This is a genomic window from Microbacterium flavum, assembly GCF_018717645.1.
GTDB lineage: Bacteria > Actinomycetota > Actinomycetes > Actinomycetales > Microbacteriaceae > Microbacterium > Microbacterium flavum.
This window is the reverse complement of the sequence record NZ_JAFLHG010000003.1, coordinates 111,327-166,693: the sequence shown is the minus strand read 5'-3', so window position 1 is coordinate 166,693 and position 55,367 is coordinate 111,327. Positions and strand designations below refer to the sequence as shown.

Annotated in this window: 54 protein-coding genes and 2 riboswitches (1 of these 56 only partly in view); of the genes, 19 read left to right on the top strand and 35 right to left on the bottom strand. The window is 70.2% G+C overall.

The window, feature by feature from the left end; translation table 11 throughout:
• Positions 1–49: 49 nt before the first annotated feature.
• Positions 50–1,324: a hypothetical protein gene (locus J0P97_RS04495; RefSeq protein WP_215486572.1), complete on the bottom strand. Its 1,275-nt coding sequence runs from the start codon at positions 1,322–1,324 to the stop codon at positions 50–52.
• Complete coding sequence (dapE, locus tag J0P97_RS04490) at positions 1,306–2,382, bottom strand: succinyl-diaminopimelate desuccinylase (RefSeq protein ID WP_215486571.1); 1,077 nt, start codon at positions 2,380–2,382, stop codon at positions 1,306–1,308. The genes J0P97_RS04495 and dapE overlap by 19 nt, the downstream gene beginning before the upstream one ends.
• Before the next feature lie 102 nt (positions 2,383–2,484).
• Here dapE and dapD point away from each other — a divergent pair, with 102 nt between their 5' ends.
• Positions 2,485–3,429, top strand: coding sequence for a 2,3,4,5-tetrahydropyridine-2,6-dicarboxylate N-succinyltransferase (gene dapD / locus J0P97_RS04485; protein ID WP_215486570.1), 945 nt, complete (start codon positions 2,485–2,487; stop codon positions 3,427–3,429).
• 24 nt (positions 3,430–3,453) lie between these two features.
• Here dapD and J0P97_RS04480 read toward each other — a convergent pair whose 3' ends face one another.
• Positions 3,454–5,061: an L-lactate permease gene (locus tag J0P97_RS04480; protein ID WP_215486569.1), complete on the bottom strand. Its 1,608-nt coding sequence runs from the start codon at positions 5,059–5,061 to the stop codon at positions 3,454–3,456.
• Positions 5,062–5,130: 69 nt separating this feature from the next.
• On the opposite strand from J0P97_RS04480, the gene ppk2 reads away from it, so the two are divergent.
• Positions 5,131–5,925, top strand: coding sequence for a polyphosphate kinase 2 (gene ppk2 / locus J0P97_RS04475; protein WP_215486706.1), 795 nt, complete (start codon positions 5,131–5,133; stop codon positions 5,923–5,925).
• A 112-nt stretch (positions 5,926–6,037) separates the two neighbouring features.
• Here ppk2 and J0P97_RS04470 read toward each other — a convergent pair whose 3' ends face one another.
• The 7 genes from J0P97_RS04470 to J0P97_RS04440 all read right to left on the bottom strand — a co-directional run bounded on the left by J0P97_RS04470 (position 6,038) and on the right by J0P97_RS04440 (position 11,632).
• Entirely contained in the window at positions 6,038–7,171 is a 1,134-nt protein-coding gene (locus tag J0P97_RS04470; RefSeq protein WP_215486568.1) for a hypothetical protein, read from the bottom strand.
• Positions 7,172–7,318: 147 nt separating this feature from the next.
• A complete protein-coding gene (locus J0P97_RS04465) occupies positions 7,319–8,611 on the bottom strand; it encodes a citrate synthase (protein WP_215486567.1) in 1,293 nt (430 codons plus the stop codon).
• A 106-nt stretch (positions 8,612–8,717) separates the two neighbouring features.
• Positions 8,718–9,818, bottom strand: coding sequence for a succinyldiaminopimelate transaminase (gene dapC, locus J0P97_RS04460; RefSeq protein WP_215486566.1), 1,101 nt, complete (start codon positions 9,816–9,818; stop codon positions 8,718–8,720).
• 6 nt (positions 9,819–9,824) lie between these two features.
• On the bottom strand, positions 9,825–10,145 hold the full coding sequence (gene fdxA, locus J0P97_RS04455; RefSeq protein ID WP_215486565.1) for a ferredoxin: 321 nt from the start codon (positions 10,143–10,145) through the stop codon (positions 9,825–9,827).
• A gap of 9 nt (positions 10,146–10,154) precedes the next feature.
• Positions 10,155–10,589, bottom strand: coding sequence for a DUF6113 family protein (locus J0P97_RS04450; RefSeq protein WP_308163420.1), 435 nt, complete (start codon positions 10,587–10,589; stop codon positions 10,155–10,157).
• Between the two features lie 15 nt (positions 10,590–10,604).
• Complete coding sequence (locus tag J0P97_RS04445) at positions 10,605–10,931, bottom strand: AzlD domain-containing protein (RefSeq protein ID WP_215486564.1); 327 nt, start codon at positions 10,929–10,931, stop codon at positions 10,605–10,607.
• Positions 10,928–11,632, bottom strand: a complete 705-nt coding sequence (locus tag J0P97_RS04440; RefSeq protein ID WP_215486563.1) for an AzlC family ABC transporter permease — start codon at positions 11,630–11,632, stop codon at positions 10,928–10,930. The genes J0P97_RS04445 and J0P97_RS04440 overlap by 4 nt, the downstream gene beginning before the upstream one ends.
• Before the next feature lie 65 nt (positions 11,633–11,697).
• On the opposite strand from J0P97_RS04440, the gene J0P97_RS04435 reads away from it, so the two are divergent.
• Positions 11,698–12,246, top strand: coding sequence for a helix-turn-helix domain-containing protein (locus J0P97_RS04435; RefSeq protein ID WP_215486562.1), 549 nt, complete (start codon positions 11,698–11,700; stop codon positions 12,244–12,246).
• A gap of 68 nt (positions 12,247–12,314) precedes the next feature.
• Positions 12,315–12,656, top strand: a complete 342-nt coding sequence (locus J0P97_RS04430; RefSeq protein ID WP_215486561.1) for a DUF2200 domain-containing protein — start codon at positions 12,315–12,317, stop codon at positions 12,654–12,656.
• Positions 12,657–12,694: 38 nt separating this feature from the next.
• Here J0P97_RS04430 and typA read toward each other — a convergent pair whose 3' ends face one another.
• From typA to J0P97_RS04380, 10 genes are all read right to left on the bottom strand, one after another.
• Complete coding sequence (gene typA, locus J0P97_RS04425) at positions 12,695–14,608, bottom strand: translational GTPase TypA (protein WP_215486560.1); 1,914 nt, start codon at positions 14,606–14,608, stop codon at positions 12,695–12,697.
• 96 nt (positions 14,609–14,704) lie between these two features.
• Complete coding sequence (locus J0P97_RS04420; protein WP_215486559.1) at positions 14,705–16,384, bottom strand: ABC transporter family substrate-binding protein; 1,680 nt, start codon at positions 16,382–16,384, stop codon at positions 14,705–14,707.
• A gap of 64 nt (positions 16,385–16,448) precedes the next feature.
• Positions 16,449–18,578: an ABC transporter ATP-binding protein gene (locus J0P97_RS04415; protein WP_215486558.1), complete on the bottom strand. Its 2,130-nt coding sequence runs from the start codon at positions 18,576–18,578 to the stop codon at positions 16,449–16,451.
• A complete protein-coding gene (locus J0P97_RS04410; RefSeq protein ID WP_215486557.1) occupies positions 18,571–19,497 on the bottom strand; it encodes an ABC transporter permease in 927 nt (308 codons plus the stop codon). The genes J0P97_RS04415 and J0P97_RS04410 overlap by 8 nt, the downstream gene beginning before the upstream one ends.
• Before the next feature lies 1 nt (position 19,498).
• The gene (locus J0P97_RS04405; RefSeq protein WP_215486556.1) at positions 19,499–20,482 is read right to left on the bottom strand and encodes an ABC transporter permease; all 984 of its coding nucleotides are present in this window, start codon (positions 20,480–20,482) and stop codon (positions 19,499–19,501) included.
• A gap of 267 nt (positions 20,483–20,749) precedes the next feature.
• Entirely contained in the window at positions 20,750–21,334 is a 585-nt protein-coding gene (locus tag J0P97_RS04400) for a hypothetical protein (protein ID WP_215486555.1), read from the bottom strand.
• 2 nt (positions 21,335–21,336) lie between these two features.
• Positions 21,337–23,019, bottom strand: coding sequence for a dipeptide ABC transporter ATP-binding protein (locus J0P97_RS04395; protein WP_215486554.1), 1,683 nt, complete (start codon positions 23,017–23,019; stop codon positions 21,337–21,339).
• Positions 23,016–23,981 carry an ABC transporter permease gene (locus tag J0P97_RS04390; RefSeq protein WP_215486553.1) on the bottom strand — a complete coding sequence of 322 codons (966 nt, stop codon included), beginning with the start codon at positions 23,979–23,981 and terminating at the stop codon, positions 23,016–23,018. The genes J0P97_RS04395 and J0P97_RS04390 overlap by 4 nt, the downstream gene beginning before the upstream one ends.
• Positions 23,971–24,900 carry an ABC transporter permease gene (locus J0P97_RS04385; RefSeq protein WP_215486552.1) on the bottom strand — a complete coding sequence of 310 codons (930 nt, stop codon included), beginning with the start codon at positions 24,898–24,900 and terminating at the stop codon, positions 23,971–23,973. The genes J0P97_RS04390 and J0P97_RS04385 overlap by 11 nt, the downstream gene beginning before the upstream one ends.
• A 159-nt stretch (positions 24,901–25,059) precedes the next feature.
• Positions 25,060–26,676 carry a peptide ABC transporter substrate-binding protein gene (locus J0P97_RS04380; protein ID WP_215486551.1) on the bottom strand — a complete coding sequence of 539 codons (1,617 nt, stop codon included), beginning with the start codon at positions 26,674–26,676 and terminating at the stop codon, positions 25,060–25,062.
• A 161-nt stretch (positions 26,677–26,837) separates the two neighbouring features.
• On the opposite strand from J0P97_RS04380, the gene J0P97_RS04375 reads away from it, so the two are divergent.
• Entirely contained in the window at positions 26,838–27,638 is an 801-nt protein-coding gene (locus tag J0P97_RS04375) for a CPBP family intramembrane glutamic endopeptidase (RefSeq protein WP_215486550.1), read from the top strand.
• A 241-nt stretch (positions 27,639–27,879) separates the two neighbouring features.
• On the top strand, positions 27,880–28,860 hold the full coding sequence (locus J0P97_RS04370) for a type IV toxin-antitoxin system AbiEi family antitoxin domain-containing protein (RefSeq protein ID WP_246539772.1): 981 nt from the start codon (positions 27,880–27,882) through the stop codon (positions 28,858–28,860).
• Positions 28,861–29,028: 168 nt separating this feature from the next.
• Here the strand turns inward: J0P97_RS04370 and gcvP are convergent, their stop codons facing one another.
• The 4 genes from gcvP to J0P97_RS04350 all read right to left on the bottom strand — a co-directional run bounded on the left by gcvP (position 29,029) and on the right by J0P97_RS04350 (position 34,976).
• On the bottom strand, positions 29,029–31,896 hold the full coding sequence (gene gcvP / locus J0P97_RS04365; RefSeq protein ID WP_246539800.1) for an aminomethyl-transferring glycine dehydrogenase: 2,868 nt from the start codon (positions 31,894–31,896) through the stop codon (positions 29,029–29,031).
• 74 nt (positions 31,897–31,970) lie between these two features.
• Positions 31,971–32,351, bottom strand: coding sequence for a glycine cleavage system protein GcvH (gcvH, locus tag J0P97_RS04360; RefSeq protein WP_215486548.1), 381 nt, complete (start codon positions 32,349–32,351; stop codon positions 31,971–31,973).
• Entirely contained in the window at positions 32,348–33,466 is a 1,119-nt protein-coding gene (gcvT, locus tag J0P97_RS04355; protein ID WP_215486547.1) for a glycine cleavage system aminomethyltransferase GcvT, read from the bottom strand. The genes gcvH and gcvT overlap by 4 nt, the downstream gene beginning before the upstream one ends.
• A 51-nt stretch (positions 33,467–33,517) precedes the next feature.
• Positions 33,518–33,626, bottom strand: a riboswitch (glycine riboswitch).
• A 1-nt stretch (position 33,627) separates the two neighbouring features.
• A riboswitch (glycine riboswitch) is annotated at positions 33,628–33,734 on the bottom strand.
• A 57-nt stretch (positions 33,735–33,791) separates the two neighbouring features.
• Positions 33,792–34,976, bottom strand: coding sequence for a MarP family serine protease (locus tag J0P97_RS04350; protein ID WP_215486546.1), 1,185 nt, complete (start codon positions 34,974–34,976; stop codon positions 33,792–33,794).
• A gap of 114 nt (positions 34,977–35,090) precedes the next feature.
• On the opposite strand from J0P97_RS04350, the gene J0P97_RS04345 reads away from it, so the two are divergent.
• From J0P97_RS04345 to J0P97_RS04315, 7 genes are all read left to right on the top strand, one after another.
• The gene (locus tag J0P97_RS04345) at positions 35,091–35,825 is read left to right on the top strand and encodes an NUDIX hydrolase (RefSeq protein WP_215486545.1); all 735 of its coding nucleotides are present in this window, start codon (positions 35,091–35,093) and stop codon (positions 35,823–35,825) included.
• Positions 35,822–37,129, top strand: a complete 1,308-nt coding sequence (gene nadA / locus J0P97_RS04340; protein ID WP_215486544.1) for a quinolinate synthase NadA — start codon at positions 35,822–35,824, stop codon at positions 37,127–37,129. The genes J0P97_RS04345 and nadA overlap by 4 nt, the downstream gene beginning before the upstream one ends.
• Entirely contained in the window at positions 37,126–38,817 is a 1,692-nt protein-coding gene (gene nadB, locus J0P97_RS04335) for an L-aspartate oxidase (RefSeq protein WP_215486543.1), read from the top strand. The genes nadA and nadB overlap by 4 nt, the downstream gene beginning before the upstream one ends.
• Complete coding sequence (gene nadC / locus J0P97_RS04330) at positions 38,811–39,680, top strand: carboxylating nicotinate-nucleotide diphosphorylase (protein WP_215486542.1); 870 nt, start codon at positions 38,811–38,813, stop codon at positions 39,678–39,680. Before nadB ends, nadC begins: the two co-directional genes overlap by 7 nt.
• Positions 39,681–39,691: 11 nt before the next feature.
• Positions 39,692–40,834 carry a cysteine desulfurase family protein gene (locus tag J0P97_RS04325; protein ID WP_215486705.1) on the top strand — a complete coding sequence of 381 codons (1,143 nt, stop codon included), beginning with the start codon at positions 39,692–39,694 and terminating at the stop codon, positions 40,832–40,834.
• Entirely contained in the window at positions 40,831–41,820 is a 990-nt protein-coding gene (locus J0P97_RS04320; RefSeq protein ID WP_215486541.1) for a glycosyltransferase family 2 protein, read from the top strand. The genes J0P97_RS04325 and J0P97_RS04320 overlap by 4 nt, the downstream gene beginning before the upstream one ends.
• A 63-nt stretch (positions 41,821–41,883) precedes the next feature.
• Positions 41,884–42,081, top strand: a complete 198-nt coding sequence (locus J0P97_RS04315; RefSeq protein WP_215486540.1) for a hypothetical protein — start codon at positions 41,884–41,886, stop codon at positions 42,079–42,081.
• Between the two features lie 18 nt (positions 42,082–42,099).
• On the opposite strand, the gene J0P97_RS04310 is transcribed toward J0P97_RS04315, so the two are convergent.
• A complete protein-coding gene (locus tag J0P97_RS04310; protein ID WP_215486704.1) occupies positions 42,100–44,166 on the bottom strand; it encodes an ABC transporter ATP-binding protein in 2,067 nt (688 codons plus the stop codon).
• Between the two features lie 55 nt (positions 44,167–44,221).
• Positions 44,222–44,893 (bottom strand): DUF1345 domain-containing protein, encoded by a 672-nt coding sequence (locus tag J0P97_RS04305; protein WP_215486539.1) that lies wholly within the window; start codon positions 44,891–44,893, stop codon positions 44,222–44,224.
• A gap of 115 nt (positions 44,894–45,008) precedes the next feature.
• Here J0P97_RS04305 and J0P97_RS04300 point away from each other — a divergent pair, with 115 nt between their 5' ends.
• Both J0P97_RS04300 and J0P97_RS04295 read left to right on the top strand, forming a co-directional pair.
• Positions 45,009–46,544, top strand: a complete 1,536-nt coding sequence (locus J0P97_RS04300) for a DHA2 family efflux MFS transporter permease subunit (protein WP_215486538.1) — start codon at positions 45,009–45,011, stop codon at positions 46,542–46,544.
• 81 nt (positions 46,545–46,625) lie between these two features.
• Positions 46,626–47,177, top strand: coding sequence for a type 1 glutamine amidotransferase domain-containing protein (locus J0P97_RS04295; RefSeq protein WP_215486537.1), 552 nt, complete (start codon positions 46,626–46,628; stop codon positions 47,175–47,177).
• Between the two features lie 106 nt (positions 47,178–47,283).
• Here the strand turns inward: J0P97_RS04295 and J0P97_RS15735 are convergent, their stop codons facing one another.
• From J0P97_RS15735 to J0P97_RS04285, 3 genes are all read right to left on the bottom strand, one after another.
• A complete protein-coding gene (locus J0P97_RS15735; RefSeq protein ID WP_281423628.1) occupies positions 47,284–47,415 on the bottom strand; it encodes a hypothetical protein in 132 nt (43 codons plus the stop codon).
• A gap of 37 nt (positions 47,416–47,452) precedes the next feature.
• The gene (locus tag J0P97_RS04290) at positions 47,453–47,662 is read right to left on the bottom strand and encodes a hypothetical protein (protein ID WP_215486536.1); all 210 of its coding nucleotides are present in this window, start codon (positions 47,660–47,662) and stop codon (positions 47,453–47,455) included.
• An 80-nt stretch (positions 47,663–47,742) separates the two neighbouring features.
• Positions 47,743–48,186, bottom strand: a complete 444-nt coding sequence (locus J0P97_RS04285; RefSeq protein WP_215486535.1) for a VOC family protein — start codon at positions 48,184–48,186, stop codon at positions 47,743–47,745.
• Positions 48,187–48,275: 89 nt separating this feature from the next.
• Between J0P97_RS04285 and J0P97_RS04280 the strand changes: the two genes are divergently transcribed.
• Positions 48,276–48,626 carry a LysR family transcriptional regulator gene (locus J0P97_RS04280; RefSeq protein ID WP_215486534.1) on the top strand — a complete coding sequence of 117 codons (351 nt, stop codon included), beginning with the start codon at positions 48,276–48,278 and terminating at the stop codon, positions 48,624–48,626.
• Between the two features lie 9 nt (positions 48,627–48,635).
• Here the strand turns inward: J0P97_RS04280 and J0P97_RS04275 are convergent, their stop codons facing one another.
• Together J0P97_RS04275 and J0P97_RS04270 are read right to left on the bottom strand one after the other, a co-directional pair.
• Positions 48,636–49,514 carry a hypothetical protein gene (locus J0P97_RS04275; protein WP_215486533.1) on the bottom strand — a complete coding sequence of 293 codons (879 nt, stop codon included), beginning with the start codon at positions 49,512–49,514 and terminating at the stop codon, positions 48,636–48,638.
• 63 nt (positions 49,515–49,577) lie between these two features.
• Entirely contained in the window at positions 49,578–49,985 is a 408-nt protein-coding gene (locus J0P97_RS04270; RefSeq protein WP_215486532.1) for a GNAT family N-acetyltransferase, read from the bottom strand.
• Positions 49,986–50,038: 53 nt separating this feature from the next.
• Here J0P97_RS04270 and J0P97_RS04265 point away from each other — a divergent pair, with 53 nt between their 5' ends.
• Together J0P97_RS04265 and J0P97_RS04260 are read left to right on the top strand one after the other, a co-directional pair.
• Positions 50,039–50,623 carry a dihydrofolate reductase family protein gene (locus tag J0P97_RS04265; protein ID WP_215486531.1) on the top strand — a complete coding sequence of 195 codons (585 nt, stop codon included), beginning with the start codon at positions 50,039–50,041 and terminating at the stop codon, positions 50,621–50,623.
• Between the two features lie 98 nt (positions 50,624–50,721).
• Positions 50,722–51,666, top strand: coding sequence for an alpha/beta fold hydrolase (locus tag J0P97_RS04260; RefSeq protein WP_308163417.1), 945 nt, complete (start codon positions 50,722–50,724; stop codon positions 51,664–51,666).
• A 107-nt stretch (positions 51,667–51,773) separates the two neighbouring features.
• Here the strand turns inward: J0P97_RS04260 and J0P97_RS04255 are convergent, their stop codons facing one another.
• Positions 51,774–52,412, bottom strand: coding sequence for a TetR family transcriptional regulator (locus J0P97_RS04255; protein WP_215486530.1), 639 nt, complete (start codon positions 52,410–52,412; stop codon positions 51,774–51,776).
• Between the two features lie 99 nt (positions 52,413–52,511).
• Here J0P97_RS04255 and J0P97_RS04250 point away from each other — a divergent pair, with 99 nt between their 5' ends.
• Positions 52,512–53,330 carry an SDR family oxidoreductase gene (locus tag J0P97_RS04250; RefSeq protein WP_215486529.1) on the top strand — a complete coding sequence of 273 codons (819 nt, stop codon included), beginning with the start codon at positions 52,512–52,514 and terminating at the stop codon, positions 53,328–53,330.
• 8 nt (positions 53,331–53,338) lie between these two features.
• Here J0P97_RS04250 and ychF read toward each other — a convergent pair whose 3' ends face one another.
• The 3 genes from ychF to J0P97_RS04235 form a co-directional block, all read right to left on the bottom strand.
• Positions 53,339–54,412, bottom strand: coding sequence for a redox-regulated ATPase YchF (gene ychF, locus J0P97_RS04245; RefSeq protein ID WP_215486528.1), 1,074 nt, complete (start codon positions 54,410–54,412; stop codon positions 53,339–53,341).
• Positions 54,413–54,488: 76 nt separating this feature from the next.
• Positions 54,489–55,112 (bottom strand): dihydrofolate reductase family protein, encoded by a 624-nt coding sequence (locus J0P97_RS04240; protein ID WP_215486527.1) that lies wholly within the window; start codon positions 55,110–55,112, stop codon positions 54,489–54,491.
• On the bottom strand, positions 55,112–55,367 hold the 3' end of the coding sequence (locus J0P97_RS04235) for a class I SAM-dependent methyltransferase (protein WP_215486526.1). 488 nt of this gene lie beyond the right edge of the window; only the last 256 of its 744 coding nucleotides appear in the window; the start codon falls outside the window, past its right edge; its stop codon occupies positions 55,112–55,114. The genes J0P97_RS04240 and J0P97_RS04235 overlap by 1 nt, the downstream gene beginning before the upstream one ends.

The following is a 55,367-nucleotide window of genomic DNA, read 5'->3' as shown; positions in this document are numbered from 1 at the left end:
CGCGCTCACGCCCCGGATGTCGGGGCATGCGGATCGGGGGATCGCGGCCTCAGGGGATCTGAGTGAACGTCGTTCCCTGGACGAGCATCTGATCGATCCAGCACCACTGCAGGAGGACGCACACGGCGAGGACGGCGACCCGCCAGGCGGTGCGCCGCGGCACGGCGAGCGCTCCGGCGAGCGGGGCGAGCGGGAGGAGCAGCCGGAAGATGCTCGACTGCGGGAAGAAGACGAGCAGCAGGTAGAGCGCGTAGCTGGCCGACCACAGGCGGATCTCGATCCCGAGGCGCCGGACGCGCGGATCGAACAGCAGCGCCGCCGCGAACGCCGCCACGAGGACCGCCAACGCGACGTATCCGCCCCACTCCGGGAGCCCCCAGATCCGGAACCAGATCGCGGATGCCTGCACGAATCCCTGGAAGGGGACGAACCCGCCCTCGTCGTCCCCCGTCCATCCGCGGCGCCAGGAGAGCTCGGTCTCCAGGTACGCCTGCGGGTCGCCGGTGACCCAGCCCGCGATCATCTGCCAGGCGAAGCCGAGGACCACCGCGAGGGCACCCGCGCACACGATGTGGACGATGTCGATCGTCGGGAGCGGATCGACACGACGGCGCGCCCAGCGCACGATCCCATAGGCGCCGAGCATCAGCGCGAAGGCGAGGATGCCGGGGCGGGTGAAGCCGAGGAGCGGCAGGAGCAGGTACAGCCACGCGAACCGGCGTCGGACGACGACGAGGAGAGCGAGGAACAGCCAGAGGAGGAAGAGGCTCTCGGCGTAGCCCATCTGGAAGAGGGCGGCGAGGGGCCCCGCGGCGACGAACGCCACACCCCAGAGCGCCGCGCGGTCGCCGATCCCCGCGCGGAGCAGGTGGAAGAGCACGAGGCAGGCGAGGTAGCCCGCGACGAGCGCGACGATGATCGCGGCGAGCGGGTACTGCCCTCCGAGGATCACGGACAGCGCGCGGGAGAGGGCCGGATACAGCGGCATGAAGGCCCAGGCGTTCTGGGTGACGTTCCCCGCGGCATCCAGCGGCAGGTCGCTCGGGTACCCGGCCGTCCCCACGACCCAATACCACTGGCCATCCCATCTCATCGACAGGGAGCCGATCGTGGCCGCGGTCCCGGTGGCGCGGCTCGCGATCTCGGCGCCGACGAGGAGGAAGACCGTCGTGATGATCCGGGCGGCGATGTAGATCGCGGCGATCGCGACGGCGGGGCGCAGCACCATCCGATGCGCCCCGATCGCGACCGCCACGCGCCCGCCGGTGGGCGCCGGCCCGATCGGGTCGCCCGAGAGGGCGCCGGTCACGACGCGGTCAGCCACGCACGCAGGCCCTGCTCGACGGCTTCGATCTGCGCGTAGGAGACCTGCTCCTCGTCGTGGTGGGCCAGGCTCGGGTTCCCCGGGCCGTAGTTGACGGCGGGCACGCCCATCGCGGCGAAGCGGGCGACGTCGGTCCACCCGTACTTCGGGCGGGGCTCCGCACCCACCGCGGCGAGGAACTCCTGCGCGAGCGGCGCGTCGAGACCCGGGCGGGCGCCGGCGGCCCCGTCGACGACCTCGACCTCGAAACCCTCGAGCACACGGCGCACGTGCTCCTCCGCTTCGGCCAGGGAGCGGCTCGGTGCGAAGCGGAAGTTGATCTCGACCTCGCAGAGGTCCGGGATGACGTTGCCGGCGACGCCGCCCGAGATCCGCACCGCGTTCAGACCCTCCCGGTAGACGAGGCCGTCGACGGCGATCTCCCGCGGACGGTATTCGGCGAGGCGGGAGAGGATCGGCGCGGCACGGTGGATCGCGTTCTCGCCCATCCACGCGCGCGCGCTGTGCGCACGGACGCCGTGCGTGCGGACGACGGCGCGGAGCGTGCCGTTGCAGCCGCCCTCCACCTGTCCGTCGGACGGTTCGCCGAGGATCGCGAAGTCGCCCGCGAACAGGTCGGGGCGCGTACGGGCGAGGCGTGTGAGGCCGTTGAGGTCCGAGTCCACCTCCTCGTTGTCGTACCACATCCACGTGATGTCGACCCGGGGGGCGACGAGCTCGGCGGCGAGCTTCAGCTGAACGGCGGTGCCGCTCTTCATATCCACCGTGCCGCGACCCCACAGGTATCGCTCGCCGTCGACCGTCACGTCGCGGGTGGGGACGTTGCCGTTGATGGGCACGGTGTCGATGTGCCCCGCGATCACGACCCGCTGGCTCCGCCCGAGGCCCGTGCGCGCGACGATCGTGTTCCCGTCCCGGTGGACGTCGAGGTGGGCGAGCGGCGCGATCTCCGCGTAGATGGCATCGGCGAGCTCCGCCTCCTCCCCCGAGACGCTCGCGATGTCGCAGATCGCTCGCGTGAGGTCGACGGAACCGATGCTGAGGTCGAGGCGCGCCATGGCGTCGAGTCTAGCCAGCCGCCCCGATGACCCGACCCGCGCCTCCGGCCCGACTCCGACTCTCGGTTCGGGGTCGCGCCACCGCGCCACTACCCTGGAACGATGACCGAACAGCGTTGGATCTGGGGCGCGGGCCTCGCCACCACGGCCGCAGACGGCACCGTCCTGGACACCTGGTTCCCCTCGCCTGCCGTCGGCCGCGCGCCGCAGGATGCGGACACCTCGGCCCTCGACGCCCAGGCCGGACCCGACGAGAGGCGCGACGTCACCGTCGAGGTCGTCATCGTGGAGATCGACCTCGACGCCCCGCCGCAGGCGACGAGCGACGCGTACCTGCGCCTGCACGCCCTGTCGCACCTGCTCGTCCTGCCGAACGAGGTGAACCTCGCGGGCATCTTCGCGCACCTGCCGAACGTCGCCTGGACGGGCGCCGGCCCGGTCCACCCGGACGCGTTCGCCCGCCTGCGCCCGCAGCTGCAGCGCGCCGGCATCCAGCTCCAGGGCCTCGACAAGTTCCCGCGGCTGACGGACTACGTCGTCCCGGCGGGGGTGCGGATCGCGGATGCCTCGCGCGTGCGTCTCGGCGCCCACCTCGCGCCGGGGACGACCGTCATGCACGAGGGCTTCGTGAACTTCAACGCCGGCACCCTCGGCGCCTCGATGGTCGAGGGACGGATCTCCCAGGGGGTCACGGTCGGCGACGGCTCCGACATCGGCGGCGGCGCGTCCATCATGGGGACGCTCTCCGGCGGGGGCGCGCACCGCGTGTCGATCGGCTCGCGGACCCTCCTGGGCGCGAATGCGGGCATCGGCATCTCCCTCGGCGACGACTGCATCGTCGAGGCGGGCCTGTATGTCACGGCCGGCTCGAAGATCGTCCTCCCGAACGAGAGCCCGCTGCACGACGGCTCCCGTCCGATCGTCAAGGGCGCCCAGCTGTCGGGTCAGAACGGCATCCTCTTCCGCCGCAACTCCCTCTCCGGGGCGATCGAGGCCGTCCGCCGCGAGGGCGTCGGTGTGACCCTCAACGAGGCCCTCCACGCCTGACGAATCCCCGCCGGACCTCCCGGATCAGGACGAGAGCAGCGACAGGATGCCCGTCCACAGGCACTGGAACACGAGCATCCCGAGGCTGTAGCCGATCGCGGCGCGCAGGATCTCCGACTCGCGCCCCGACAGCCCGACGGCGCCCGCCGCGATCGCGATCGACTGCGGCGAGATCACCTTCGCCGTCGTCCCTCCCGCCGTGTTGCCGGCGACCAGGAGCGCCGGATCGACCGCGATCCGTTCCGCCGTCGCGACCTGCAGCGGAGCGAACAGCGTGTTGTTGTTGACCACCGAGCCCGTGAGGAAGACGCCGATCCATCCGATGATCGGTGCGATCCACGGGAAGACCGGTCCGACCGCGGCCAGGGCGCTTCCCATCGACACCGATCCGCCGGAGAAGTTCGCGATGTTCGCCAGCACGAGGATGATCGTGATCAGCAGGAGCGCCTGCCAGAGCTCGCGGATCGTCGCGCGCAGCGTCGCCCAGAGCTGCCGGGCCTGCAGGCGGGGCGTGGTCCAGAAGGTCACGAGAACGGCGAGCAGGATCGCCGTGCCGGTCGCGTTCACCGGCGTGAAGGCCCACGCCGCCGCGACGACATCGCCCTTCGCGTTCGCGATGACGCCGGTGAGCCCCGGCACCGGCACCGTCAGCACGGCGGCCGCGAGCGGCCCGTCCGGGGCGAACAGGGCCTTGAAGGCCGGCAGGCTCCAGATCAGGATGAACGCCGTGAGGATGTAGAACGGGCTCCACGCGACGAGCACCTCGCGCGGGGAGTGGCGTTCGATGACCGGCACCTCCCCGCCGCCCTCGCGGAAGATGCGGGCGGGCTGCCACACGCGCCCGAGCAGGAAGAGGGCGACCATCGCCCCGAGCCCCGCCCCGAGATCCGCGAGCTCCGGGCCGAGGAACCACAACACACCGGCCTGGACGCCGCTGAACACGATCGTCACGATGAGGGTGGCGGGCCACGTCTCGCGGAGCCCGCGCCATCCGTCGAGGATGACGACCAGCAGGAACGGGATCAGCAGCGTGAGCGGCTGGAGGATCAGCACCATCGCGCGCGAGAGCTCGTGGACGTCGATGCCGCTGACCTGGGCCCCCACGATGACCGGGATGCCGATCGCCCCGTAGGCGCCGGCGCCCGCGTTGGCGACGAGCGAGATCATCGCGGCCTTCACCGGACGGAAGCCGAGCTGGACCAGGAGTGCGGCGCAGATCGCGATCGGCACGCCGAAGCCCGCCGCGCCCTCCAGGAACCCGCCGAACGCGAAGCTGATCAGGAGCACCTGGATGCGCTGGTCGGGCGAGATGCCCGCGATGGACGAGCGCACGACATCGAAGCGACCGCTCTCGACGGCGATCTTGTAGAGCCAGACCGCCATGACGATGATGTACGCGATGGGCCAGAGGGCCGTGAGGAGCCCGAGGAGCCCGGCGCCGGCGACGTGCTCCGCCGGCATCCCGAACGCCCACAGCGCGACGACGATCTGCGCGCCGAGGGCGATGAGCCCCGCCCACAGGCCCTTGAGCCGGAAGACGACGAGCGAGATCAGGAAGACGAGGATCGGGACGGCCGCCACGAGGGCGGAGAGCCATAAGGCCCCGAGGGGATCGGTCGTCGCAGCCCACATGGTCGTCTCCGCTCGTGCGTCTGCGAGTCACCCTAGCGGCAAGCTACGCTCGGGGGCATGAGCGAGCGGATGCCGAAGAAGGCCTACGAGCGCGAGCTGAAGGCGCTCCAGGCGCAGCTCGTCGACATGCAGGCGTGGGTGCAGTCCACGGGCGCACGGGTCGTGGTGATCTTCGAGGGGCGGGACGCCGCAGGCAAGGGATCGACCATCAGCCGGGTCTCGCAGTACCTGAATCCGCGCGTCGCGCGGGTGGTGGCCCTCCCGACGCCCACCGAGCGCGAGAAGTCGCAGTGGTACTTCCAGCGCTACGTCGCGCACCTGCCCGCCGCGGGCGAGATCGTCCTGATGGACCGCTCCTGGTACAACCGCGCGGGCGTCGAGCACGTCATGGGCTACTGCACGAACATGGAGTACCACCGGTTCCTGCATCAGGCGCCCATCTTCGAACGGATGCTGGTCGAAGACGGCATCCTGCTTCTGAAGTACTGGTTCAGCGTGTCGGACATCGAGCAGGAGAAGCGGTTCCGCTCTCGCAACGAGGACCCGATGCGGCGGTGGAAGCTCTCCCCCAACGACGTCCTGTCGATCACCAAGTGGGAGGACTATTCGCGCGCGAAGGACACGATGTTCGTTCACACCGACATCCCCGAGGCGCGGTGGTTCGAGGTCGACAACGAGGACAAGCGCCGCGGCCGGATCAACATGATCCATCACCTGCTGTCGCAGATCCCCTACACACCGGTCGAGCGCGATCCGATCGAGATCCCGCCTCGCCCGGCATCCGGGGGCTACGAGCGTCCACCGCGCGAGCTGCAGAACTACGTGCCCGACTACGCCGCTGAGGTCATCGCGCACGGCGCCTGATCGCACCGTCGGAGCACACCACCAGAATCGGAGAACAGCACCAGAATCGGATGCCGCGGCCCGGACTCTCCGATTCTGCGCGCGTTCTCCGATTCCGGTGCGCCAGGCAGGCTCATTGGCCACGCCGCCAGGGGCCCTCGGGCGCGTCCGCGCGCCAGTGCACACGGGGGCCCTCGACCTCGCGCACGAGACCGGTCAGCCAGTACGTCTCATCGGGGCCCCACCCGCCGATGACGCTCGAGTACTCGGCGTCGACGACGATCTCGCGCGTCGCGGCGGTGAGGTAGGCCCAGCCGGTGAGGTGCACGGCATCCCAGTCCTCGGCGACGCGCCCCCAATCCGGAAGCAGCCAGCGCCCCTCGCGACCCGTCACGCGATACCAGTCGTGGCGGCGGCTCGCGGTCACCTCCCGCGGGTAGGCGCCGCACAGGTGCGCCCACTCCGCGGCACCGCGGATCTCGTACGTCTGTCCGGCGCCGCGCACCGGCACGGCGACGGCGCGCGTCCAGCCGAAGCCGTCTTCCACGTAGGGGATGCCGGCGGGCAGGCCCGGCGCATCGGGCACGCGGGTCAGCCCCTCCGGGAGCTCACCGGTGGTGTGCGGAGCACCCCAGGGGTGCGACCACCACGCGCCGCTGAAGGCCGCCGTCACGTCCGCCGGACGCTCGCGGCGCGCCCGCGACTCGTCCTCGGCAGCGTCCGTGCTCCAGCGCCCCGCGGCTGCGGGCGCCGGATCGAACGGCGCACCGTCGCCGGAGGGGTCGAACTCGACCGCCCATTGCGACGCGGTCCGGTCCCGGCGCCACCATGCGGCGTCGGGGTGCGCGTCGAGCCACGCCGCCGCCTCCGTCAGCGCCGCCCTCACATCGGGGTCGGCGGCGACGATGTCCATGCCGTCCGGCGCCTGCCAGTACCGCGCCGAGTCGACACCGCGGAGCAGCGCCGCCGCGAGCGCCTCGCCGTCGGGAGCGAGCGGCCCGAGCTCCCGGGCGGCGCGGATCGCCTGCGCGAGCTGCGACAGCGTCGCAGACTCGGGCGCGGCATCCGCCTCGTCGCCGGCACCATCGGTCTGGCCGGCATCCCCCGGTGCGGTGAACGTCAGTCGGGTGATCGCGGCCCCGGCATCCATATCGGCCTGATATGCCAGCTCGAACAGCGCGCGCCGTGCGTCCTCCGACAGCAGGGCGGTCACCAGTTCAAGCACCACCCTCCGGCCGCGCGGACCGGCGCACAGGTTCTCGCTCATCCGTTCAGCGTGGCACAACCCCCGCCGCAGCCGTCGACCCGTTCCCGACCTCATCGCCGCCGGAGAACACGCACAGGATCGGATGCCGCGAGCCGTGTTCTCCGAATTCGCTGCAGTTTTCCGAATCGAATGCGGCGGATGGCGGGGTCAGAGGCCGGGGTAGTTCCGCTCCGGGGCGCCCACGTACAGCTGCTGGGGACGGCCGATCTTGGTCTGCGGGTCGTTCTGCATCTCGGTCCAGTGCGCCAGCCAGCCGGGCAGGCGACCGATCGCGAACAGCGGCGTGAACATCCGCGTCGGGAAGCCCATCGCCTTGTAGATGACGCCGGTGTAGAAGTCGACGTTCGGGTAGAGGCGACGCTCCTTGAAGTAGTCGTCGCTGAGAGCGACCTCTTCGAGCTCCTTGGCCAGGTCGAGCAGCGGGTCATGGACGCCCAGCTCGGCGAGCACCTCGTCGGCCGACTCCTTCACGAGCTTGGCGCGGGGGTCGAAGTTCTTGTAGACGCGGTGCCCGAAGCCCATGAGCTTCACCCCGTCCTCCTTGTTCTTCACGCGCTCGACGAAGCGCTGCACGCTCTCACCCGAATCGCGGATGCGCGCGAGCATGTCGAGGACGGCCTCGTTGGCGCCGCCGTGGAGGGGACCGTAGAGGGCGTTGATGCCCGCGGAGATCGACGAGAACTGGTTCGCACCCGTCGAGCCGACGAGGCGCACGGTCGAGGTCGAGGCATTCTGCTCGTGATCCTCGTGCAGGATGAGGAGGCGCTCGAGGGCCCGCGACGTGACGGGGTTGACCTCGTACACCTCGGCGAGGTTGCCGAAGTTCAGCTTCAGGAAGTTGTCGACGAAGCTCAGCGAGTTGTCCGGGTACAGGAACGCGTGGCCGATCGACTTCTTGTGCGCGTAGGCCGCGATCACCGGAAGCTTCGCGAGGAGGCGGATCGTGTTGAGCTCGACGTGCTCGGGGTTGTTCGGGTCGGACTGGCCCTCGTAGTAGGTCGACAGGGCGGCTGTCGCCGCCGACAGCACCGACATCGGGTGCGCGGTGTGCGGCAGCGATGAGAAGAAGCGCTTGAGGTCCTCGTGCAGCAGCGTGTGATGACGGATCTTGTCGTCCCACTCGGCGAGCTGGTCCGCGGTGGGCAGCTCGCCGTAGAGCAGCAGCCAGGCCACCTCGAGGTAGGTGCTGTTCTTCGCGAGCTGCTCGATCGGGTAGCCGCGGTAGCGGAGGATGCCCTCGTCACCGTCGATGAAGGTGATCGCGGACTTCGTGGCCGCCGTGTTGACGAACCCGTAATCCAGGGCGGTGTGGCCCGTCTGCTTCGTGAACGAGGCGAAGTCCACACTCGGGACCCCCTCGGTGCCCGAGAGAATCGGCAGCTGAGCGGTCCGCTCTCCGACGGTGACGGTCGCGGTCTGGGGGTTGCCCGTGTCGCTCACGAAGCCTCCTTGCAGTCGTCTGGGGGTCTTGTACAGCCTACTGGCCGCGCGGGCCTACTCCGATCCCCGCCAAAGGATCGTCGAATGGACCGGAGGAAACCTACAGTCAGCGCAGGCGCTCCGCCGCGGCGGCGATCCGTTCGTCGGTCGCCGTCAGAGAGAAGCGGACATGCTGCGGAAAGTGCTCGCCGTAGAAGTGCCCGGGGCCGGCGAGGATGCCGCGCTCGGCGAGGCGACCCATCGTGACCCAGGCGTCCTCCCCCTCCGTCGCCCACAGGTAGAGCCCGCCCTCCGAGTGATCGATGCGGAAGCCGGCGGCCTCCAGCGCCGGCTTCAGCACGCCGCGACGCGCCCGGTAGCGGTCCCGCTGCACTGCGACGTGCGCGTCGTCGCCGAGAGCTGCGGTCATGGCTGCCTGCACGGGCGCGGGGAGCATGAGCCCGAGGTGCTTGCGCGCGGTCGTGAGGCGCGCGACGATCTCGCGGTCGCCCGCGAGGAAGGCGGCTCGGTACCCCGCGAGGTTCGACTGCTTGCTGAGCGAGTACACCGAGAGGATGCCACGGCGGGACCCGTCGGTCACCCGCGGGTCGAGGACGCTCGGAACCGGCTCACTCCCCCATGGACCGTCCCAGCCGAGCTCGGCGTAGCACTCGTCCGAGGCGATGACGGCGCCCAGCTCCCGGGCCCGCGCGACGGCCGCGCGCAGCTCCGCCACACCGAGCACGCGCCCGTCCGGGTTCCCCGGCGAGTTGATCCAGACGAGCTTCGTGCCCTCGGGCCACTGCGCGGGATCGTCGGATGCCACCGGCGTCGCTCCGACGAGCTTCGCGCCCACGGCGTAGGTCGGGTAGGCCGCGCGGGGGTGGACGACGACATCCCCTGCGCCGAGGTCGAGGAGGAGGGGAAGGAGGGCCACGAGCTCTTTCGAGCCGACGGTGGGCAGCACGTCGTCGACTCCGAGGCCCGGGACTCCGCGACGGCGGGCGTACCAGGCGGCGATCGCTTCGCGGAGGGCCGGCGTGCCGACCGTCTGCGGGTAGGCGTGCGCATCGGTCGCCGAGCGCAGGGCCTCCGCGACGACGTCCGGCGTGGGGTCGACGGGCGACCCGATCGACAGGTCGACGAGGCCGCCGGGATGCTCGGCGGCACGGCGCGCGTACGGGGCGACGGCATCCCAGGGGTAGTCGTCGAGGTCGCGGACGGCCACCGGGGCTCAGTGCTCCTGCGGAGGAAGGGCGGAGATGACGGGGTGATCCTTCGCGATGACGCCGACCTTGGCGGCGCCGCCGGGCGAGCCGATGTCGTCGAAGAACTCCACGTTGGCCGTGTAGTAGTCCTGCCACTCGTCGGGCAGGTCGTCTTCGTAGTAGATCGCCTCGACCGGGCAGACCGGCTCGCAGGCACCGCAGTCCACGCACTCATCGGGATGGATGTAGAGCGAGCGCTCACCCTCGTAGATGCAGTCGACGGGGCATTCGTCGATGCAGGCTCGGTCCTTCACATCCACGCACGGCAGGGCGATCACATACGTCACACCCCGAGTCTAGTTCGTGGCGTCGTCCTCGGTCGCCGCGTCCGACACACTCCGCCTCGAAGGGCCGCGCCGCGCATCACTCGGAAGGCTCGGCCACCCGACGATGATGGCCGCCACGAGGGGCACGGCGATCGTCCAGATGATCCCGGTGGACACCTGTCCGCCCGCCGGGGCGGGGACGACGATCGAGCCGCCGGGGCCCTTGCCGGAGAAGACGAGGGTCGCGATCATCGCTCCGAGGCCGGTCGCCAGCGCCGTCCACCGGTCGGACGTGAGCGTCCGCACCGCGAGGAGGAGCGCCGCGACGCCGACGATCGCGATCACGAGGCCGAGCGGGAGCACTCCCCACGTCGCCGCCTGCCCGATCGTGCCGGCGACGCCGTAGACCAGGCCGATGACGAGGGCGACGGCCCAGGTGGCCACGCGCGTCCAAGAGAATCCCACACGGGGAGTCTAGGCTCAGGCGGCGATCCCCCACATCCGCAGGAGCGCCGCCACGAGCGCGCCGGAGGCAACCACCACGAGGAACGGAGCCCGGACGGCGAGCAGCCCCGCGGCCACGATGAGGGCGGGGACCCGGGCATCCATCACGATCTGCTGCCCGACGCCGAGAGTCTGCACGGCGACGAGCGCGCCCAGCAGCGCGACGGTGAGGAGGTCGACGATCCGCGAGGGCGCCGGGGCCGCGAACCACCGCGGCGGGATCACGTGGCCCAGCGCCTTGAGCGCGACGCAGAGGAGGGATGCCGCGAGCACCGCAGTCCAGAGCGAGGGATCCGGGGTCACGCGGCATCCCTCCGCCCGAGCCAGTTCGTCCAGCCGACGATCACGGCGACAGCCGCGGCGACGAGCACCGGGATGCCGGGGAGGAGCACGGGCGTGAGCACCGCGGCGACCACGGCGGCCGCGACGCCGACGGCGATCGCCTGCCGCTGCGACAGACGCGGCCAGAGCAGAGCGAGGAATGCGGCGGCCGCGGCGGCGTCCAGCCCGTACTGGCGCGGGTCGCCGAGGACGTCCCCGAGGAGGGCACCCAGGAGCGTCGTGAGGTTCCAGCCGAGGTAGATGCCGATGCCGGTGACCCAGAAGCCGATCCGGCGGGCGCGCGGCTCGGCGTGGGCGAGGGCCACCGCGGTGGACTCGTCGATCGTGAAGTGCGGAGCCAGGATGCGCGTCTGCGGACCGGTGCCGATGAGGGGCGCCATCCGCAGCCCGTACGCGACGTTGCGGACGCCGAGGAGCCCCGCCGACGCGATCGCCGCCGGCGCCGCGGCGAGGCCCCCGGCGCCGATCACACCGATGAAGGCGAACTGCGACCCGCCCGTGAACATGACGAGGCTCAGCACGCAGGTCTGCCACACGTCCAGACCGGAGGCCACCGACAGCGCTCCGAAGGACACGCCGTAGGCGCTCGTGGCGAGCGCCACGCCGAGACCCTCCCGCCAGGCGCGGCGCTCGGCGGCGCTCCGTTCGGTGTCGTCGGCCATGACCTCATCATCGCGATCCCCCGGACGTTCGTCAAACCGAACGATCGTTTGTGATAATGAACGATATGGACGCTCTCGGACCCCGGATCTCCCGCGCGCTACGGCGCGAACGCGACCGCGCCGGCCTGAGCGCCGCGGAGCTCGCCCGCCGCGCGGGGGTCGGCAAGGCGACGGTGTCGCAGCTCGAATCGGGCGCGGCGAACCCGAGCGTCGAGACCCTGTGGGCGATCGCGACCGCTCTGGGCGTGCCCTTCTCCGTCTTCGTCGACGAGCCGGAGGACGCGCCCACCGTGATCCGCGCGGGCCAGGGCGGCGGCATCCGGGCCGCGGACGCACCTTACGAGGCGCTGCTGCTGGCCGCCGGGGCACCGCACTCGCGGAGCGATCTCTATCTCGTGTGCGCAGAGCCGGGCCGACCCCACGCCTCGGCGCCGCACTCGGCGGGCACGATCGAGCACGTCGTCATCGTCTCGGGCGCCGCCCTCGCCGGCCCGTCCGATGCCCCGGTCGAGCTCGGCCCGGGCGATTACATCCGCTACCGGGGCGACGCCCCCCACCTCTTCGAGGCGCTCCGCCCCGGCACCAGGGCCACCCTCATCTCGGAGGTGCGCTGACCCCGTGGCTGCTCGTCCGCGGGGCGCGGCCCGCCGGAGGAGACGGGCGTAGGAGTAGCGTGCGGGGCATGGAGCGTCTCTTCGGCATGCCCGTCGCGCGGGTCTATCCCCTCTACATCGCGAAGGTGGAACGGAAAGGACGCACCAAGGGTGACGTCGACGAGGTCACACGCTGGTTGACCGGCTACACACAGGGCGAGATCGATGCGCACCTGGCATCCGGCACCACGTTCCGCGACTTCTTCGCGCAGGCGCACCTGAACCCCCACGCCGCGCTCATCACCGGCACGATCTGCGGCGTGAAGGTTCAGGAGATCGCGGATCCGCTCATGCAGCGGATCCGTTATCTCGACAAGCTCGTGGACGAGGTCGCCAAGGGCAGACCCCTCGAGAAGATCCTCCGCGCCTGACGAGCCGATCGCGGGCGGCCCGTCAGGGGCGGGAGAGATCAGGCGTTCGCGTCCTGGCGCTTCGCGCGCGAGGCGGCGCGGCCGCGCTCGGTGGCATCCAGCACGACCTTGCGGATGCGCACCTTCTCCGGCGTCACTTCGACGCATTCGTCGTCGCGGGCGAACTCGAGCGACTCCTCCAGCGTGAGCAGGCGCGGCGGCGTCATCGACTCGAAGGAGTCGGAGGTCGACGAGCGCATGTTCGTCAGCTTCTTCTCCTTCGTGATGTTGACGTCCATGTCGTCGGCGCGCGAGTTCTCGCCGATGACCATGCCCTCGTAGACCTCTTCGGTCGGCTGCACGAAGAAGCTCATGCGCTCCTGAAGGGCGATCATCGCGAACGGCGTCACGACACCCATGCGGTCGGCGACGATCGAGCCGTTCTGGCGCGTCGTGATCTGGCCGGCCCAGTCGTCGTACCCGTGCGAGATGGCGTTCGCGATGCCGGTGCCGCGCGTGATCGTGAGGAACTCGCTGCGGAAGCCGATGAGACCGCGGGACGGGACGACGAACTCCATCCGGACCCATCCGGTGCCGTGGTTGGTCATGTTGTCCATGCGGCCCTTGCGGGAGGCCATCAGCTGCGTGATCGCGCCGAGGTGCTCCTCGGGGGCATCGATCGTCAGGTGCTCGAAGGGTTCCTTGAGCTTGCCGTCCTCGCCGCGCCTGGTCACGACCTGCGGCTTGCCGACGGTGAGCTCGAAGCCCTCGCGGCGCATGTTCTCGACGAGGATCGCGAGGGCGAGCTCACCGCGCCCCTGCACCTCCCACGCGTCCGGGCGGCCGATGTCGACGACCTTGAGCGACACGTTGCCGATGAGCTCGCGGTCGAGGCGGTCCTTGACCATGCGCGCCGTGAGCTTGTGGCCCTTGACCTTGCCCATGAGGGGCGAGGTGTTCGTGCCGATCGTCATCGAGATGGCGGGGTCGTCGACCGTGATCGCGGGGAGCGGGCGGACGTCTTCGGGGTCGGCGATGGTCTCGCCGATCGTGATGTCGGGGAATCCGGCGATGGCGACGATGTCGCCCGGGCCGGCATCTTCGGCCGGGTAGCGCTCCAGTGCGCGGGTCTTCAGCAGCTCGGTGATGCGGGCGTTGCTCGTGGTGCCGTCGGAGCGGACCCACGCGACCGTCTGGCCCTTCTTCAGCGTGCCGTTGAAGACGCGCAGGAGCGCGAGGCGGCCGAGGAACGGGCTCGAGTCGAGGTTCGTGACCCACGCCTGCAGCGGCGCCTCGTCGTCGTACGCCGGTGCGGGCACGTGCTCCAGGATCGCCTCGAACAGCGGCTCGAGGTCGTCGTTGTCGGGCAGCGTGCCGTTCTCCGGGCGGTTGCGGGATGCCGCGCCGGCGCGGCCGGACGCGTAGACGACCGGGACATCGAGCAGAGCGTCGACGTCGAGGTCGGGGACATCGTCGACGAGGTCGCCGGCGAGGCCCAGCAGCAGGTCGTGAGCCTCCTCCTCGACCTCGGCGATGCGCGCGTCGGGACGGTCAGTCTTGTTCACGAGCAGGATGACGGGGAGCTTCGCCTCGAGCGCCTTGCGCAGCACGAAGCGCGTCTGCGGGAGGGGGCCCTCCGAGGCATCCACGAGCAGGACGACGCCATCGACCATGGAGAGACCGCGCTCGACCTCGCCGCCGAAGTCGGCGTGGCCGGGGGTGTCGATGACGTTGATCGTCACCGGGACGTCGGAGTGGATACCGCTGTAGGTGATCGCCGTGTTCTTGGCGAGGATCGTGATGCCCTTCTCGCGCTCGAGGTCGTTCGAGTCCATCGCGCGCTCCTCCATGTGCTCGTGCGAGCCGAAGGATCCGGTCTGGCGGAGCATGGCGTCGACGAGCGTCGTCTTGCCGTGATCGACGTGCGCGACGATCGCGACGTTGCGGAGATCCGGACGGAGGACGTGCGCCATGGGTGACCTAACGAAGGGAGAGAAGAAAGAATGGGATGCGCCCCGAGCGGAGCACATCCCATTCTACAAGGCAGGACCGTCAGGGACGGTCAGACCTCACTTCTTCCAGCCGACGATCGTCCAGTCGACGGGCGAGTAGCCGAACATCGCGGCCCCGTAGTTGACGAGACCCTGCTTGACCGCCCACACGTTGGGCAGCGGCGCGATCGGGAACATCGGGACGTACGACCAGATGGTGTCGTTGATCTCGTTGGCGATCTCGATCCGCTTGTCGGGGTCGAGCTCCGTGTTGGCCTTCGTCCACAGGTCGCCGAGCTTGTCGTCAGTCGTGCCGGTGAAGTTCTGACCCGAGTCCAGCGGGTAGAACAGCGCCTCCGAGGAGGAGATCGGGAAGGGCGTGCCCTGCCACGAGAAGGTGACCATCTCGAAGTTGCCCGGGATCACGTAGTCGCTGAAGTACTGCGCGGCGGGAACGGTGGTGAGCTCGACGGGGATGCCGAAGTCACCGAGGTCGGCCTGGACCTGCTCGGCACGCTGGATGTTGGTCGCGGTGTCGGCGGGAACGGTGACGGTGAGCTTGAGCGCCTCGCCGTCCTTCATCCAGCTGTCGCCCTCCTTCGTGTACCCGGCATCCTTCAGGAAGGTCTCACCGGCCGCAGTGTCGTACGGAAGCGCCTTGTCCTGGTAGCCCTCCTGGCCGGCCATGAAGATGTAGTCGCCCTGCGTGACCGCGGGGACCTCGACCGGCGTGTTGGCCGCGGCCGAGATCTGCTCGCGGTTGACGACCGACGCGACGGCCTTGCGGACGTTGACGTCGGACAGCGGTCCTTCCTTGGCGTTCATCGTCACGTGCGTCCAGGTGAGACCGTTGGTCGCCTGGATCTCCGCGTCCTCACGCGACTTCGCGGTCGCGAAGAGGTCGGCGTTGGACGAGATGTACAGCGCGTCGATCTCCTTGTTGGCGAACGACGACCCCTGCTGGGCCTGGCTGACGACCTTGAACAGGATGGTCTCGAGCTTCGGCTTCGCACCCCACCACATCGGGTTGGGCGTGAGGGTGATGACCTGACCGGTCTGGTCGATCTTCGAGATGGCGAACGGACCGGAGGAGGGCAGCGCCTTGGCGGTGTAGCCCGTGTTGAAGGCGACCGGGTCGTTCGCGACCGCGGCCGGCAGCACGCCACCGAGGAGGGACTGCCAATCGGCGAAGACCGAGCTGAACGTGATCTTCACGTCGAACTCGTCCGAGCCCTGCTCGACGGAGCCGATCTGGTCCCACCCGGTCGTCGAGACGACCTGGTAGTCGGCGTTCGAGCCGTTGAGGGCCTTCCACGTGGCCTCGTAGTCGGCCACCGTGATGGGGGTGCCGTCCTCCCAGACCGCCTTCGGGTTCAGCTTGATCTCGACGACCTGCGGGTCATCGCTGACGAGCTCGACCGACGACGCGTAGTCGGGGTTGACCTCCGTCGCACCGTCGGTGGTGATCCGCAGCGGGCCGCCGGCCGTCGACGACAGGATCGTGTTCGTGTCGACGTCGTTGCCGTCGATCTGCGAGTTGTTGTAGTTGACGGGGAGGGCGCCGACCGCGAGGTTCAGCGTGCCGCCGTCCTGCACATCGCCGGCCGCAGCCGCATCCCAGTCCACCGTGGGCAGTTCCGCAGACGGGCTGTCGCTCGCGTTCGGCGCCGTGTTACCGGCCGCACATCCCGCGAAAACCAACGCTGCGGCACTGAGCACCGCGATGGCGCCCAGCGCCTTCGCACTCCGTGTCCTCATGTGATCTTTCCTCTCGTTACCTTGGGGGGCCCGGCGAACCTGGTGCCGTCGCCGGGAGTCTGTGTCAGGACGTGGCGGCCAGAGCCGCCTCGTCGACGAGCGCGGAGCGATCCGCATGGTGGCACGCGACACGGGTGCGTCCGTGCGCGAGGAGTTCGGGATCCGACGTCCGGCAGCGCTCCTGCGCCGCCTCGTCGAGGAGCGCGTAGAGCGGGCAGCGGGTGCGGAACCGGCATCCGGTGATCTCCTGCGTCGGGCTCGGCAGATCGCCGTTGAGGAGGATGCGGGTGCGTCCCCGTTCGATGCGGGGGTCGGGGATCGGGGCGGCCGAGATGAGCGCCTTCGTGTACGGATGCCGCGGGTTCTGGAACACATCGGCGATCGGCCCCTGCTCGACGATCGCGCCGAGATACATCACGGCGACGTCGTCGGCGATCTGCCGGACGACCGCGAGGTCGTGCGCGACGAAGAGGTACGACAGTCCCAGCCTCTCGCGGAGGTCCTCGAGGAGGTTGATGACGCCCGCCTGGATCGACACGTCGAGCGCCGAGACGGGCTCGTCGAGGATGAGGACGGCCGGGTTGGTCGAGAGCGCCCGGGCGATGCCGATGCGCTGGCGCTGGCCTCCGGAGAACTCGTGCGGGTACCGGTCGGCCATGGCCGGGTCGAGACCGACGAGCTCGAGCAGCTCGGTGACCCGCGCGTCGCGCTCGGACTTGGGCACACCCTGCACCCAGAGCGGCTCGGTGATGACCTCGCCGACGGGCAGACGCGGATCGATGGCGCCCATCGGGTCCTGGAAGACGATCTGGACGTCGCGGCGGAGCCCCTTGATCTGCTTCTTGCTCGCGCCCGCGACATCGACGCCCTCGATGCGGATGGAGCCGTGCTGCGGCGCGGTCATCTCCATCACCTCGAGGATGGTGGTCGTCTTGCCGCAGCCCGACTCGCCCACGAGGCCGAGCGTCCGGCCGGGGCGCAGCGTGAAGGAGACCCCGTCGACGGCGCGGACCGTGCCGACGCGGCGGGGGAACACGCCACCGCGCATGAGCGGGAAGTGGCGCTTGAGGTCGGTGACGTCGAGCACGGGCTCGCCGCCCGTCTCGGCGCGCTCCTCGGCAGGCAGTGCGTCGGGCCGCGGGAACACCTCGGAGCGCACGAGCGTGCCGTCGACGATCTCTCCGGCACGGATGCAGGCGGCGGTGTGCGCCGGGGTCGCAGGGTCGTGCGCGACCAGCACCGGCTCGACCTCACGGCATGCGTCGACGGCGATCGGGCACCGCGCGGCGAACGGGCAGCCCTGCGGCAGGTTCGCGAGGGACGGCGGGCGCCCCTCGAGCGGGACGAGGCGCTGAGTGCCGGCCGTGAGCATGTTCGGGACGGAGCGCAGGAGGCCGATCGAGTACGGCATCTGCGGAGCGGTGAACACCTCGTCGGTGGATCCCATCTCCACGAGCTTGCCGGCGTACATCACACCGACGCGGTCGGCGTGACCCGCGACGACACCGAGGTCATGGGTGATGAGGACGATGGAGGCGCCGGTGATCTCCTTCGCGGTCTCCAGGACCTCGAGGATCTGCGCCTGGATGGTCACATCGAGCGCCGTCGTCGGCTCGTCGGCGAGGATCACCTTCGGGTCGTTGGCGATCGCCATCGCGATCATGGCGCGCTGCCGCATGCCGCCGGAGTACTCGTGCGGGAACGCCCGCGCACGGCGCTCGGCGTCGGGGATGCCGACGACCTTCAGCAGCTCCACGGCCCGCGCCGCGGCGGCGTTCGCGGAGAGGTGGGAGTCGTGCAGGCGCAGCGCCTCGGCGATCTGATCTCCCACGGTGTACACGGGGGTGAGCGCGGAGAGCGGGTCCTGGAAGACCATCGCGAGGTCCTTGCCGCGGATCTTCGAGAGCTTGTTGTCGTCGAGATCCAGGAGCGAGCGGCCCTCGAACTCGATCACGCCGGTGATCTCCGCCGTCGACGGCAGGAGGCCCATCACGGCGAGCGATGACACGGACTTGCCCGAGCCGGATTCGCCGACGATCCCGAGGAACTCCCCCGGATACACGTCGTAGGAGATGCCGCGCACCGCCTGGACGGGCGAGCCGTCGCGCTGGGGGAAGGTCACGCTGAGGTCCCGGACCGACAGCAGGGGCGCGCCGGTGCGGCCGCGGGGTGCGGTGAGGAGGGCGTCAGTCACGGTTCATTCCAGACGTCGGGTCGATCGCATCGCGCAGAGCATCGCCGACGAGGCTGATCGCGAAGAGCAGGATGATGAGGACGAAGGCGGGGAAGACGAACAGCCACGGCCGCGTGACCGCGGCGGCGGTGCCGTCGGCCAGAAGCGTCCCGAGCGAGACGTCGGGCTTCTGGATGCCGAAGCCGAAATAGCTCAGCGAGGTCTCCGCCATGATCGCCGTGACGACGCCGAGGGTCGCGTCGATGATCAGCAGCGAGGCCATGTTGGGGATGATGTGGCGGCTCAGGATCGTACGCGTCGGCATCCCCATGTAGCGAGCCGCGCGCACGAAGTCGCGGTTGCGCAGCGAGCGGGTCTGCGAGCGCACCACCTGCGCCATGATCATCCAGCTGAACAGCGCGATGTAGAACATCAGCACGACCCAGGACAGGCCCTTGATGAGCGGGCTCAGGAGGATGAAGAGGAAGAAGGCGGGGATCACGAGCAGCAGCAGGATGATCCACTGGACGATGCGATCGAACCACCCGCCGATGTATCCCGACGCCGAGCCGACGGTCGCGGCGATGACCGTCGCCGTGGGACCGGCGACCAGGCCGATGATGAGAGACTTCTGCAGGCCGGCGAGGGTCTGCGCGTAGATGTCCTGGCCGATCGAGTTGGTCCCGAACCAGTGGATCATCGTGGGGCCCATGCCCATGTTCAGGACGTCGCGGTCGCTGATCGACCACGGGTAGACAAGCGGCCCGACGAACGCCCAGAGGATGACGAGGACGACGACCGAGGCGCCGATCCAGAACCGAGGCATCCGCCTCAGACGGTGCCAGACCAGCCCGGCGCGCGAGAGCGGTCGCCGCGTCTTGGTGACGTCGCTGACGCTTTCGAGGCCCTCTTCGAGGGCCTTCTCCTGCATGACCGACATGTCAGTTCCTCACTCTCGGGTCGAGTGCGGCGTAGAGCACTTCGGACAGCGTCGAGGCGATGAGGTAGAGCACGGCGACGAACAGCGCACTCCCGGCGACCGCGTTGATGTCGTTCTTCTGGATCGCCTCGATCTGGAACTGCCCCATCCCGCGCCAGCTGAAGACGATCTCGAGCATCGCCGAGCCTGCGATCAGCGTCCCGAAGCTGTAGGCGAAGAACGTCGACATCGGGATCAGCGCGAGGCGCACGCCGTGGCGGAACAGCGCCTGCGTGCGCGGGAGGCCCTTGGCGCGGGCCGTGCGGATGTAGTCGGCGCCGAGGACGTCGAGCATGACGCTGCGCTGATATCGCGAGAAGGAGGCGGCGCCGATGAGGACGAGCGCGATGGTCGGGAGGAGGAGGTGGATGGCACGGTCGACCGCGAGGTCCCACCAGCTCCCCGAGATCCCGGCCGTGTACTCCCCCGTGAACGTGATCACCTGGGAGCCCACGAGGTTGTTGAACTGCGTCGCGAGGATCATCAGGAGCACGCCGATGACGAAGGTCGGGGTCGCGAAGACGACGTACGAGGAGTAGGTGACGATCTGGTCGCTCGTCCGGTACTGGCGCACCGCGCCCCACACGCCCAGGAGCACGCCCAGGATCGCGCCGATCAGGGATCCGATGAGCAGGAGACGGAGGCTGGCGCCGGAGCGCGCGGCGATCTCGGCGGTCACCTGGGCCCCGCCGACGGTCGTGCCCATAGAGAAGTGGGTGAACAGGTTCACGAGCCAGTTCCACAGCCGGACGATGATCGGCACGTCCGGGTTCACGCCCATCGCGTTCAGGGACGCGTCGATGGAGGACTGCGGCGGACGCGGGTTGATGCCGTAGAAGCGTGCCGCGGGATCGAGCGCGATGCTCGCGAGCACGTACGCCATGCAGGTCGCGATCAGACTCAGGATCGCGTAGTTCAGGAATCGCCGGATGACGTAGAGCGTCATTGCGCCGTACTCGTGGTGCGACGTCGGACTGAGTGGCGGATCATCATTGCTCTTTCATCGAGGGCGAGGTCTCGCCGCAGTGTCGCCTGCGCAGAACCGATCCGGTGCTCATCGGGGATGCCTCGCGCGAGGTGCGACGTGTCGACCATAACTCGCTCAGTACTCCGCGGCCGTCGTTGGCCGGGACTCTTTGCACGACCGTAACATTTCGTCACACCCATGCAAAATGACCATCCGGAGCCGGGAGACAGTTGCCATCCTGCACCCTCAGCCCTGCACGCTGATGACGGATCCGGCAGCCGCGGCCACGAGCACGCCGAGCACGATCAATGCCGGCACGTCCCAGGAGCGGGCCGGCGCGCCCGTCCCCGACGCGGCGTCATCCGCGTGCTGCCACGTGTCCCGCAGGTCGCCGAGGTCGCGCAGCCAGCTCGGCACGGGACGGTCCGCGGAGCGCTGTCTCCGATCGTTGCGACCGGGTCGCGAGGCCGCCGGTCCGCCGTACGCGGCGACGCTGCCCCCTCCGGTCAGGGCGAACTGCACCTGCCAGCGCATCGCGATGTCGGCGACCCGAGACCACGGGATCCAGGTGCGGCGCAGGTAGTTCTGCACGAACACGCCGCTGCGGTCGTAGGCGATGTGCGGGGCGTAGAGGGCGATGTAGACCCCCCACAGCACGAGGAGGAGCCATGGCGCGAGCCGGAGCATCTCCAGAAGCCCGGCGCGCACCGCCGCGTCCACCAGCAGGCCGAGCACGACCACGCCGGACACGATGAGGATCACCGTGCCCGACGTCGGTCGCAGCACCCGGCGCTCCGGCGTGGCGCCGGAGGGTCGGGGATCTGCGGGCATGCTCAGAACCCTCCCGTCGCGCTCCCGCCGAGGGGGATGGACGCGCCCGGGATGGCGTCGAGAAGCCGCTGCGTGTACTCCTCCGCGGGGTTCGCGAAGATCTCGTCGACGCTGCCCTGCTCGACGACCCGGCCGCGCTCCATGACGCAGACGAGGTCGGCCACCACGCGGACGACGGCGAGGTCGTGCGTGATGAACAGGTAGGTGAGGCCGAGCTCCGACTGCAGCTCCGCGAGGAGCTTCAGGATCTGGTCCTGCACGAGCACGTCGAGCGCCGACACCGCCTCATCGAGGATGACGATGTCGGGCTTGAGCGCGAGCGCGCGCGCGATCGCGACGCGCTGACGCTGGCCGCCGGAGAGCTCGTTCGCGTACCGGGATGCCAGGCTCTGCGGCAGGGACACCTGATCGAGAAGCTCGCGGACGCGCTCGCGACGCGACTTCGCGTCGCCGACCTTGTGGATCTCCAGCGGCTCGGCGATCGTGTTGCCGATGTTGCGCATCGGGTCGAGCGATCCGTACGGGTCCTGGAAGACCGGCTGCATGCGCCGACGCAGGGCGAACGTGTCCTTCCGAGAGAGCTTCGCGGTGTCGATGCCGTCGACCTCGATCGCCCCGGAGGTCGGGTCCTCGAGCTTGAGCACCATCTTGGCGACGGTGGACTTGCCCGACCCGGACTCGCCCACGAGGGCGAGTGTCTTGCCCCGCGGGATGTCGAACGACACGGCATCCACGGCGCGGAACGGCTCGCTGCGGAACCCGCCCTGACGGATCTTGTAGTCCTTTGTCAGGTCGCGCACCCGCAGGGTCGGCGTGGCATCGGCGATGGCCGCCGCCGACGTCACCCCCCGGTCCTGGACGACGGCCTGGATGCGCTGCGAGGCGATCGAGGGGGCCGCGGCGACGAGACGCTGCGTGTACGGGTGCTGGGGGTTCTCGAGGATCAGACGACTGGGCCCGGCCTCGACGATCTCGCCGTCCTTCATGACGATGATGCGTTCCGCACGCTCGGCCGCAAGGCCGAGGTCGTGGGTGATCAGGAGCACCGAGGTGCCCTTCTCGCGCGTCAGACCCGCCATGTGGTCGAGGATCACCCGCTGCACCGTCACGTCGAGGGCCGAGGTCGGCTCGTCGGCGATGAGGAGCTTCGGGTCGGCCGCGAGGCCGATGCCGATCAGAGCGCGCTGGCGCATGCCGCCGGAGAACTGGTGCGGATACTGGTGCATCCGCTTCTCGGCGTCGGCCAGGCCGGCCTGCTTGAGCACCTCGACCGCCCGCGCCTCGATCTCCTTCTTGCCCGATGCGATCCCGTTCGCGCGCACGGCCTCCTTCACCTGGAAGCCGATCGACCAGACCGGGTTGAGGTTGGACATCGGGTCCTGCGGCACGTAGCCGATCTCGCGACCGCGGATGTCCTCCATCTGCGCCTGGTTGTAGAGGGTCAGGTCCCCCGCCTCGAGCATGATGCTGCCCGCGGTGACATGGCCCGTGCCCGGCAGGAGCTGGATGAGGGCGGACGCCGTCGTCGACTTGCCCGACCCCGACTCCCCCACGATGGCGAGCGTCTCGCCGGGGAAGATGTCGAAGCTGACGCCGTGCAGCACTTCGCGGCTGCCCGACTGCGACTCGAAGGCGACGCGCAGGTCTCGTACGCTCAGCAGCGGTTCGCGTGAGGTCGCGTTCATCGGCGGGCCCTCGCTCTCGGGTCGAGGGCGTCGCGGATGAGCTCGCCCAGAAGGATGAAGGCCAGCACCGTCACCGTCAGCAGGATCGACGGGTAGATGAGGGCCATGGGAGCCACGCGCAGCGACTGCTGCGCGGCGCTGATGTCGTTACCCCACGACATCACGTTGCCTCCGAGCCCGACACCCAGGAAGGACAGGGTGGCCTCGGCGACGATCGCGGCCGCGAGGCTGATGGTCGTGATGACCAGCAGCGGTGCGATCGCGTTCGGGATGACGTGGCTGACGAGGGTTCCGAACCGTGACTTCCCGAGGGCTCGGGATGCCGTCACGAAGTCGGCCTGGCGCACGCGCAGCACCTCGGCGCGCACGACGCGCGCCGTCGACGCCCACGCGAATCCACCGATCGCGAAGCCGAGGGTGAGCACGTTGCGGTTCGTCGAGAACACGCTCATGACCACGATCGCCGCGAGGATGTAGGGGATCGAGAAGAAGATGTCGCCGATGCGCGAGAGCAGCGAGTCGAGCCAGCCACCGTAGAAGCCCGCGAAGGCGCCCATGATGAGGCCGACCACGGTGCCGATGATCGTGGCCAGAAGACCCACCGACAGGGAGGTCCGCGCGCCCCACACCATCCGCGACCAGACGTCGCAGCCGAGGAAGGTGAACCCGAGCGGATGCCCGTCCGCCGGGCCGCCGTTGCTGTCGGCAAGCTGGCAGTTCGAGTTGGGCGGCACCTGCGTGAACAGGGTGGGCCAGATCGCCATCAGAAGGACGATGGCGACGACGAGCAGGCTGATCCAGAACGTGGGACGACGGCGCAGATCACGCCAGGCGTCGGTCCAGAGGTTGCTGGGCTTCTCGTCGACACGCACCGCGTCGACGACGAGCGTGCTCGTCGAGACAGGCGCGACGTAGTGGTTCACCCCCGCGGAGCCCCTGGGGTCGTTGCGATCACTTGACATAGCGGATCCTCGGGTCGAGCAGGCCGTAGAGCAGGTCCACGACCAGGTTGACGAGCACATAGATGATGACGAAGACGGTCACGAAGGAGACGACGGTCGGGCCCTCGTGCTTCTGGATCGCCAGGAACAGCGTGTTTCCGACGCCGGGCACGTTGAAGATGCCCTCCGTGACGGTCGCACCGACCAGCAGGACGCCGAAGTTCGTCGCGGAGTTCGTGATCACCGGGATGAGCGAGTTGCGCAGCACGTGCACGGGGACGACGCGTCGTCGCGGCAGCCCCTTGCTGTAGGCGGTGCGCACCCAGTCCTGGTTCAGCGTGTCGATCACCGAGGAGCGCATGAGGCGCATGCTCGTGGCGTACAGGCTGAGGCCGAGGACGATCGCCGGCAGCCACAGGTCGCCCCAGTTGTTCTGGGCGCCGACGGTCGGCTTGAACCATCCCCATTGGATCGCGAGGAAGTACTGGGCCAGGAAGCTGAGCACGAAGATGGGGAGCGCGACGAAGATCAGCGCGATCACCAGCATCGTGTTGTCGAAGAGCTTGCCCTTGCGCAGCGCCGAGACCGTTCCGATGATGATCGCCAGGGTGAACTCGATCGCGATCGCCATGACCGCGAGGCGTCCGGTGACCGGCAGAGTCCGGGCGAGCACGTCGTTGACGGACTGGCCGGAGAAGGTCACGCCCAGGTTTCCCTGGAAGATTCCGGCGATGTAGTAGAAGTACTGGACGATGAAGGGCTCATCGAGGTGGTACTGCGCGCGCAGCTGCGCGATGACCGCGGGGTTCGGGGTCTTGTCGCCGAAGAGGGCGAGGATCGGGTCTCCGGGCAGAGCGAAGACCATGAAGTAGATGAGCAGCGTGGCCCCGAAGAACACGGGAATCACCTGCAGCAGGCGTCTGAGGATGTAACTGAGCATCCCCTCTCCCTCCAGGTGTGGGGTGCGACATGCGCACGGCGTCGGGCTGTCGTGCGCACCCGCTAAGAGAATCGTGCCGCGTTATCGACGCGGGCGCGAGGTCGGGGTGGACATACTGCGAGGCGGTGACCGCGGCCACCGCCTCGCAGCGTGAGGGGATTACTTGGTGATCTGGTAGTACAGCGGCACCGAGTTCCAACCGAACTCGACGTTCTGCACGCCCTCGGCGTAGCCGCCGGTGACGTTCGAGTACCACAGCGGCGTCGCCGGAAGGTCGGCCAGGAGGATCTCCTGCGCCTTCTGGAAGTCGCCGTTGGCGGTGTCGGCGTCGGTCGCGGAGATGCCCTCGGACAGCAGCTTGTCGAACTCGGGGTTCGAGTAGTCGCCGTCGTTGGAGCCCGCGTCGGTGGCGTAGAGCGGCCCGAGGAAGTTGTACAGACCCGGGTAGTCGGCCTGCCAGCCGGTGCGGAATGCGGTCTGGATCGTGCGAGCCGTGACCTCCGAGCGCAGCGATGCGAAGTCGACGTAGGGAGCGCCGGACGCGTCGATGCCGAGCGTGTTCTTGATCGAGTTGGTCACCGCGTCGACCCACGTCTGGTGGCCGCCGTCGGAGTTGTACGCGATCTGGAACGAGCCGGACCAGGGCGAGATGGCGTCGGCCTGGGCCCACAGCTTCTTCGCCTCGTCAGCGTTGTACGCGAGCACCTCGGAGCCCGTGAGGCTGTCGGACCAGCCCGCGATGACCGGCGAGGTGAAGTCGCTGGCGGGAGTGCGGGTGCCCTGGAAGACGACCTTGGTGATCTCTTCGCGGTTGATCGACATCGAGATCGCCTGGCGGCGGAGCTTGCCCTCTTCACCCGAGAAGTGCGCGAGGCGCTCGGGGATGGTGAAGGACTGGAAGATCGCCGCCGGCTGGTTGACGGCGCGGTCGCCGAGCTCCGACTGGAAGGTCGCGAGCGCGGACGGCGGAACACCGTCGATGACGTCGACCTGGCCGCTGAGGAGGTCCGCGTAGGCGGCATCCTGCGTGGCGTAGAAGACGATGTCCAGGCCCGCGTTCTTCGCGGCGCGGCCACCGGTGTAGTCCTCGTTCTTCACGAGCGAGATCTGCACGTTGTGCTCCCACGCGCTGTCGCTGGCCAGCTTGTACGGGCCGTTGCCGATCGGGTTCTCGCCGAAGGCGTCCATGTCGGTGAAGGCCGCGTCCGGAAGCGGGAAGTACGCCGAGTAGCCGAGGCGGAGCGCGAAGTCGGAGGCCGGCTTGTTCAGCGCGATCGTGAAGGTGTAGTCATCGACTTCCTTCAGACCGGTGAGCTCGGAGTCCTCGTCGTAGCTGAAGCCCTCGATGTCCTCGAAGAAGTAGCTCGAGAGCTGCTTGTTCGACAGCTTCGCGCCGTAGTTCCACGCGTCGATGAAGTTGTGGGCCTGCACCTCGGTGCCGTCCGTGAACTTCTGGCCCTTCTTGAGCTTGACCGTCAGGTTCTGCGCGTCATCGACGGTGATCGAGTCGGCCACGTCGTTCTGCGGCTCGCCCTTGGCGTCGTAGTAGACCAGGCCGGCGAAGATCTCGTCGATGATCTTGCCACCGCCGGTCTCGTTGGTGTTCGTCGGGACCAGCGGGTTCTGGGGCTCCGAACCGTTCGTCTTGATGACGGCGGTGCTGTCGCCGCCCGACGCGCTCGGCGTGCCGCTGCCGCTGCCGGAGCAGCCCGCGAGGGCCAGTCCTCCTGCGACGAGCAGCGCGATGCCCGCGAGGGCGATCTTGTTGCGCTTCAACTTGTCCTCCTGTGCAAGGGTGAATCGCCCACGGCGTGCTGTGAGAACGCAGGGGCGGGAATAGGGAAACTGTAAGTAACGGATCACTCTTCGACAAATCATCCCGGGAAAGCGTTACAAACACTTAACTCAAGTCCGGGATGATGTGGCAATCTGACAAGATGAGCCGCGATCGTGACCCATTCGGCGCGGCGACGCCCCCGGCATCCGGCCCTCGCCTGCGCATGTCGCTCTGGTGGGAGATCGCCATCGTGCTCGCCCTCTCGGTCGGGCGCTCGGCGGTGTACTCGGTGCTGCAGCTGGTGCAGGCGCTCACGCGCGAGCAATCACTCGGCGACCAGTCGACCGCTCTGAACCCCGGCGCGAACGCGCAGGAGTTCTGGGACGTGCTGTACCAGTTCGTGCAGGCCTTCTTCGGGTTCGCGCCGATCGCGCTCGCGATCTACCTGCTGTGGGAGCCCGGGCGCTCGGCGTTCCGGCGGATCGGGCTGGACTTCCGCCGCTTCGGGAGAGATGCCGGCGCAGGCATCCTGCTCGTCCTCGTCATCGGCGTGCCGGGCCTCGGCCTCTACGCGGCGGGGCGCGCGCTGGGCGTGACGGTGCAGGTGGATGCCGCGCCGCTGGACGCCTCGTGGTGGACCGTGCCGCTGCTCCTCCTCGCCGCGGTGCGCGCGGGACTCACCGAAGAGGTCATCTTCATCGGCTACCTCTTCGACCGGCTGCGCCGCCTCGGGTGGGGCACGTGGACGATCATCCTCGGGACCGCCGCGCTCCGGGGGGCGTATCACGCGTATCAGGGCTTCGGCTCGATCGTCGGCAACGTCGCGATGGGCATCGTGTTCGGCTGGGTCTACCAGCGCTTCGGCCGGGTGATGCCCCTCGTGATCGCGCACACCGTCATCGACGTCATCGCGTTCGTCGGATACCCGCTCGCCGCCGCCTGGTGGCCCGCCCTGTTCTGACCGCGTTCGCGGGGACGCCCGCCGGCCGCCATCCCGCCCGCCGGCCGCCCGCCGCCGGCCGCGAGACACCGGCTGTGCACCGAGACACCCGTTGTGCACCGGCGTCTCGGCGCGAAGACGGTGTCTCGCGGAGATGGGAGGCCGGGGCCACACCTCGTCCACAGGCGCGGGCGGGCGGGAGTTGTCCACGGAAGTCGCCCAGCGCGCCCGGCCAGGCGCTGTGCGCGGTGAGGATGTGCAGATGTCGCTGCTCATCGCTCCCGGCGAGGCCCTCGCGTCCCCCGTCCCGCTCCTTGATCGGGCCGGCTCCCCGCACGGCGATCGCGGGGTGCGCAGCGGCGAACTGGTGCGCGTGCGGCGTGGGATCTACGCACCGGCATCCGTGTGGCGATCCCTCGCGCCCTGGGATCGGTACCTCGCCCGCGTCCACGCTGCAGCGCACGTGTACCCGGGCGCGGTGTTCGTCCGGGAGTCCGCGGCGGTTCTCCGCGGGCTCCCCGTCTTCGGCGAACCACCGCACATCCACGCCGTCACGCCCGGATCGGCGACGACGCGCGCGATCGCAGACATCCGGTTCCACTCCGCCGAGCGGATGCCACGCCACGATGATCTCGCCGGCGTGCCCGTGGCGTCGTACGAGGAGATCGCGGTCGATATGGCGCGTCTGCGGCATCCCGCCGTGGGCCGCGCGATCGCGGATGCAGCGCTGCGCGCGGATCCCACTCTCACCGTCGGACGGATGCGGGCGATGAGCGAGACACATCCGTCCTCGCGGGGTCGGCGTCGCGCACGCGAGGTCTTCGACCGCGCGTCGGCGGTCCCGGAGTCGCCGCTCGAGTCAGTCAGCGCGACCGTGATCGAGGCGCTCGGATTCCCTCTCCCCGAACTGCAGGTCTGGGTACGGGGGCCCGAGCCCGGAGACGACGATCGGCTCGACTTCGCGTGGTGGCGGGGCGGACGCCTCGTCGGCGGAGAAGCCGACGGCGACGTGAAGTACAGCGGCGCGTTCGGTGATGCGCGCGAGGCGCTCCGCGCGCGTCGTGCTCGGGATGCCCGTCTCTTGCGCCACGGGGTGGACACCGTCCAACACTGGTCGTGGTCGGACGTGAGCGCACCGGCGCAGCTGCGCGCAATGCTGCTCTCGGCCGGACTCCCGATCCTCCGACCGCCCGACCTGGGGCTGCTGAGCTCGCTCGCGCCCGCCCTCCGCGGCGCGCCCTGACCCCCGCCCGCCCGCCGGCCCGCCCGCCGCGCCCCGCGCCCGAGGGCCGTGAGACACCGTCCCTGCACCGAGGCATCCGTTGTGCACCGGTGTCTCGGCGCGAAGTCGGTGTCTCGCGGTCAGGGGGCGCGGAGAGCGCGCGAGCGCGCGAGCGCGGCGCGAGCGGGGTCAGGCGAAGGCCTCGATGGGCGGGCAGGCGCAGACGAGGTTGCGGTCGCCGTAGGCGTTGTCGATGCGGCGGACGGGCGGCCAGTACTTCGTGCGCACGAGCGTGTGCACGGGGTAGACGGCGAGCTCCCGCGAGTACGGATGCGCCCATTCCGACACCACGACGGCCTCCGCGGTGTGCGGCGCGTTCACGAGCGGGTTGTCGGATGCCGGCCACTCCCCCGCGTGCACACGCGACGCCTCGGCGCGGATCGCGATCATCGCCTCGATGAAGCGCTCGATCTCGCCCAGGTCCTCGGACTCGGTCGGCTCGACCATGAGAGTCCCCGCCACCGGGAACGACATCGTCGGCGCGTGGAACCCGTAGTCGATCAGTCGCTTGGCGACGTCGTCGACGGTGATGCCGGTCTCCTCCTTGAGCGGACGCAGGTCGAGGATGCACTCGTGCGCGACGAGGCCGCCCTCCCCCGCGTACAGCACGGGGTAGTGCTCGCGCAGCCGCGCCGCGATGTAGTTGGCCGAGAGCACCGCGGCTCCTGTGGCATCCCGAAGCCCCGCCGCGCCCATCATCCGGATGTACGCCCACGAGATCGCCAGAATGGATGCCGAGCCGTAGGGCGCCGCCGAGATCGGACCGCCGTCGAAGACGAACCCGCCCGCGTGCTCCGCACGCTGGGCGAGCGGGTGGGACGGCAGGAACGGCGCCAGATGCGCCTTCGCCGCCACAGGTCCGACCCCCGGGCCGCCGCCGCCGTGGGGGATGGCGAACGTCTTGTGCAGGTTCAGGTGCGAGACGTCGCCGCCGAGGTCGCCGAAGCGCGCGAACCCGACGAGCGCGTTCATGTTCGCCCCGTCGACGTAGACCTGGCCGCCGGCGTCGTGCACCGCGGCGGTGATGTCCATCACGTCCTGCTCGTACACCCCGTGCGTCGACGGGTAGGTGATCATGAGCGCCGCGAGCGCGTCGGCGTGCGTCTCGATCTTCGCGCGGAGGTCGCCGAGGTCGACGTTGCCGGCCTCGTCGCACGCGACGACGACCACGCGCATGCCGGCCAGCACGGCGGATGCCGCGTTGGTGCCGTGCGCCGACGAGGGGATCAGGCACACGTCGCGCGCGAGATCGCCGCGGGAATGGTGGTATCCGCGGATCGCGAGCAGGCCCGCCAGCTCGCCCTGCGACCCGGCGTTCGGCTGCAGCGACACCGCGTCGTACCCGGTGATCTCCGCCAGCCACGACTCGAGCTGGTCGATGAGCACGAGGTACCCGGCGACATCCTCCGCCGGGGCGAAGGGGTGCACGCGCGCGAACTCCGGCCACGATACGGCGGCCATCTCGGTCGCGGCGTTGAGCTTCATCGTGCACGAGCCGAGCGGGATCATCCCCCGGTCGAGCGCGTAATCGCGGTCGGCGAGCTGCTTGAGATAGCGCATCATCGCCGTCTCGGAGTGGTGCGCATGGAAGACGGGATGCGTCAGGAACTCGTCCGTGCGGCGCAGGGATTCCGGGAAGAGCCCCGTCCCCTGGTTCGCCGAGAACCCGAACGCGCGCCGCTCCGGCCCGCCGAACACCTGGGCGAGCGCGTGCAGCTCCGCCGCCGTCGTCGTCTCGTCGACCGAGACGCCGACCGAATCCGCGCTTCGGAACCACAGCTGGAACCCGCGCTCACGCGCAGCCGCCACGACCTCCTCGGCCCGGCCCGGCACCGACACGATGATCGTGTCGAAGAAGTGCTCGTGGAGAACATCCGCCCCGGCATCCACGATCCAGTCGCGCAGCAGATGCGCCTTCGTGGCGACCTCGGTCGCGATGCGGCGCAGACCGTCAGGCCCGTGGTAGACGGCGTACATGGATGCCATGACGGCGAGCAGCACCTGCGCGGTGCAGATGTTCGACGTCGCCTTCTCGCGGCGGATGTGCTGCTCACGCGTCTGCAGCGACAGACGGTAGGCGGGCTTGCCCGCGGCATCCTGCGACACGCCGACGAGGCGCCCGGGGAGCTGGCGCTCGAGGCCCGCGCGGACGGCCATGTAGCCGGCGTGCGGTCCGCCGAACCCCATCGGGACGCCGAAGCGCTGCGTCGTGCCGACCACGATGTCGGCGCCGAGCGATCCGGGCGAGCGCAGCAGGGTGAGGGCCAGGAGGTCCGCCGCGACGACCGCGAGGCCGCCCTGAGCCTGCACCGCGGCGATGACCTCGGACGGGTCCCAGACGCGCCCCGAGGCGCCGGGGTACTGGATGAAGGCGCCGAACCCTTCGACAAGCTCAGGGACCGGACCATCGACAAGCTCAGGGACCGGCCCCGCGGCGTCCGAGCCACCGTCGCTCCCCGAGATCGTCGAGGGGTCGAACTCGTGGATCTGGATGCCGAGCGCGGCGGCGCGGTGCGCGAGCAGCGCCTTCGTCTGCGGCAGGGCGTCGGCATCGACGAGGAAGACGCTGCTCTTCGAGCGCGACGCGCGGCGGGCGACGAGCATGCCCTCCACGACCGCGGTCGACTCGTCGAGCATGGACGCGTTCGCCGTCGCGAGCCCCGTGAGGTCGGTCACCATCGTCTGGAAGTTGATGAGCGCCTCCAGACGCCCCTGCGAGATCTCCGGCTGGTACGGCGTGTACGCCGTGTACCAGGAGGGGTTCTCGAACACGTTCCGCGCGATCACCGAGGGGGTGATCGTGTCGTAGTAGCCGAGTCCGATGAGCGAGCGGGCAGGACGGTTGAGATCCGCGAGCCCACGAAGCTCCGCCAGCGCCTCAGCCTCGGTGGCCGCGGACGGGATCGCAGACTCGCGCACCGGCGCGGCGTGGATGGATGCCGGGACCGCTCGCTCGACGAGCTCGTCGACCGAGCCGTAGCCGAGCGCGTTCAGCATGATCGCCTGGGCATCGGCGTCCGTGCCGATGTGGCGGTCGCGGAACTCCTCGTCGCGCCGGCCGGCGGCGGAGCTCACGCCTCGCCGCCGGTGAGCAGCGCGTAGGCCGCGCGGTCCATGAGCGCGTCCACATCGGCGGGCTCGACGCGGATCTTGACGAGCCATGCACCGAACGCGTCGCCGTTGACGGATGCCGGGTCATCGACGACGGCGTCGTTGACCTCGAGGATCTCGCCCGTGAGCGGGGCGTAGAGCTCGCCGACCGACTTGGTCGACTCGATCTCGCCGCAGACCTCGCCCGCCGTGACGGACGATCCGACGGACGGCAGGTCGACGAAGACGACGTCGCCGAGCTTGTCGGCGGCGTAGTCGGTGATCCCGACGGTCGCGACGTCGCCCTCGAGGGCGACCCACTCGTGCTCGTCGGTGTACTTGAGTGCGGTCAGGTCGGTCATGCGGTCCTCCGATAGAAAGGCAGAGCGGTCACGGTCGCGGGGATGCGGGTTCCCCGCACATCGATGAAGAGAGGGGTGCCGGGCTCGGAGAGCGCCGACGGGATGAAGGCCATCGCGATGGGATGTCCGAGCGTCGGGCTGAGCGCTCCGCTCGTGATCTCGCCGACGGGCGCGCCGTCGGCATCCAGCACGGCGTAACCGGCGCGGCCGGCGCGGCGGCCCTCGGCGGTCAGGCCGACGAGCACGGGCAGCTCCGCCGAGGGGGCGCTCTCGAGTGCGGCCTTGCCGACGAAGTCGTCCTTGTCCATCGCGACGACACGTCCGAGACCCGCCTGAACGGGGAGGATGTCCGGTGACAGCTCGTGCCCGTGGAGCGGCATCCCCGCTTCCAGGCGCAGCGTGTCGCGCGCGGCGAGGCCCGCCGGGACGAGGCCGAGCGGTTCGCCGGCGCTCCACAGCGCGTCCCAGAGGGCAGGCGCGACGGCGTTCGGGACCATCAGCTCGAATCCATCCTCACCCGTGTAGCCGGTGCGGGCGATGAAGAGGGGCTCGCCCGCGAAGGTCCCGGCCGACCAGGCGTAGTAGCCGAGGTCCTCCAGCGCAGGCGTCACGCCCTCGATGCCCCCCTCGGCGCCGTCGGCCGCCTCGACGATCGCGCGGGCACGGGGGCCCTGCACCGCAATGAGGGCGACGTCATCGGAGATGTCGGTGATCGCGGCATCCCCCGCGTATCGCTCGAGGGTCGCGGCGACGAGCGCCCGGTTGCCGGCGTTGGAGATCACGAGGAAGTCGTCCTCGCCCCGGCGGTAGACGATGACGTCGTCGACGACCCCACCCGCCTCGTCGAGGAGCAGCGAGTATTTCGCCTTGCCGATCTTCATGGTCGAGATCCGCCCGGCGAGGGCGTGGTCGAGGACGGCACCGGCACCCGCGCCCGTGAGCGTGAACTCGGCCATGTGGGAGATGTCGAACAGTCCCGCCGCCTGGCGCACCGCGTGGTGCTCGGCGAGATCCGAGGTGTAGCGGACCGGCATCGACCATCCGCCGAAGTCCGTGAAGGACGCCCCGAGGGCGGCATGGCGATCGTGCAGAGCGGTGGTGCGGAGGTCAGACATGAGTTCTCCCGGAGCATCGGGTCGGCGCCTGCCGGCCCGGCAGGCGTGAACTCCCCCTCTGTCATGGGCCTGAGAGCTTCACCCCCCGATACGCTCGGGGACCGAGTCGTCGAGGGGCTTTCACCGTCGGCGGATCCCGAGGGATCGCTTTTCAGAGCGGCCGGACGCGAGCGGTACGCGGACCTGAGAGATTGGCGGGGAGGCTTGCTCCTTCGGTGCTCGGCATCCCTCCTCTGGATGGATGCCGGGGCTCTCCCGCGCGCGTCATGCGGCCTGTCTTCAGTTGCCCTGTCAGCATAGCGCCTGGGGTGCCGGCGAACGCGCGTCAGCGCGCGCAGTCGCCGGAGGCCACGGGCGGCGAGTCGGCCGACACGGCCGCGAGCACCGGACGCAGCTCGTTCGTCGTCATCGCGAAGCCGCGGGTGTCATCGTCGGCCGCGCGGGCGAACACCACGCCGACCACGGCGCCGCTCTCATCGAGCAGCGGTCCACCGGAGTTGCCCGGCCGGACCTCGGCGGCGAGCTGGTAGACCTCGCGCGGGTGCAGGGTGCTGTCGGAGATGTCGGGCACCGGCGCTGTCCCCACCCAGAGCACCGCGGCGGGTCCGCTCGTGAACGGGCCCCCGTGCGGGTACCCCTGCACGACGGCCTGCGTGCCGGCCGGGACGGGATCGGCGATCGTCAGCGGCGCATCGCCCAGGGCTCCGACGGCGATCACGGCGAGATCGACGACGGGATCGAACAGAACGATGCGCCCCTCGCCGGCGCGGCCGCCCGGGAGCTCCACGATCGGCGTGTCGACCCCGGCCACGACATGCGCGTTCGTGACGACGAGGCCGGGCGCGGCGACGAAGCCGGATCCCGTCATGGACACCCCGCACGCGTACGCCGTTCCGCTCACGCGCGCGACCGAGGCCGCGGCCGCCTGCAGCGCGGGCTCATCGAGCGTGACCGGCGGCGAGGTCGGGGCCACGGCCTCGCCGATGACCGCCTGCAGCCGGGGGATCCCCTCGGACAGCAGCAGTCCGCGGGCCGTTGCGAGCGCGTCGTCGACCGGAGCCGGTGTGATCGTGTCGAGCGCAGCGATGACCCGTGAGGAGGCGACCGCCGACGAGACGCCCGGGATGCCGGCGGCGCCGATCCCGGTGGCGACCAGCAGCAGCGCGAGGCCGGTGGCGGAAAGGCTCAGGACGCCGCCGAAGAAGCGTTCCAGGCCGCGGAGCCGGCCGCGGTCGACGCCGCGCCGGATGGCTCGGCCGACCGCCGCGCCGGCAGCCGTGCCCAGGAGGACGATCACGAGCGCCGCAGCGGCCAGCGCGGCCGCACGCCATCCGCCTTCGGGCAGGATCCCCGAGAGCCACGGGGTCACGAGCGGCAGACCCCAGAGCGCGGCGACGGCACCGAGGACCATGCCGACGACCGTGCCGAGGCTCGCGAAGAATCCGCGGGCGAGTCCGGCGATCAGTGCGACCACCAGGATGCCCAGGGCGATGATGTCGACGACCTGCACGGAACCTCCTCCGTCAACGATACGAGGCCGGACCGCCGTACCCGCTCTCAGCGGACGCGCAGGGACGAGGGTTTGCAGTTCGGGTGCGGATGACTCTAAGATCGCCCTGAGGTTATGGTCATGTCGACACGAACAGAGCCCGAGACGGACGGCATCCGCGTCGCCGTCTCGACGGTCATCTTCAGCCTGCGGCGCGGTGCGCGCGGCGATCGTCCCACGATCGTCCTCCCGCTCGTCCGCCGTACGCGCGATCCTCATGAGGGGCGCTGGGCCCTCCCCGGCGGATGGCTCGATCGCACCGAGGAGCTCGACGTCGCGGCATCCCGCACGCTCGCGGAGACGACCGGACTCGCGCCGAGCTACCTCGAGCAGCTCTACGTGTTCGGCGACGTGGGGCGCTCCCCCGGCCGCGTCGTGTCCATCGTGTACTGGGCGCTGCTGCGCGAGGGGGCGAAGCTCCCCGCAGATGCGGAGAACGTCGCCTGGTTCGATGTCGCGGATCTGCCTCCGCTGGCCTTCGACCACGAGCACATCGTCGAGTACGCGCTGTGGCGCCTGCGCAACAAGGTCGGGTACAGCCGGATCGCGCACGGCCTGCTGCCGGACCTGTTCACCCTCGCCGAGCTGCGCGAGGTCTACGAGGCGATCCTCACGCGCGACCTCGACCCCGCGAACTTCCGCCGGCAGGTCGAGAACTCCGCGACGCTCATCCCCACCGAGAGGTTCCGCACGGGCAGCCACCGCCCTGCTCGCCTGTACCGCTACGACCAGGACGTGGAGCTCGCCGATCGCGGTCCGCTCCCCCACCCGACTGCCCCGTTCGCCCTTTCCCGAGAGGCCCGTTCATGACCCTGCTGCAGATCCACCCCCGACCGGTCGACGCGAGCGTCGACCACGGCATCCAGGCGATCGTGACCGGCGCCTCCACCTCAGAGACCTGCAACACCGATCTCGCTGCAGGACCGTGGGACTTCGACGCACGCCCGGGCTACGGCCCCGGCTCCTCCATGGGAGATGTGATCCCGACCGGCGCGCCGCGCCAGGGAGAGCTCCCCGCGGAGTACCGGGAGGCATCCGAGCTCGAACTGCACGCGCGGATCACCGCCGCCAAGACCACCCTGGGCGACCGCGTCGTCATCCTCGGCCACTTCTACCAGCGCGAGGAGGTCGTGACCCACGCCGACTACGTGGGCGACTCGTTCCAGCTCGCGAACGCAGCGCTGACGCAGCCGCAGGCCGAAGCGATCGTCTTCTGCGGCGTGCACTTCATGGCCGAAACGGCGGACCTCCTCTCCCGCCCCGACCAGGCGGTCATCCTCCCGAACCTCGCCGCCGGATGCTCCATGGCGGATATGGCATCGATCGACGACGTCGAGGACTGCTGGGAGCAGCTCGCGGAGATCTACGGGCCTCTGGATGTGCCGGACGCGGACGGCCTCGTCCCCGTCATCCCGGTCACCTACATGAACTCCTCGGCGGCGATCAAGGGCTTCGTCGGGCGCAACGGAGGGATCGTCTGCACCTCGTCCAATGCCCGCACCGTGCTCGAGTGGGCGTTCGCGCGCGGACGTCGCGTGCTCTTCTTCCCCGACCAGCACCTCGGCCGCAACACGGCGAAGGCGATGGGGGTGCCGCTCGCGCAGATGCCGATGTGGAACCCGCGGAAGCCCTTCGGCGGATCGAGCCAGAGCGAGCTGACCGACGCCCGCGTCATCCTCTGGCATGGGTTCTGCTCGGTGCACCGCCGCTTCACGGTCGACCAGATCGCCGCCGCGCGGGCTGATCACCCGGGCGTCCGCGTGATCGTGCACCCAGAATGCCCGATGGCGGTCGTGGACGCCGCGGACGAGGCCGGCTCGACCGACTACATCCGCACGGCGATCGCCGCCGCGACCGAGCCCACGACCTTCGCGATCGGCACGGAGATCAACCTCGTCCAACGGCTCGCCGCACAGTATCCGCAGCACGAGATCTTCTGCCTCGACCCCGTGGTGTGCCCGTGCTCGACGATGTACCGGATCCACCCGGGCTACCTCGCATGGGTCCTGGAGGAGCTCGTCGCCGGCCACGTCGTCAACCGGATCGAGGTCCCCGGCGATGTCGCCGATCCCGCCCGCACGGCGCTCGAGCGGATGCTGGCGGCCAAGCCATGACCCTGCGACGGGATCCGTCGACGCCACGGGTCGTCGTCGTGGGCTCCGGGATCGCCGGGCTGACCGTGGCCCTGCACGCCGTGGAGGGCGGATGCCGCGTCACCCTCGTGACGAAGGACGTCCTCGAGCACGCGAACACGCGCTTCGCCCAGGGCGGCATCGCCGGCGTCATGTTCGACGACGACCGCATCGAGGATCACATCCGCGACACGCTCGTGGCCGGCGCCGGCCTCTCCGACCCCGAGGCCGTGCGGGTGCTCGCGGAGGAGGGACCCGGCCGGATCCGCGAGCTGATCGCGCTCGGCGTCGCGTTCGACCGGGCATCGGACGGCGCGTTCGTCAAGGGTCTCGAGGCGGCGCACTCCTACCCCCGCATCCTGCACGCCGGCGGGGATGCCACCGGGACCGCGATCGAGAAGGCTCTCGTCGCGCGCCTCCGGGAGAGCGAGGTCCGAGTGATCGAGCACGCGTTCCTCATCGATCTCGTCGTCGACGCGGCATCCGGCCGTGCGGCGGGTGTCGAGCTGCTCATCGAAGACGAACGTCGCGAGACGCTGCCCGCCGACGCCATCGTCCTGGCGACCGGAGGGGCCGGTCAGCTCTACGCCCACACCACGAACCCGCCCGTGGCGACCGGCGACGGCATCGCGGCCGCCCTCCGCGCGGGAGTCGCGGTCACCGACGTGGAGTTCGTCCAGTTCCACCCGACGGTGCTGCCCGCGGTGTGCGCGGTCCCGGGCGATGCGAGCAGGAGCGACGCCGCGCCGTTCCTCGTCTCCGAGGCCGTGCGCGGGGAGGGCGCGGTGCTCCGCGACGAGCAGGGCCGACGCTTCATGCTCGACCGTCACCCCGATGCGGAACTCGCTCCGCGCGATGTCGTCGCGCGGGCGATCGCCGAGGTGATGGTCGAGCAGGACGGCCGCCCCGTGCTGCTGGACGCCACGGCTCTCGGCCCGGAGGGAGCGGCGGCGAGCGCGAAGCGCACCGTCCGGTTCCTCCGCGACCGGTTCCCGACGATCGACGCCGCCGTCCGCGCCCGCGGCGAGGACTGGGCACGGGAGCCGATCCCCGTGACCCCCGCCGCACACTACCTGATGGGCGGGGTGAGCACCGACCTGGAGGGGCGCACGAGCCTTCCCGGCCTCTACGCCGTCGGGGAGACGGCCCGGACCGGCGTCCACGGCGCCAACCGGCTCGCGTCGAACTCGCTGCTGGAAGGCGCCGTGTTCGGTGCGCGGGCCGGCGACGCCCTTGCGGCGGATGCCGACACCGGACGGTGGCCCGCCGCGGCGTCCTTCCCGCGCGGGGCCGCGCCCGAGCCGCCGGTGCCGCCCGTCGCCGACGCCGCCCCGCCCTTCACCCGCGGCGCGCTGCAGGAGCTGCTGTGGGAGGACGCGGGTCTCGTCCGCGACGAGGCCGGGCTCGCCCGCGCCGCCGCCCGGATCAGCGGCTGGCGCGCGCAGCCCCGGGAGGCCGTGACCGAGAGGGAGTTCGAAGACGAGAACCTGCTCCTCGTCGCCGCTGCGCTCGTCTCCGCCGCCCGCGCCCGTCGGATCTCCGTCGGTGCCCACGCCCGGCGGGACGAAACTCCTCCGGTCGCCGACGAAGGCGACGCCCAACCCGCGAACACCCCGCCTCGGGCCCCGGATCACCGGCGTTCTGGTGTGCCGGAGGTGGCCGCATGCTGACCCGCGACCACATCGAGACCGTCGTCCGCGCCGCGCTCCGCGAGGATGCCCCGTGGGGCGACCTCACGAGCGACACCCTGATCCCGGCGGAGTCGACCGCGACGGCCGAGCTCCGCGCGCGCGAGGGGGGCGTCTTCAGCGGCGGCGAGGTGTTCGCCGCCGCGTTCGCCTTGACGGACCCGCGCATCCAGGTGACTCTGCACGCCGCCGACGGCGAGCGCTTCATCAGCGGCGGCGTCCTCGCAACGGTGGTGGGGCCCGCCCGCGGCATCCTGCAGGCCGAACGCGTGGGGCTGAACTTCACCCAGCGGATGTCGGGGATCGCCACGCTCACCGCGCGCTACGTCGACGCCGTGGCCGGCACGGACGCCCGGATCGCCGACACCCGCAAGACGACGCCCGGACTCCGCCGGTTCGAGCGGCACGCCGTGCGCTCGGGCGGCGGGCACAACCACCGCTTCAGCCTCTCCGACGCCGTCATGGCGAAGGACAACCACCTCGCCGTGCTGGTCGCGCGGCACGGGTCGATCACCGCGGCGCTCCGGGCGGCGCGTGCTGCTCTCCCGCACACGACGCACCTCGAGGTCGAGGTCGACCGCCTCGATCAACTCGACGCCGTCCTCGCCGCCGGGACCGGGCCCCGCGGCGTGGGGACGATCATGCTCGACAACTTCTCCCTCGATGACCTCCGCGCCGGCGTCGAGAGGATCGCCGGGCGCACGATCGTCGAGGCGTCCGGCGGGGTGTCTCTCGACACCGTCGGCGCCATCGCCGCAACCGGCGTCGATGTCATCTCCGTGGGCGCACTCACCCATTCGGCGCGCGCTCTCGACCTCGGTCTCGACGTCCGCTTCGAGGAGTGAGCGCTCCGGGCATGCGGTACCTCGACCACGCCGCCACAAGCCCCGTGCGCCCCGAGGTGCGCGACGCGATGCTCCCGTACCTCACCGACCGGTTCGGCAATCCCTCGAGCCACCACACCGTAGGCGAGGCCGCGGCATCCGCCCTCGCCGACGCGCGCGCCCGCGTCGCGGCCGTCCTCGGGGTGCGCGCGAACGAGATCGTCTTCACCTCGGGCGGCACGGAAGCGGACAACCTCGCCGTGAAGGGGCTGGCCATCGGCGCGAGCCTCCGGCGGGGAGGACCCGTGCATGTCGTGACGACGACGATCGAGCACGAGGCCGTCCTCGCCTCCTGCGCGTATCTGGAGCGGGTGCACGGCTTCGCCGTCACGCGGGTCGGCGTCGACGCGGACGGGCTGGTCTCCCCCGACGAGGTGGCCGCCGCGCTCCGGCCCGACACGGCCGTCGTCTCGATCGGCTACGCCAACAACGAGATCGGAACCGTGCAGGATGCCGCGGCGCTCGCAGCCGTCACCACCGCCGCCGGGGTCCCCCTGCACCTCGACGCGGTGCAGGCCGCGGGGTGGCTGCCCCTGCGTGGGACGGGCGCGGACGCGCTCTCCCTCGCCGGCCACAAGATCGGCGCGCCGCAGGGGATCGGCGTCCTCGCCGTCCGCACGCGATGGCCGCTCGAGCCGCTCGTGCACGGCGGCGGCCAGGAGAGGGGTCGCCGCAGCGGCACGGAGAATCTCGCCGGGGCGGTCGCGATGGCCACCGCGCTCGAGCTCGCCGAGTCCGAGCGGGCGGACAGTGCGGCGCGGGTGAGCGCCATCCGCGCCGCCTTCACCCGGCGGGTCCTCGACCTCGTCGGGACGGCGCGGCTGACGGGGCATCCGACCCGCCGCCTCCCCGGGACCGCGAGCTTCACCTTCGCCGGCACGAGCGGCGAGGCGATCCTCCTCGAGCTCGAGCGCCGCGGCCTCGTGACCTCCAGCGGCTCGGCCTGCGCTGCCGGCAGCGACGAGCCGTCGCACGTCCTCCTCGCCTGCGGGATCGACCCGGCCGTCGCGCAGAGCGCGGTGCGCTTCACCCTCGGGCACCACCTCGCGGGGGACCTCTCCCCCGTCGCCGACGCGGTCGCCGAGGCGGTGGCGGCGGTACGATCGGGCGCATGAGCACGTCCGCCGCGCCCCTCCCGGTCCTCGTCACGGTGATCGTCCCGGGTCGGGATGTCGCGGAGTTCGCCGCGGAGGCCCTCGACTCGCTGCGGGCGCAGACGCTCCCGGCGTGGTGCGCGATCCTCGTCGATGACGGGTCGGTGGATGCCACGGCGGACGTCTTCGCCGATGCCGCGGCATCCGACCCGCGCTTCACGCTCATCCGTCACGCCGAGCCGCGTGGCCTCGGGGGCGCGCGCAACGCCGGCCTGGACCGCGTCGCGACCCCCTTCGTCGGCTTCCTCGACGCCGACGATGTGATGACCCCGACGGCTCTCGAACGGCTGGTCGCGGCGATCACCGAGAGCGGCAGCGACCTCGCCGTCGGGGCATACGTGCGCCTGCGCGCGGGCGCGGGCGGCGTCTATGCGGCGGGTGAGGTACAGCCATGGGTCCGCGCGGCGACCGACCCCGCGCGTCGGGGCACGACCCTCTCCGCGCACCCCGAGGTCTCCGGCAACGTCGTGGCGTGGTCCAAGCTCAGCCGCGTCGAGCTCTGGCGCGCACACGGTGTCCGCTTCCCCGAGGGGCGCCTGTACGAGGACCAGATCGTCGCGCAGCGTCTCTACACGCACGCGCGCGCGATCGACGTCCTTCCGGACGTGGTCGTGCACTGGCGGGAACGCGCCGACGGCTCGTCGATCACGCAGCGCAAGGACACGCTTCCGGTGCTCACCGACTACCTCGAGGCTCTCCGCGGGGGGATCGCCGTGCTCGACGCGGCCGATCAGCACGCCGCCGCGCGGGCGCGGCTCCGGCTCATCCTCGAGATGGACACGCCCCCGCTCGTCCGCATCGCCGCGGGGGAAACCGGGCACGCGGATGCCGCGTACCGTCGCGCCGTGGGGGCGTTCGTCCGCGACCTCGTCGCGCGCGCCGACCACGAAGGCGTCGCCCTCGATCCGCAGACCGCCGACCTCCGCTCAGCCGCGGTGCTGTGGTGAGCGGCGCCGCTGCGGCGGGTCGGTCGCCCCGCGCGCTCCCGTCGAACGGCTAGGGTGAAGGCCATGTCCGGCACCTCCGAGAACCTTCCCGAAACCCCTGACGGCCCCGACCTGGACGCCCTGCGCGACGAGATCGACGAGCTCAAGAAGGTGCCGACCGAAGAGCTCGTCAATCCGACGCCGACGCTCGTCGAGGAGAACGAGCCGACTCCGGAGCCCACGGACGCCATCGGCTCCGAGAACTGGCCGACCGAGGACTGAGGCCCCGTCGCCCCCGCGCTACTCGCGTGGTGCCCAGGGCAGCGCGGCGTCCGCAGCCTCCGCGGACGGCCCGTCCGTGAAGGGCGGCGGGTCGGCGACGAGCTGCGCGGCATCCGCCCCCGCAGACCCCTCCGGCGCGCGATCGGCGCGGCGGTCAGGGAGCGGAGCGGGCATCGCGGCATCCATCCCCTCGATGCGCGCCGCGGCCATCTGCTCCGCCGCGAGCTCGGCGTAGAGCCCGCCGCGGGCGAGCAGGTCGGCGTGCGTGCCGGACTCCACGATGCGGCCGGCATCGACGACGTGGATCATGTCCGCGCCGATGACGGTGGACAGGCGGTGCGCGATCGACAGGGTCGTGCGGCCGGATGCCGCGGCCTCGAGCGCCTCCTGCACGACCCGCTCGGACACGGTGTCCAGGGCACTCGTCGCCTCGTCCAGCAGCAGCACGGGCGGGTCTTTCAAGAGCACACGGGCGATCGCGATGCGCTGCTTCTCCCCACCGGAGAGCCGGTAGCCGCGCTCCCCGACGACGGTGTCATAGCCGTGTTCGAATCCCGCGATGATGTGGTGGATGTTCGCGGCCGCGCACGCGGCTTCGAGCTCGGCATCCGTCGCATCCGGCTTCGCGTAACGCAGGTTCTCGCCGATCGTGGCGTGGAAGAGGTAGGTCTCCTGGGAGACGATCCCGATGTGGTCGACGATCGACTCCTGCGTCAGGGTCTTCACATCCGCACCGGCGAACAGCACGCGCCCCTCGGATGCCTCGTAGAGCCGAGGCGCCAGGTAGAGCACGGTCGTCTTGCCCGCACCCGAGGGCCCGACGAACGCGACGTGCTGCCCGTGCTCGGCGACGAAGGAGACCCCGTCCAGGGTCGGACGCGCATCCGCTGCGGCGTCGGGGTAGCGGAAGACGACGTCCTCGAACTCGACCCGTCCGATCGGGCCCGGAGCCTCGGCGACGGTGATCGCGTCGGGGGCGTCCTGGATCGCCGGCACCATGTCGAGGTACTCGAAGATGCGGGCGAACAGCGCCTTCGAGGTCTGCAGGTCGAGCGCGACCCGCATCAGCGCCATGAGCGGCATGAGCAGTCGGGCCTGCACCGTCGTGAAGGCGACCACCGTGCCCGCCGTGATCGTGTCGACGCCGGCGCTTCCTCCCACTCCGTGCAGGAGGTAGCCCGAGACCAGGTAGATGACCGCCGGCACGGAGGACATCAGCACCTGCACGACCGCGAAGAAGCCCTGCCCGCTCATCGCCCGCTGCACCTGCAGGCGTACCTGGTTGGTGTTCTCCTCGCGGTAGCGGGCGCCCTCGGTGCGCTGGCGGTTGAACGACTTCGAGAGCAGGATGCCGCTGACCGACAGGGTCTCCTGCGTGATCGAGGTGAGCTCGGACAGCGACTCCTGCGTCTGGCCCGCGATCCTCGCGCGCACCTGACCCACTCGGCGCTGCACGAAGATCAGGATCGGCATGAGGAAGACGGCGATGAGGGTCAGCCGCCAGTCGATGATGACCATCGCCACGAGCGCCGAGACGACCGTCACCACGTTGCCGAGGATGCTCGTGACCGTGTTGGTCAGCACTCCCGACACTCCCCCGACGTCGTTCTGGAGACGGGACTGGATGACGCCCGTCTTGGTGCGAGTGAAGAACCCCAGCTCCATGGCCTGGAGGTGGTCGAACAGGCGCACCCGCAGATCACCGGTGACCTCGTTGCCGACGGTCGAGGTGAGCCACGTCTGCGCGACGCCGAGCGCGGCGGAGAGCAGGAACAGGCCCACCATCGCGCCGACGAGGCGCCAGAGGAGGCCGAGGTCGACGCCCGATCCATCCGTCGGGAACAGCGCCTGATCGAAGATCTGCTGGATGATCAGCGGCGGGATCACGCCGATCGCGGCTCCGGCGATCACCATGATCGCGGTGAACGCGATGCGCCCCAGGTAGGGACGGAACATCTCCCGGATCCGGGAGCCGAGGTGCGGGATCTCGGGAGCCTCGGCGTTCAGCCGCCTCTGCGCGGCCTCGTCGACGCCGCGGAAGGCGACACCGCGACCCCCCATCGCTCCGCCGCCGGGACCACCCATACTCATGGCGTCACTCTACGTCGCGGCTCGGACGTCGCGGCTCGGACGTCGCGACTCAGCCGAGCCCGGCGACGAGGTTGACGACGCTGGCGAGGATCACGGCGCCGAAGAGGTAGGCCACGAGCGTCTGCGCGACGACGATCCGGCGGATCTCGTTCGCGGAGAGGTTCGTGTCGGACACCTGGTAGGTCATCCCGAGGCCGACCGAGAAGTACCCGAAGTCGGAGTACATGGGGTCCTCCTCCTGGTTGAAGTCGATGCCTCCCGAGCGGCCGGCGTCGATCCGCGCATAGTAGCGGTGTGCATACCGCAGCATGTAGTCGACCTGGATGAGCGCCCACGACGAGGTCACGGCGAGGATCGCGACACCCGCCGACAGCGCCGCCGTCGCGGGGTCGGCGTGGCCGCGCACGAGCACGAGGACGACGGCGACGAGGCTCGCGAGGCTGCCCGTCAGTGAGATGACGCGCGCCGCGGCGCGACCCGGGTCCTCCGCGGTCGCATGGCCCCGGGTCTGCGCGGCATCCATGGGCCATAGAGCGACGAGCAGCCACGTGACGTTGACGATCGCGAGTGCCGTCCAGCCCGCCAGGAGGCCCGAAATCCAGCCCAGCGTCGGAATCGTGGCGGCGGCCACGACCGCCCCGATCGCAAGGGTGACCGGCCCACGGACGGCGAGGCGGGGACGCCGGCGGCGAGGCGGGTGTGCGGTGCGATGCGGTGCCATACCCGGATCGTGCCACCCGAGGGGGGAATAGCGTGTCCGACCCGGCGGTTACCCTTGAGGTTCGTCCCGGGCCCCGGGCACGGCTCCCCGTCCGCACGATCCACAGGAGATCCGCATGCCCCGCACCGACGCCCGCATCACCCCGCCGAGCACCGGCGCCGTCCCCGTCGCCGCACCGGCCCGCGCCGACCGAGTGGACCCCCGCGCGAGCCGGGTCATCTGGCTGTTGCTGGCCGCCGCCTTCGTCGCGATCCTCAACGAGACGACGATGGGCGTCGCGATCCCTCACCTCATCGGCGACCTCGGCATCACCGCGGTGCAGGCGCAGTGGCTGACGACCGCGTTCATGCTCACGATGGCGGTCGTGATCCCGACGACCGGGTTCCTCCTCCGCCGCTTCACGACGCGCGCGATGTTCGCCGCGGCCATGGGCCTCTTCTCCGCGGGAACCCTGATCGCCCTGCTCGCGCCGGGCTTCGAGGTCCTCGTCGCGGCGCGCGTCGTCCAGGCATCCGGCACCGCGATCATGATGCCGCTGCTGATGACGACGCTGATGGACGTCGTGCCCCCGCACCTGCGCGGCCGGATGATGGGCCGGGTCAGCATCGTCATGTCGCTCGCGCCGGCCATCGGACCGACCCTATCCGGCGTGATCCTCGACACCCTCAACTGGCGGTGGATCTTCGCGATCGTCCTCCCTATCGCACTCATCACGCTCGCCGTCGGTGTCCGCTGGATCCACAACCTCGGCGAGCGGACGCACGCCCCCATCGACGTGCTGTCGGTCGTCCTGTCGGCGTTCGGATTCGGCGGACTCGTGTTCGGGCTCAGCCAGATCGGCGGGGGCGGGCACGGCGGTGCGGATGCCGCCGCGCAGGCCGCCGCCGACGCGGCGAACACGACCCTCGTGGTCGCGCTCTCGATCGGCGTCGTCGCACTCGGCCTGTTCCTGTGGCGTCAGACGGTGCTGCAGCGTCACGACGATGCGCTGCTCGACCTGCGGATCTTCCGCTCGGGCAACTTCTCGCTGTCCGTCGCGCACTTCGCTGTGATGTCGCTCGCCTTCTTCGGGACGATCACCGCACTTCCGCTCTACCTGCAGGGACCGCTCGGCCTGTCGACGACCGAGTCCGGCCTGATCGTCCTCCCGGGCGCCGTCGCGATGGGCGTCCTCGGGCCCTTCATCGGCCGGATCTACGACCGCTGGGGCACCCGCGTGCTGCTCGTGCCCGGCACGATCATCGTGATCGCGGTGCTGTGGACGTTCACGACCCTCACCGAGTCGACGCCGGTGTGGTTCATCCTGCTGACGCAGACCGTGCTGTCGATCGGCCTGGCGATGTCGTTCACGCCGCTGTTCACCGCATCGCTCGGGTCTCTCACACCGAAGTACTACTCCTACGGCAGCGCGACGGTCTCCACCGTCCAGCAGGTCGCCGGCGCCGCGGGCGTCGCCGTCCTCATCTCGATCATGGCGTCGCGGACCGGCACGGCGCTTGCAGAAGGCGCCGAGACGGCCGCGGCGGGAGCGGCGGGTGCGCGCAGCGCCTTCCTCGTGGCGGCGATCATCGCGCTGCCGCTGCTCGTGAGCGCGTTCCTCATCCGCAAGCCCGCCGACGACCCGTCGCAGCCGATGACCGGCGCCCACTGAGCGCAGGCCGCCGCGTAGCGTCTCGCTCGGCTCTCGTCCAGCCCCCGGCGGTCTGCGGCGAGCGCACGTAGCGTCGGAAGCATGACCGAATCACTGAACGGAAAGCGCGTCGCGTTCCTCGCGACGGACGGATACGAAGACTCCGAACTGACCTCCCCGTGGCAGGCGGTGACGGAGGCCGGCGCGCAGGCCGTGCTCGTCTCCCCCGCGACCGGCTCGATCGAGGGCAAGAACGGACACGCGCAGCCCGTCGACCTCGCCTCATCCGACGCGGATGCCGCGGACTTCGACGCGCTCGTCCTTCCGGGCGGGGTCGTGAATGCGGATGACCTGCGCACGGATGCCGCGTCGGTGGCGTTCGCGAAGGACTTCTTCGCTCAGCACAAGCCCGTCGGCGCGATCTGTCACGCCGCGTGGACCCTCGTCGAGGCCGACGTCGTCCGCGACCGCACCCTCACGAGCTACCCGAGTCTGAAGACCGACCTCCGCAATGCCGGCGCCGAATGGGTGGACGAGGAGGTCGTCGTCGACCAGGGGTTCGTCACGAGCCGCACCCCCGACGACCTGCCCGCGTTCAACGCGAAGGTGATCGAGGAGATCGCCGAGGGCAAGCACGCCGGGCAGACGGCGTGAGCGCCTGATCATCCGCCTCTGCGGCAACCGCACGAGAACGCCGCCCGCGGTCATCGCGGGCGGCGTTCTCGTCTCGGGGCGGGTCCCGCTCGGCGGGAAGCCTCAGTCAGACGGTGCTGCAGCAGCCCCCGCCGCAACAGCCCGCGCCCTCGTCGGTGACGGGCTGGATGAGCTCGTCGGCGCCGGCGAGGTCGGTGACCGGCTGCAGCGTCGGCGTGGGAAGGTTCGAAGTGGCCATGACCCGATTGTACGTCCGCCGACCCGTGCGGGCGCGGTCAGACCCCGAGCTTCTTCGCGGCCTTCTTCGCGGCCTTGTCGACGAGCTTCCGCGACTGCGCGCGAGCCTTGCGCAGCGAGGGATCGTCCCACAGGTGCTTCGCGGCGCCACTGATCTCGCGGTACCGGGCCCGCCCCGCACGCGCGCCGAGCACATACGCGCCGCCGCCGACGACCGCCACGACAAGCCAGAATTTGAATCCAGACACAGTTTCTCCGATCTCGTATGGCCACAGGCTATGCAGGATCGCGCCGGGGGTTCAGGGGCTTGACATCGCGCGGCCGTCGATCACGCGCGCTCCTTCCGGAGGTCCTGCGCGAACATCACGATGATGCCGCTCGGGCCGCGCAGGTAGGTCAGCTTGTAGAGGTCCTGATACGTCGCGACGCCCCGCAGCGGCAGGCATCCGTGCCGGGCGGCGATGGCGAGCGAGGCCTCGATGTCGTCGACCTGGAACGCGACGCGGTGCATCCCGATCTCGTTCGGCAGGGTCGGCGAGGTCTCGATCGCGTCGGGGTGGATGTATTCGAACAGCTCGAGCTGTCCGTGGCCGTCGGGAGTCTGCAGCACCGCGATCCTGGCGTGGTTGCCGTCGAGCCCCACCGCGGTGGAGGCCCACTCCCCGCTGACCTCGTCGCGCCCCACGAGGCTGAGTCCCAGGTCGGTGAAGAAAGCGATGGTCGCGTCGAGATCGCGCACCGCGATGCCGACGTTCTCGAGTGTGATGGGCATGGAGGGATGCTACGGGGCGCCGCAGACACCCGGCACGGGGGTGTCGCGCGGGCCGATACCCTGGGAGAGTCCGACGGAAGGGTGTGCGCGTGAAGATCATCGACCTGCGGCGGTTCGTCGCGCTGGTCGACCACGGCCTGCACTTCCCCCGCGCGGCGGAGGAGCTCAGCATCCCCCTGGCCGCGCTCTACACATCGATCGAGAAACTCGACGACGAGACCGGCCACCCCCTGATCAGCAAGCAGGGTGCGGGGTTCCAGCTGACGCCGGCGGGCGCACTGCTGCTCGACGAGGCGCGGAGGCGGATTGCAGACGCGCCGGCGAGTGCCCCGGCGCCGAAGGTCGCCGCGGGTGGCAAGGCGAAGGCATCCAAGGGCAAGGGTCGCGCGCCGATCGTCAAGGGGCAGCCGAAGCCCTACAAGAAGCGCCAGGGGCGCTGAGCCGCCCGCTCAGCGACGCCGTTCGGTCCACCGCACCGGCGGATCCTCGAGCCGCGCGAGGCGTGCGCGCGGTTCGGGCACGATGCGCGCGAGAGCCAGTCGCGCGAGCACCTCGATGCGCACCCGCCGCACGCGGGCTCCGTCGCGCAGCAGCGCGGCCGGCCCCGCGATGGCCCACCACCCGTCGAGCCGGTCGAGCACCTCGGGCTCGTCGCGCGAGTCGATGAGGTCGACGGTCGTGCGCGCGGTGCCGGACTGCGCACCGGATCTGTCCGAGCGCCGTCCGCGGTGCCAGAGGAAGAGCGCGGCGACGCCGGATGCCACGAGCAGCGTGAGCCCCGCGGTCGGGGCGAGCGAGCGGTAGCCGTCGATCTCCCCCCATCGGGCGAGGAGGTCGACGGCCGCGGAGAAGAGCCAGAGCAGTCCGCAGACCAGCGAGAGCACGGCCGGTAGACGCGTGCCCCAGAGCGACCCGTTCGCGCGCCGCGGTTCGAGCCACCACAGCAGCGCCACCGACAGTGCGGCGCACAGCCCCGCGGGCAGGAGCATCACCTGCACCGTCAGCCCCGGGCGCAGGGTCGTGGCGAGCCCGACGGCGAGGGCGGCGAGCAGGAAGGCGACGGCGAGGCATCCGCGGTGCCACGACGTCGCCGGCAGGACGCGGGCCGCGCGCGGGTCACGGCGCTCATTGACCTCGCGCACGGCGTTCGCCCGGATGCGGTCGCGCGCGTCGCGCATGGCGGGTTCGGATGCGAGCGCCGCGATCCGCCACGAGTCGGCGAGCGCGGCCGAGGCGTCGGGGTAGTCGGCGTCGAACAGGAGCAGGTCGACGCGGCCGAGCGTGCGCTCGTCCAGGCCCGTCACCGAGCTGTGCCCGTATCCGGCCATCGTCCGCGCTCCTTCCGCTCCGAGCGGCGTCTGGGGACAAGCCTCAGGGTACGCCTCGCGTCCTCACCGCGCGGGTCGCACCATGGCGGTGGCATCCGGCGGAGCGAAGCCGAACCGCTCGTAGAGCCCGTGGGCGTCGCTCGTGAACAGGATCCACCGGAAGTGGCTGCCCGGCCCGTCGTCGATCATGAGCTGGACCATGCGCGTGCCGAGGGCGTTCGCACGGTGCGGCTCGATCACGAAGACGTCGGCGAGGTAGGCGACCGCGACACCATCCGAGACGGCGCGCGCGAACCCGACCTGCTCCCCCGTGTCCGAGCGGTACGCTCCGACGACGCGCCACGCGCCCGCGATCTGCGTATCGAGGTCCGCACGAGTGCGCTGGCGACCCCAATACGCCTCGGTGGACAGCCATTCCCACACCACGTCGGGCTGGATCCGCGCGGGATCATCGTCGAGCTCGTACTCCATCACGCCATTGTGGCGGACGTCCCGACACCGAGCGGGATGGTAGGAAGGAGGCCATGCGCCGACTCGTCTACTACGTCGCGACCACCCTCGACGGATTCATCGCCGGGCCCGATGGAGGAGATCCGAGCGGAGCGGAGTTCTTCCCCGTGACGCCGGATCTCGTGCAGTTCATCGTCGAGAACCACCCCGAGACGCTGCCCGCCCCGGCGCGAGAGGCCCTGGGCATCGACGGGCCGCCGCTCACGTTCGACACCGTCGTCGAGGGGCGACACTCCTACGAGATCGGGCTGGATGCCGGGCTGACGAACGCCTATCCGCATCTGCGGCACATCGTCTTCTCGCGCACGCTCACCGAGAGCCCCGACCCCGGCGTCGAGATCGTCTCCGCGGATCCCGCAGAGTTCGTACGCACCCTGAAGGGTGAGCCCGGGGAGGACGTGTGGCTGGTCGGGGGCGGGAAGGTCGCCGCTGCCCTGCTGCCCGAGATCGACCGCCTCATCCTCAAGGTGAACCCGTCGGTGATCGGCTCGGGAGTGCCGCTGTTCGACGGCCCGTTCACGCCGCACCTCTTCCGCCCGGCCGGTGAGGTCCTCCTGGAAGGCGGTGTCCGGGTGGTGACCTACGACCGGCGGGAGTGACCGCGGGTCGCTCGCTGCGAGTTGAGGGTCGTCGGCCCTCCGAGGCACGCGGGCGGCGCACCAGGCGCACGTCGACACGAGGGTCATAGTCTCTGAGGGTGCATCCTCCGATCGAGCCCTTTGCCTCCGGCATGCTGGCGCGCCCGGGTGGCGCCGAGCTGTACTGGGAGTGCTCCGGAAACGCGCACGGCCGACCCGCGGTCTATCTCCACGGTGGTCCGGGCGGCAGTCTGGGCAAGGGGGGCTACCGGCGCCGCTTCGATCCCGCGAAACATCTCATCGTCGGGGTGGACCAACGGGGTACCGGCAGGAGCACGCCCTGGGCGATCGACGACCTCGACAGCCTCGACACGAACACCACGCAGACTCTCATCGCGGACATCGACGCGCTGCGCGAGCATCTCGGGATCGAGGTCTGGCTGCTGCACGGCGTGTCATGGGGGTCGACACTCGCCCTCGCGTACGCGCTCGCGCATCCGGCGCGCGTCACCGAAATCGTACTCACGGCGGTCACGACCGGGGGGAGGGACGAGATCACCTGGATCACCGAAACGGTCGGCGCGATCTTCCCGGAAGCGTGGGACGCGCTCAGCCGAGACGTTCCGACGGGCCGCCGCGTGGTCGACCACTACGCGCAGCTCCTGCGCGACGCCGACCCCGCCGTGAGGTCCGGCGCCGCAGACCGTTGGGACGCGTGGGAGTCAGCGCACATCTCCCTCGACCCGTCGTGGCGCCCCGGCGATCGGCACGCCGACCCACGCATTCGGCAGAACTTCGCCACCCTCGTCACGCACTACTGGTCGAACGATTGCTTCCTGACCGGCGCGGACACGGTGCTCGCGCGCGCTCCGAGGTTGGCGCCCATCCCCGGAGTCCTCGTCCACGGACGCCTGGACGTGAGCGGGCCCGCGGTCATTCCGTGGCGACTCCATCGGGCGTGGGAAGGAAGCCGGCTGAGGATCGTCGACACCGAGGGGCATGGAGGCGCCATCGAGATGGAACTCACCGCCCAAGCGATCGACGAGTTCGCCGCGGCGCGCTGACGCACGGCGCAACCTCCCGCTCGACGACCGGTGGCCTCAGACGTTGAAGCGGAACTCCACGACGTCGCCGTCCACCTGTCGAGGCGCGACCGGCGCGGGGAGCCGGGCTACGGGACGTCGCGCGTGACGCCTCGCGTCGGCGAGACGAGTTCGACGGCCGACATCGCGTCGTCGATGTAGCTACTGAATGGAGCGGACCGGTCAGAGGCAAACCAGGCTTGGCGGGCTGCCTGCATCGACGCGAACGCTGCACCGACGAGGGCAGCTGGCCGCGGGTCGGTGGTTGTGTGCTCTTCACCGAGTAGCCGGCGCGCCACCCGCTCCGTAAGCAGCGCCTGGACGCGCTGCATCTTTTCGAGATATCGGGCGTGCAACTGGGGGGTGCTTCGGACGATCTCGTCCATCGCCTCGCTGCGGGCACGCTGGCGATCGTCCTCGATGTAGTCGAGTGTGATGTCGAAGAGCCGTCGCAATGATTCCCACACCGGTTCGTCGGCGGGGCGGGCGTCGAAAGCCTCCGCCATACGGTCGGCGAAGAGGTCGTACTTGCCGATGACGAGATCGTCCTTCGACGGGAAATAACGGAAGAACGTGCGCTTCGACATCCCTGAGGCACTCGCGATCTCGTCTACCGTCGTTCGGTCGTAGCCCTGTGCGACGAAGAGATCCTGAGCGACTGCGGTCAGCTCGGTCATGACCGCACGGCGAGTGCGCTCTCTGATCGGCACCCGGGACTCATCACTCATATTTTCATCATAGCGCTCGCGCCGGATTTGACACCAAGTGTCATTTTGGACATAGAGTATCCCCGTCAGGCAACGGCCTGTGGTCACGAGGAGAGCAAAATGAGCAAGGTCTGGTTTGTCACCGGTTCGTCCAGAGGATTCGGTCGGGCGTTCGTCGAATCCGCGCTGGAACGGGGCGACAAGGTCGCGGCGACCGCCCGCGATACGAGCACCCTCAGCGATCTGGTCGACAAGTACGGTGGAGCCGTCCTTCCGCTCCAGCTCGATGTCACCGATCGCGATGAGGTCTTCGCCGCCGTCAAGCAGGCGCATGACACGTTCGGCCGCCTCGACGTCGTCATCAACAACGCCGGGTATGGATTGTTCGGCACCGTCGAAGAGATCACCGAGCGGCAGCTGCGCGACCAACTCGAGACCAACCTCTTCGGCGTCTTGCACGTCACGCAAGCCGTCCTCCCAATCCTCCGCGAACAGGGTTCGGGCCATATCATCCAGATCTCCACGATCGGCGGTATCGCCGCGTTCCCGATGCTCGGCGGCTATCACGCTTCGAAGTGGGCGCTTGAGGGTCTGACCGAGTCCCTCGCCCAGGAAGTCGCAGGCTTCGGGATCAAGGTGACGCTCGTCGAGCCTGGTGGATTCGACACCGACTGGGCCGGCTCCTCGGCCACCTTCGCCGACGCGCTCCCGGAGTACCAACCGATCCGCGAAGCGATGGCCGCGCGCAGGAAGGACAACGCCAGTCCCAAGCCGGTCGGATTCGGTTCCGCCATTCTCAAGATCGTCGACGCGGAGAACCCGCCACTGCGGGTGTTCTTCGGCGAGCAGCCCACGCAGATCGCTCCGCACATTTACGAGCAGCGCCTTGACCAGTGGGCCGAGTGGGCGCCGGTTTCGCGAGAAGCCGAGGGCAAGTAGCACGCGCGCTACACGTTGAAGCGGAACTCCACCACGTCGCCGTCCTGCATGACGTAGTCCTTGCCTTCGAGGCGGGCCTTGCCGGCCGCACGCGCGGCGGCGACCGACCCCGTCGCGACGAGGTCGTCGAAGCCGATGACCTCGGCCTTGATGAAGCCCTTCTCGAAGTCGGTGTGGATCACGCCTGCCGCGGCGGGAGCCTTCCAGCCCTTGCCGATGGTCCAGGCGCGCGCCTCCTTCGGGCCGGCGGTCAGGTACGTCTGCAGCCCCAGCGTGTCGAACCCGATGCGGGCGAGCTGGTCGAGTCCCGATTCGTCCTGACCGGTGGATGCCAGCAGTTCCGCGGCATCCTCGGGGTCGAGATCGATGAGCTCCGACTCGATCTTCGCGTCGAGGAACACGGCCTTTGCGGGCGCGACGAGCGCCTCGAGCTCGGCCTTGCGCGCGGCATCCGTCAGCACAGCCTCATCGACGTTGAACACGAAGATGAAGGGCTTCGCGGTGAGGAGGCCGAGCTCCTTGATGGGCTCGAGATCGAGCTTCGACGCCGAGAGCAGTTCCCCGCGCTGCAGCGCGTCGCGCGCAGCCTCGGCGGCGGCGAGGACCGACGGATCGAGCTTGCGGCCACGCACCTCCTTCTCGTAGCGCGTGATGGCCTTCTCGAGCGTCTCGAGGTCGGCCAGCTGCAGCTCCGCGTTGATGGTCTCCATGTCGCTCTGCGGGTTGACGTCGCCGTCGACGTGGACCACGTCGCTGTCTGCGAAGCCGCGGACGACCTGCGCGATGGCATCCGCTTCGCGGATGTTGGCGAGGAACTTGTTGCCCAGCCCCTCCCCCTCGCTCGCCCCGCGGACGATGCCGGCGATGTCGACGAACGACACCGCGGCGGGCAGGATCCGCTCGGAGTGGAACACCTCGGCGAGCTTCGCGAGCCGCTGATCGGGCAGGTTCACGACACCGACGTTGGGCTCGATCGTCGCGAACGGGTAGTTCGCCGCGAGCACGTCGTTCTTGGTCAGCGCGTTGAAGAGCGTCGACTTGCCGACGTTGGGGAGACCGACGATTCCGATAGTGAGAGCCACGGGAGTCCAGTCTACGCGGCGGGCACCGCTGCCCCGATGTCGCCGGGGCGGCTCCCTCGCCGGCGCGTGCGGACGCCTAGCTCCCCGCCGGTGCCGGGTCGACCCGCCACCGCATGAGGACGTTGCCCGACTCCTCCCAGACATGCGTGCCCAGCAGCCTCAGCGCCACGGGCGGCCGCCCGCCGAAGAGGCGCACGCCTCCCCCGCCGATCAGGGGGAACGTGACCAGGTGCAGCTCGTCGACGAGCCCCGCGTGCATGAGGTCGTTCCAGAGCACACGGCCGAGCAGGATCAGGATGCCCCGCCCTTCCTGCTTCTTCAGGCGTGCGACCTCCGCGCGGCTCTCCGCGACGGGCACGATGCGAACATTCTCATAGGGGGCGAGATCGGCTGCGGTGATCGTGTCGGAGACGACGACCTTCTCCATCGTGCGGATCAGCTCGGCGAACTCGCGACGGATCCGCGTGGCATCCGGATCGCCGCGCACCCCCGCCCAATAGCCCAGATTCCCGAGCGTCGAGCGCTTGCCCGACAGCAGCAGCGTGTCGGACGCGCGCATGAGCGCGGTGGTGTGGAAGTCGAACGAATCGGCGCCGCGGTAGTCGGGATGCCAGTGCTCGAACAGCGACGCGATGTCGTGGTCGTCGTCTTCATAGACGCCGTCGACCGTGGTGAAGTTGCAGACGGTGAGCGTGCGCATCAGACCGCCTTGCGAGTCCGGAACGCGTGGGTCAGATACGGCAGATCGACAGATGCCTCTCCGACGGCGCCGATCTCGTCGAACAGGGCCGCGATGTCGCGCTCGATGCGGCCACGCTCAGCGGCGGGCGCGGTGATGATGTAGCTGCGCGACAGCACCATCGCGGTCAGCGTCGCCCGGGTCACCGCGCGCGACCAGCTCCACGTGCGCCGCTCGAGGCTGTCGAACGGCTGGGCGACGAGCGGCCCGCCGTCG

Bases quoted from the DNA above. Each gene is read 5' to 3' on its own strand.
- J0P97_RS04375 (WP_215486550.1), top strand. From the start codon at position 26,838: ATGAGCCGCGATCGTGACCCATTCGGCGCGGCGACGCCCCCGGCATCC.
- J0P97_RS04385 (WP_215486552.1), bottom strand. From the start codon at position 24,900: ATGCTCAGTTACATCCTCAGACGCCTGCTGCAGGTGATTCCCGTGTTC.
- J0P97_RS04270 (WP_215486532.1), bottom strand. From the start codon at position 49,985: ATGGAGTACGAGCTCGACGATGATCCCGCGCGGATCCAGCCCGACGTG.
- J0P97_RS04440 (WP_215486563.1), bottom strand. From the start codon at position 11,632: ATGGCCGACGACACCGAACGGAGCGCCGCCGAGCGCCGCGCCTGGCGG.
- J0P97_RS04255 (WP_215486530.1), bottom strand. From the start codon at position 52,412: ATGAGTGATGAGTCCCGGGTGCCGATCAGAGAGCGCACTCGCCGTGCG.
- J0P97_RS04300 (WP_215486538.1), top strand. From the start codon at position 45,009: ATGCCCCGCACCGACGCCCGCATCACCCCGCCGAGCACCGGCGCCGTC.
- nadA (WP_215486544.1), top strand. From the start codon at position 35,822: ATGACCCTGCTGCAGATCCACCCCCGACCGGTCGACGCGAGCGTCGAC.
- nadB (WP_215486543.1), top strand. From the start codon at position 37,126: ATGACCCTGCGACGGGATCCGTCGACGCCACGGGTCGTCGTCGTGGGC.
- J0P97_RS04275 (WP_215486533.1), bottom strand. From the start codon at position 49,514: ATGGCCGGATACGGGCACAGCTCGGTGACGGGCCTGGACGAGCGCACG.
- J0P97_RS04405 (WP_215486556.1), bottom strand. From the start codon at position 20,482: ATGACGCTCTACGTCATCCGGCGATTCCTGAACTACGCGATCCTGAGT.
- J0P97_RS15735 (WP_281423628.1), bottom strand. From the start codon at position 47,415: ATGGCCACTTCGAACCTTCCCACGCCGACGCTGCAGCCGGTCACCGAC.
- gcvH (WP_215486548.1), bottom strand. From the start codon at position 32,351: ATGACCGACCTGACCGCACTCAAGTACACCGACGAGCACGAGTGGGTC.
- J0P97_RS04470 (WP_215486568.1), bottom strand. From the start codon at position 7,171: ATGAGCGAGAACCTGTGCGCCGGTCCGCGCGGCCGGAGGGTGGTGCTT.
- J0P97_RS04395 (WP_215486554.1), bottom strand. From the start codon at position 23,019: ATGAACGCGACCTCACGCGAACCGCTGCTGAGCGTACGAGACCTGCGC.
- J0P97_RS04285 (WP_215486535.1), bottom strand. From the start codon at position 48,186: ATGCCCATCACACTCGAGAACGTCGGCATCGCGGTGCGCGATCTCGAC.
- ppk2 (WP_215486706.1), top strand. From the start codon at position 5,131: ATGCCGAAGAAGGCCTACGAGCGCGAGCTGAAGGCGCTCCAGGCGCAG.
- J0P97_RS04420 (WP_215486559.1), bottom strand. From the start codon at position 16,384: ATGAGGACACGGAGTGCGAAGGCGCTGGGCGCCATCGCGGTGCTCAGT.
- J0P97_RS04305 (WP_215486539.1), bottom strand. From the start codon at position 44,893: ATGGCACCGCATCGCACCGCACACCCGCCTCGCCGCCGGCGTCCCCGC.
- dapD (WP_215486570.1), top strand. From the start codon at position 2,485: ATGACCGAACAGCGTTGGATCTGGGGCGCGGGCCTCGCCACCACGGCC.
- J0P97_RS04315 (WP_215486540.1), top strand. From the start codon at position 41,884: ATGTCCGGCACCTCCGAGAACCTTCCCGAAACCCCTGACGGCCCCGAC.
- J0P97_RS04265 (WP_215486531.1), top strand. From the start codon at position 50,039: ATGCGCCGACTCGTCTACTACGTCGCGACCACCCTCGACGGATTCATC.
- J0P97_RS04480 (WP_215486569.1), bottom strand. From the start codon at position 5,061: ATGTGGGCTGCGACGACCGATCCCCTCGGGGCCTTATGGCTCTCCGCC.
- typA (WP_215486560.1), bottom strand. From the start codon at position 14,608: ATGGCGCACGTCCTCCGTCCGGATCTCCGCAACGTCGCGATCGTCGCG.
- nadC (WP_215486542.1), top strand. From the start codon at position 38,811: ATGCTGACCCGCGACCACATCGAGACCGTCGTCCGCGCCGCGCTCCGC.
- J0P97_RS04400 (WP_215486555.1), bottom strand. From the start codon at position 21,334: ATGCCCGCAGATCCCCGACCCTCCGGCGCCACGCCGGAGCGCCGGGTG.
- J0P97_RS04345 (WP_215486545.1), top strand. From the start codon at position 35,091: ATGGTCATGTCGACACGAACAGAGCCCGAGACGGACGGCATCCGCGTC.
- J0P97_RS04295 (WP_215486537.1), top strand. From the start codon at position 46,626: ATGACCGAATCACTGAACGGAAAGCGCGTCGCGTTCCTCGCGACGGAC.
- gcvT (WP_215486547.1), bottom strand. From the start codon at position 33,466: ATGTCTGACCTCCGCACCACCGCTCTGCACGATCGCCATGCCGCCCTC.
- J0P97_RS04430 (WP_215486561.1), top strand. From the start codon at position 12,315: ATGGAGCGTCTCTTCGGCATGCCCGTCGCGCGGGTCTATCCCCTCTAC.
- J0P97_RS04410 (WP_215486557.1), bottom strand. From the start codon at position 19,497: ATGTCGGTCATGCAGGAGAAGGCCCTCGAAGAGGGCCTCGAAAGCGTC.
- J0P97_RS04390 (WP_215486553.1), bottom strand. From the start codon at position 23,981: ATGTCAAGTGATCGCAACGACCCCAGGGGCTCCGCGGGGGTGAACCAC.
- J0P97_RS04435 (WP_215486562.1), top strand. From the start codon at position 11,698: ATGGACGCTCTCGGACCCCGGATCTCCCGCGCGCTACGGCGCGAACGC.
- J0P97_RS04250 (WP_215486529.1), top strand. From the start codon at position 52,512: ATGAGCAAGGTCTGGTTTGTCACCGGTTCGTCCAGAGGATTCGGTCGG.
- J0P97_RS04370 (WP_246539772.1), top strand. From the start codon at position 27,880: ATGTCGCTGCTCATCGCTCCCGGCGAGGCCCTCGCGTCCCCCGTCCCG.
- J0P97_RS04325 (WP_215486705.1), top strand. From the start codon at position 39,692: ATGCGGTACCTCGACCACGCCGCCACAAGCCCCGTGCGCCCCGAGGTG.
- J0P97_RS04310 (WP_215486704.1), bottom strand. From the start codon at position 44,166: ATGGGTGGTCCCGGCGGCGGAGCGATGGGGGGTCGCGGTGTCGCCTTC.
- J0P97_RS04240 (WP_215486527.1), bottom strand. From the start codon at position 55,112: ATGCGCACGCTCACCGTCTGCAACTTCACCACGGTCGACGGCGTCTAT.
- J0P97_RS04320 (WP_215486541.1), top strand. From the start codon at position 40,831: ATGAGCACGTCCGCCGCGCCCCTCCCGGTCCTCGTCACGGTGATCGTC.
- gcvP (WP_246539800.1), bottom strand. From the start codon at position 31,896: ATGCTGAACGCGCTCGGCTACGGCTCGGTCGACGAGCTCGTCGAGCGA.
- dapE (WP_215486571.1), bottom strand. From the start codon at position 2,382: ATGGCGCGCCTCGACCTCAGCATCGGTTCCGTCGACCTCACGCGAGCG.